Source organism: Phytopseudomonas flavescens, assembly GCF_900100535.1.
Taxonomy (GTDB): domain Bacteria; phylum Pseudomonadota; class Gammaproteobacteria; order Pseudomonadales; family Pseudomonadaceae; genus Aquipseudomonas; species Aquipseudomonas flavescens.
Genome location: NZ_FNDG01000027.1, coordinates 1 through 56,668 on the forward strand (window position 1 = coordinate 1; position 56,668 = coordinate 56,668).

At 63.9% G+C, this 56,668-nt stretch carries 50 protein-coding genes, 4 tRNA genes and 1 pseudogene (1 of these 55 cut by a window edge); 19 read left to right on the top strand and 36 right to left on the bottom strand.

Annotated elements, in window-relative coordinates:
* Positions 1-18: 18 nt before the first annotated feature.
* From BLR94_RS24420 to BLR94_RS24480, 13 genes are all read right to left on the bottom strand, one after another.
* Positions 19-95: transfer RNA gene (locus BLR94_RS24420), tRNA-Arg, on the bottom strand.
* A gap of 70 nt (positions 96-165) precedes the next feature.
* Positions 166-256 (bottom strand) — tRNA-Ser (locus tag BLR94_RS24425).
* A 61-nt stretch (positions 257-317) separates the two neighbouring features.
* A complete protein-coding gene (gene csrA / locus BLR94_RS24430) occupies positions 318-503 on the bottom strand; it encodes a carbon storage regulator CsrA (RefSeq protein ID WP_013792214.1) in 186 nt (61 codons plus the stop codon).
* A gap of 181 nt (positions 504-684) precedes the next feature.
* Positions 685-1,923, bottom strand: a complete 1,239-nt coding sequence (locus tag BLR94_RS24435; RefSeq protein WP_084305930.1) for an aspartate kinase — start codon at positions 1,921-1,923, stop codon at positions 685-687.
* A 101-nt stretch (positions 1,924-2,024) separates the two neighbouring features.
* Positions 2,025-4,658 carry an alanine--tRNA ligase gene (gene alaS, locus BLR94_RS24440; protein WP_084305928.1) on the bottom strand — a complete coding sequence of 878 codons (2,634 nt, stop codon included), beginning with the start codon at positions 4,656-4,658 and terminating at the stop codon, positions 2,025-2,027.
* Positions 4,659-4,844: 186 nt separating this feature from the next.
* The gene (gene ltaE, locus BLR94_RS24445) at positions 4,845-5,846 is read right to left on the bottom strand and encodes a low-specificity L-threonine aldolase (protein ID WP_084305926.1); all 1,002 of its coding nucleotides are present in this window, start codon (positions 5,844-5,846) and stop codon (positions 4,845-4,847) included.
* A 43-nt stretch (positions 5,847-5,889) separates the two neighbouring features.
* A complete protein-coding gene (astE, locus tag BLR94_RS24450) occupies positions 5,890-6,900 on the bottom strand; it encodes a succinylglutamate desuccinylase (protein ID WP_084305924.1) in 1,011 nt (336 codons plus the stop codon).
* Positions 6,901-6,910: 10 nt separating this feature from the next.
* Positions 6,911-7,195: a topoisomerase II gene (locus BLR94_RS24455; RefSeq protein WP_084305922.1), complete on the bottom strand. Its 285-nt coding sequence runs from the start codon at positions 7,193-7,195 to the stop codon at positions 6,911-6,913.
* A 41-nt stretch (positions 7,196-7,236) separates the two neighbouring features.
* Positions 7,237-8,598 carry an N-succinylarginine dihydrolase gene (gene astB, locus BLR94_RS24460; protein WP_084305920.1) on the bottom strand — a complete coding sequence of 454 codons (1,362 nt, stop codon included), beginning with the start codon at positions 8,596-8,598 and terminating at the stop codon, positions 7,237-7,239.
* Positions 8,595-10,058 carry a succinylglutamate-semialdehyde dehydrogenase gene (gene astD, locus BLR94_RS24465; protein WP_084305918.1) on the bottom strand — a complete coding sequence of 488 codons (1,464 nt, stop codon included), beginning with the start codon at positions 10,056-10,058 and terminating at the stop codon, positions 8,595-8,597. Before astD ends, astB begins: the two co-directional genes overlap by 4 nt.
* Before the next feature lie 139 nt (positions 10,059-10,197).
* Positions 10,198-11,214: an arginine N-succinyltransferase gene (astA, locus tag BLR94_RS24470; RefSeq protein WP_084305917.1), complete on the bottom strand. Its 1,017-nt coding sequence runs from the start codon at positions 11,212-11,214 to the stop codon at positions 10,198-10,200.
* Positions 11,215-11,254: 40 nt separating this feature from the next.
* Positions 11,255-12,271 carry an arginine/ornithine succinyltransferase subunit alpha gene (aruF, locus tag BLR94_RS24475; RefSeq protein ID WP_084305915.1) on the bottom strand — a complete coding sequence of 339 codons (1,017 nt, stop codon included), beginning with the start codon at positions 12,269-12,271 and terminating at the stop codon, positions 11,255-11,257.
* Positions 12,272-12,400: 129 nt separating this feature from the next.
* Entirely contained in the window at positions 12,401-13,624 is a 1,224-nt protein-coding gene (locus BLR94_RS24480; RefSeq protein ID WP_084305913.1) for an aspartate aminotransferase family protein, read from the bottom strand.
* 479 nt (positions 13,625-14,103) lie between these two features.
* Between BLR94_RS24480 and BLR94_RS24485 the strand changes: the two genes are divergently transcribed.
* Both BLR94_RS24485 and BLR94_RS24490 read left to right on the top strand, forming a co-directional pair.
* Positions 14,104-14,373: a hypothetical protein gene (locus BLR94_RS24485; protein WP_084305911.1), complete on the top strand. Its 270-nt coding sequence runs from the start codon at positions 14,104-14,106 to the stop codon at positions 14,371-14,373.
* Between the two features lie 126 nt (positions 14,374-14,499).
* On the top strand, positions 14,500-14,862 hold the full coding sequence (locus BLR94_RS24490) for a VOC family protein (RefSeq protein ID WP_084305909.1): 363 nt from the start codon (positions 14,500-14,502) through the stop codon (positions 14,860-14,862).
* A 63-nt stretch (positions 14,863-14,925) separates the two neighbouring features.
* Here BLR94_RS24490 and BLR94_RS24495 read toward each other — a convergent pair whose 3' ends face one another.
* Together BLR94_RS24495 and BLR94_RS24500 are read right to left on the bottom strand one after the other, a co-directional pair.
* Positions 14,926-15,981, bottom strand: a complete 1,056-nt coding sequence (locus BLR94_RS24495) for an NAD(P)H-dependent flavin oxidoreductase (RefSeq protein WP_084305907.1) — start codon at positions 15,979-15,981, stop codon at positions 14,926-14,928.
* Between the two features lie 51 nt (positions 15,982-16,032).
* Positions 16,033-16,899, bottom strand: a complete 867-nt coding sequence (locus BLR94_RS24500; RefSeq protein WP_084305905.1) for a LysR family transcriptional regulator — start codon at positions 16,897-16,899, stop codon at positions 16,033-16,035.
* A gap of 112 nt (positions 16,900-17,011) precedes the next feature.
* Between BLR94_RS24500 and BLR94_RS24505 the strand changes: the two genes are divergently transcribed.
* A complete protein-coding gene (locus tag BLR94_RS24505) occupies positions 17,012-17,866 on the top strand; it encodes a DMT family transporter (RefSeq protein WP_084305903.1) in 855 nt (284 codons plus the stop codon).
* 311 nt (positions 17,867-18,177) lie between these two features.
* On the top strand, positions 18,178-18,426 hold the full coding sequence (locus BLR94_RS24510) for a hypothetical protein (protein WP_139207502.1): 249 nt from the start codon (positions 18,178-18,180) through the stop codon (positions 18,424-18,426).
* A gap of 25 nt (positions 18,427-18,451) precedes the next feature.
* Here the strand turns inward: BLR94_RS24510 and BLR94_RS24515 are convergent, their stop codons facing one another.
* From BLR94_RS24515 to BLR94_RS24525, 3 genes are all read right to left on the bottom strand, one after another.
* On the bottom strand, positions 18,452-20,263 hold the full coding sequence (locus tag BLR94_RS24515; RefSeq protein WP_084305900.1) for a glycoside hydrolase family 15 protein: 1,812 nt from the start codon (positions 20,261-20,263) through the stop codon (positions 18,452-18,454).
* The gene (locus tag BLR94_RS24520; RefSeq protein WP_084305898.1) at positions 20,256-21,056 is read right to left on the bottom strand and encodes a glucose 1-dehydrogenase; all 801 of its coding nucleotides are present in this window, start codon (positions 21,054-21,056) and stop codon (positions 20,256-20,258) included. The genes BLR94_RS24515 and BLR94_RS24520 overlap by 8 nt, the downstream gene beginning before the upstream one ends.
* A 67-nt stretch (positions 21,057-21,123) precedes the next feature.
* On the bottom strand, positions 21,124-22,917 hold the full coding sequence (locus tag BLR94_RS24525; protein WP_084305896.1) for a thiamine pyrophosphate-requiring protein: 1,794 nt from the start codon (positions 22,915-22,917) through the stop codon (positions 21,124-21,126).
* 327 nt (positions 22,918-23,244) lie between these two features.
* Here BLR94_RS24525 and BLR94_RS27630 point away from each other — a divergent pair, with 327 nt between their 5' ends.
* Genes BLR94_RS27630 through BLR94_RS24550 form a run of 5 tightly spaced genes read left to right on the top strand, consistent with a single transcriptional unit; the run spans position 23,245 to position 25,339 of the window.
* Entirely contained in the window at positions 23,245-23,382 is a 138-nt protein-coding gene (locus BLR94_RS27630; RefSeq protein ID WP_167359805.1) for a hypothetical protein, read from the top strand.
* Positions 23,383-23,427: 45 nt separating this feature from the next.
* Positions 23,428-23,841, top strand: coding sequence for a YgaP-like transmembrane domain (locus BLR94_RS24535; protein ID WP_084305892.1), 414 nt, complete (start codon positions 23,428-23,430; stop codon positions 23,839-23,841).
* 42 nt (positions 23,842-23,883) lie between these two features.
* Positions 23,884-24,297 (top strand): hypothetical protein, encoded by a 414-nt coding sequence (locus BLR94_RS24540; protein ID WP_084305890.1) that lies wholly within the window; start codon positions 23,884-23,886, stop codon positions 24,295-24,297.
* The gene (locus tag BLR94_RS24545) at positions 24,294-24,698 is read left to right on the top strand and encodes a phage holin family protein (protein ID WP_084305888.1); all 405 of its coding nucleotides are present in this window, start codon (positions 24,294-24,296) and stop codon (positions 24,696-24,698) included. Before BLR94_RS24540 ends, BLR94_RS24545 begins: the two co-directional genes overlap by 4 nt.
* Complete coding sequence (locus BLR94_RS24550) at positions 24,695-25,339, top strand: DUF3618 domain-containing protein (protein ID WP_084305886.1); 645 nt, start codon at positions 24,695-24,697, stop codon at positions 25,337-25,339. The genes BLR94_RS24545 and BLR94_RS24550 overlap by 4 nt, the downstream gene beginning before the upstream one ends.
* 144 nt (positions 25,340-25,483) lie before the next feature.
* Here the strand turns inward: BLR94_RS24550 and BLR94_RS24555 are convergent.
* Together BLR94_RS24555 and BLR94_RS24560 are read right to left on the bottom strand one after the other, a co-directional pair.
* Positions 25,484-25,560 (bottom strand) — tRNA-Asp (locus BLR94_RS24555).
* A 12-nt stretch (positions 25,561-25,572) separates the two neighbouring features.
* Positions 25,573-25,648: transfer RNA gene (locus BLR94_RS24560), tRNA-Val, on the bottom strand.
* Between the two features lie 318 nt (positions 25,649-25,966).
* Between BLR94_RS24560 and rdgC the strand changes: the two genes are divergently transcribed.
* The 3 genes from rdgC (at position 25,967) to sugE (ending at position 28,583) form a co-directional block, all read left to right on the top strand.
* Positions 25,967-26,887: a recombination-associated protein RdgC gene (gene rdgC, locus BLR94_RS24565; protein ID WP_084305884.1), complete on the top strand. Its 921-nt coding sequence runs from the start codon at positions 25,967-25,969 to the stop codon at positions 26,885-26,887.
* A gap of 192 nt (positions 26,888-27,079) precedes the next feature.
* Positions 27,080-28,018, top strand: coding sequence for a bile acid:sodium symporter family protein (locus BLR94_RS24570; protein ID WP_084305883.1), 939 nt, complete (start codon positions 27,080-27,082; stop codon positions 28,016-28,018).
* 247 nt (positions 28,019-28,265) lie between these two features.
* On the top strand, positions 28,266-28,583 hold the full coding sequence (sugE, locus tag BLR94_RS24575) for a quaternary ammonium compound efflux SMR transporter SugE (protein ID WP_084305881.1): 318 nt from the start codon (positions 28,266-28,268) through the stop codon (positions 28,581-28,583).
* Positions 28,584-28,641: 58 nt separating this feature from the next.
* On the opposite strand, the gene BLR94_RS24580 is transcribed toward sugE, so the two are convergent.
* The 9 genes from BLR94_RS24580 to BLR94_RS24620 all read right to left on the bottom strand — a co-directional run bounded on the left by BLR94_RS24580 (position 28,642) and on the right by BLR94_RS24620 (position 37,900).
* On the bottom strand, positions 28,642-30,516 hold the full coding sequence (locus BLR94_RS24580) for an MFS transporter (protein WP_084305879.1): 1,875 nt from the start codon (positions 30,514-30,516) through the stop codon (positions 28,642-28,644).
* Positions 30,517-30,629: 113 nt separating this feature from the next.
* Entirely contained in the window at positions 30,630-31,520 is an 891-nt protein-coding gene (locus BLR94_RS24585) for a LysR family transcriptional regulator (RefSeq protein ID WP_084305877.1), read from the bottom strand.
* A 323-nt stretch (positions 31,521-31,843) separates the two neighbouring features.
* Positions 31,844-32,308 (bottom strand): nuclear transport factor 2 family protein, encoded by a 465-nt coding sequence (locus BLR94_RS24590; protein ID WP_084305875.1) that lies wholly within the window; start codon positions 32,306-32,308, stop codon positions 31,844-31,846.
* Positions 32,309-32,376: 68 nt separating this feature from the next.
* Entirely contained in the window at positions 32,377-34,443 is a 2,067-nt protein-coding gene (locus BLR94_RS24595) for a 2Fe-2S iron-sulfur cluster-binding protein (RefSeq protein ID WP_084305873.1), read from the bottom strand.
* Positions 34,444-34,482: 39 nt separating this feature from the next.
* Positions 34,483-35,100 carry a glutathione S-transferase family protein gene (locus BLR94_RS24600; protein ID WP_084305871.1) on the bottom strand — a complete coding sequence of 206 codons (618 nt, stop codon included), beginning with the start codon at positions 35,098-35,100 and terminating at the stop codon, positions 34,483-34,485.
* 161 nt (positions 35,101-35,261) lie between these two features.
* Entirely contained in the window at positions 35,262-35,591 is a 330-nt protein-coding gene (locus BLR94_RS24605; RefSeq protein ID WP_084305869.1) for an AzlD domain-containing protein, read from the bottom strand.
* On the bottom strand, positions 35,591-36,301 hold the full coding sequence (locus tag BLR94_RS24610; RefSeq protein WP_084305867.1) for an AzlC family ABC transporter permease: 711 nt from the start codon (positions 36,299-36,301) through the stop codon (positions 35,591-35,593). Before BLR94_RS24610 ends, BLR94_RS24605 begins: the two co-directional genes overlap by 1 nt.
* A 178-nt stretch (positions 36,302-36,479) precedes the next feature.
* Positions 36,480-37,328, bottom strand: coding sequence for a helix-turn-helix transcriptional regulator (locus BLR94_RS24615; protein WP_084305865.1), 849 nt, complete (start codon positions 37,326-37,328; stop codon positions 36,480-36,482).
* A gap of 2 nt (positions 37,329-37,330) precedes the next feature.
* Positions 37,331-37,900: a GNAT family N-acetyltransferase gene (locus BLR94_RS24620; RefSeq protein WP_084305863.1), complete on the bottom strand. Its 570-nt coding sequence runs from the start codon at positions 37,898-37,900 to the stop codon at positions 37,331-37,333.
* A gap of 250 nt (positions 37,901-38,150) precedes the next feature.
* Between BLR94_RS24620 and BLR94_RS24625 the strand changes: the two genes are divergently transcribed.
* A complete protein-coding gene (locus tag BLR94_RS24625; RefSeq protein WP_084305861.1) occupies positions 38,151-41,630 on the top strand; it encodes a hybrid sensor histidine kinase/response regulator in 3,480 nt (1,159 codons plus the stop codon).
* Positions 41,631-41,642: 12 nt separating this feature from the next.
* Here the strand turns inward: BLR94_RS24625 and BLR94_RS24630 are convergent, their stop codons facing one another.
* Genes BLR94_RS24630 through BLR94_RS24640 form a run of 3 tightly spaced genes read right to left on the bottom strand, consistent with a single transcriptional unit; the run spans position 41,643 to position 46,049 of the window.
* Positions 41,643-42,761 carry a siderophore-interacting protein gene (locus BLR94_RS24630; RefSeq protein WP_084305859.1) on the bottom strand — a complete coding sequence of 373 codons (1,119 nt, stop codon included), beginning with the start codon at positions 42,759-42,761 and terminating at the stop codon, positions 41,643-41,645.
* Positions 42,754-43,905, bottom strand: coding sequence for an ABC transporter substrate-binding protein (locus BLR94_RS24635; protein ID WP_208601367.1), 1,152 nt, complete (start codon positions 43,903-43,905; stop codon positions 42,754-42,756). The genes BLR94_RS24630 and BLR94_RS24635 overlap by 8 nt, the downstream gene beginning before the upstream one ends.
* Positions 43,902-46,049 (bottom strand): TonB-dependent siderophore receptor, encoded by a 2,148-nt coding sequence (locus tag BLR94_RS24640; RefSeq protein ID WP_084305855.1) that lies wholly within the window; start codon positions 46,047-46,049, stop codon positions 43,902-43,904. The genes BLR94_RS24635 and BLR94_RS24640 overlap by 4 nt, the downstream gene beginning before the upstream one ends.
* 189 nt (positions 46,050-46,238) lie before the next feature.
* On the opposite strand from BLR94_RS24640, the gene BLR94_RS24645 reads away from it, so the two are divergent.
* Positions 46,239-46,934: a TetR/AcrR family transcriptional regulator gene (locus BLR94_RS24645; protein WP_084305853.1), complete on the top strand. Its 696-nt coding sequence runs from the start codon at positions 46,239-46,241 to the stop codon at positions 46,932-46,934.
* Between the two features lie 298 nt (positions 46,935-47,232).
* Positions 47,233-47,574, top strand: coding sequence for an FKBP-type peptidyl-prolyl cis-trans isomerase (locus tag BLR94_RS24650; protein WP_084305851.1), 342 nt, complete (start codon positions 47,233-47,235; stop codon positions 47,572-47,574).
* A gap of 25 nt (positions 47,575-47,599) precedes the next feature.
* Here the strand turns inward: BLR94_RS24650 and BLR94_RS24655 are convergent.
* From BLR94_RS24655 to BLR94_RS24665, 3 genes and pseudogenes are all read right to left on the bottom strand, one after another.
* Positions 47,600-49,425 (bottom strand): annotated as a pseudogene (locus BLR94_RS24655) (glycosyl hydrolase family 28 protein).
* 192 nt (positions 49,426-49,617) lie between these two features.
* A complete protein-coding gene (locus BLR94_RS24660; RefSeq protein ID WP_084305850.1) occupies positions 49,618-51,105 on the bottom strand; it encodes a DNA recombination protein RmuC in 1,488 nt (495 codons plus the stop codon).
* A 57-nt stretch (positions 51,106-51,162) separates the two neighbouring features.
* Positions 51,163-51,561, bottom strand: a complete 399-nt coding sequence (locus tag BLR94_RS24665) for a tetratricopeptide repeat protein (RefSeq protein WP_084305848.1) — start codon at positions 51,559-51,561, stop codon at positions 51,163-51,165.
* A gap of 526 nt (positions 51,562-52,087) precedes the next feature.
* Between BLR94_RS24665 and BLR94_RS24670 the strand changes: the two genes are divergently transcribed.
* From BLR94_RS24670 to BLR94_RS24690, 4 genes are all read left to right on the top strand, one after another.
* The gene (locus tag BLR94_RS24670; protein WP_167359806.1) at positions 52,088-54,685 is read left to right on the top strand and encodes an intermembrane phospholipid transport YdbH family protein; all 2,598 of its coding nucleotides are present in this window, start codon (positions 52,088-52,090) and stop codon (positions 54,683-54,685) included.
* A gap of 14 nt (positions 54,686-54,699) precedes the next feature.
* Positions 54,700-54,891 carry a YnbE family lipoprotein gene (locus BLR94_RS24675; RefSeq protein ID WP_084305844.1) on the top strand — a complete coding sequence of 64 codons (192 nt, stop codon included), beginning with the start codon at positions 54,700-54,702 and terminating at the stop codon, positions 54,889-54,891.
* 10 nt (positions 54,892-54,901) lie between these two features.
* On the top strand, positions 54,902-55,246 hold the full coding sequence (locus tag BLR94_RS24680; RefSeq protein ID WP_084305842.1) for a YdbL family probable chaperone protein: 345 nt from the start codon (positions 54,902-54,904) through the stop codon (positions 55,244-55,246).
* Between the two features lie 218 nt (positions 55,247-55,464).
* Entirely contained in the window at positions 55,465-56,091 is a 627-nt protein-coding gene (locus BLR94_RS24690; protein ID WP_084306195.1) for a LysE family translocator, read from the top strand.
* A 68-nt stretch (positions 56,092-56,159) separates the two neighbouring features.
* On the opposite strand, the gene BLR94_RS24695 is transcribed toward BLR94_RS24690, so the two are convergent.
* Positions 56,160-56,668: the 3' portion of a methyl-accepting chemotaxis protein gene (locus BLR94_RS24695; protein WP_084305838.1), read on the bottom strand. Its footprint extends 1,114 nt past the window's final position; 509 of the gene's 1,623 nt are visible here — the last part of the coding sequence; the start codon falls outside the window, past its right edge; the stop codon is at positions 56,160-56,162.

Here is a 56,668-nt window from a genome sequence, read left to right on the forward strand (position 1 = left end):
GCTGCAAGCCATTCAATATGGCGGACTCAGGAGGATTCGAACCTCCGACCGCTCGGTTCGTAGCCGAGTACTCTATCCAGCTGAGCTATGAGTCCGTTGGTGTTTTTAGACCAGATCACCGCTGGTTTGTTTGCCAACCTGACCTGAGCCAGATATGCCAAATAATGGCGGAGAAGGGGGGATTCGAACCCCCGACACCCTTTTGAGGTGTACTCCCTTAGCAGGGGAGCGCCTTCGGCCACTCGGCCACCTCTCCGCAACACGGGGCGCATGATAAACATGTTTTCCCCGTTTGCAAACCAAAATTTCGATAAAAATTAGTGGTTTGGTTCTTCGCCCTTCTCTTTCTGGATGCGCTGGTAAATCTCTTCACGGTGGACGGCGACTTCCTTAGGCGCATTCACGCCAATCCGCACCTGATTACCTTTAACGCCCAACACGGTGACAGTGACTTCGTCACCCACCATCAGGGTCTCTCCGACCCGGCGAGTCAGAATCAGCATTCCTTTCTCCTTACGGATTCAATTTCGGACAACAAGTCTGTGAACGGTTGAAAGGCACCGGGCAGAATCAAGACGAAACCCCCAGTACCCAAGTATTGACCAGCACGGACGGAAGGAAAGTTCCGACAACACCAACCAAAAGAACGAAAGGCGCGGAATGACCGCGCCTTTCGCAGGTGCCTCAGTCGCCCTGGCGGGCCGGAGCATCGAGTTCGAACGCAGTGTGCAGGGCGCGCACCGCCAATTCCAGATATTTCTCTTCGATGACCACCGAGACCTTGATCTCGGAGGTAGAGATCATCTGGATATTGATGTTTTCCTTGGCCAGCGCTTCGAACATACGGCTGGCCACACCGGCATGGGAACGCATGCCGACACCGACGATGGACACCTTGGCGATGTTCACGTCGCCGACCACCTCGCGGGCCCCCAGTTCGCGCGCCGTGGCCTCGAGCACCTGCTGGGCGCTCTGGTAGTCATTGCGGTGCACGGTGAAGGTGAAATCGGTGGTGTTATCGTGCGCGACGTTCTGCACGATCATGTCCACTTCGATGTTGGCGGCACTGATCGGACCCAGGATCTTGAAAGCAACGCCCGGCAGATCAGGCACGCCACGGATGGTCAGCTTGGCTTCGTCGCGATTGAAAGCGATGCCGGAGATGATCGGCTGTTCCATGGATTCCTCTTCGTCAAGGGTAATGAGGGTGCCCGGGCCCTCCTGGAAGCTGTGCAGAACGCGCAGCGGGACGTTGTACTTGCCGGCGAATTCCACCGAGCGGATTTGCAGCACCTTGGAGCCCAGGCTGGCCATTTCCAGCATCTCTTCGAAAGTGATCTTCTCGAGGCGCTGGGCTTTCGGTACGACCCGTGGGTCGGTGGTGTAAACGCCATCGACATCGGTGTAGATCTGGCACTCATCGGCCTTCAGGGCCGCCGCCAGGGCCACGCCGGTGGTGTCGGAACCACCACGGCCGAGGGTGGTGATATTGCCTTGCTCGTCGACACCCTGGAAACCGGCGACCACCACCACGCGCCCCACCTTGAGATCGGCGCGGATATTGACATCGTCGATGCTCAGGATGCGCGCCTTGTTGTGTGCGCTGTCGGTCAGGATGCGTACCTGACTGCCGGTGTAGGACACCGCCGGCACGCCACGCTTGATCAGTGCCATGGCCAGCAACGCGATGGTCACCTGCTCGCCGGTGGAGACCATCACGTCGAGCTCGCGGGCGACTGGCTGGTCATCGCTGATCTGCCTGGCCAGTTCGATAAGGCGATTGGTCTCGCCACTCATGGCCGATACCACGACGACGATGTCGTCACCCTTTTCGCGGAAGGTCTTCACCTTCTCTGCAACCTGCGCGATGCGCTCGACGGTGCCGACGGAAGTACCACCGAATTTCTGTACGATCAAAGCCATTTCAAAGCTGCCTCAGCCCATGAAGGGCGCCCATTAAACAGACAACACCGCACACACCAGGCCGCTCGCCGGGCATGGCGAGGGGCCTGATCTCGCTTGCATCAGGAGCCTTGGAGGCCCTGCTGGACGAACGGACCGATCAGCGCAAGGGCACCATCGAGTGCAGCCGCATCGACTCCCCCCCCCTGCGCCATGTCCGGCCGGCCACCGCCCTTGCCGCCGACTACAGCAGCGGCTTGTTTCATCAGATCGCCAGCCTTCAGCTTGCCGGTCAGATCCTGGGTCACGCCGGCCACCAGCACGACCTTGTCGTCCTGCACGCCACCAAGCAGGATCACCGCACTGCCGAGCTTGTTCTTCAACTGATCGACCAGGGCCAGCAAGCCTTTGCCGTCCAGACCATCGATGCGCGCCCCCAGGGTCTTGACGCCCTTGATGTCCACGGCCGATCCGGCCAGGTCGCTGCCCGCCGCACTGGCGGCCTTGGCCTTGAGCTGCTCCAGCTCCTTTTCCAGCTGCCGATTGCGTTCGATCACCGCTGCCAGCTTGCCGAGCAGATTGTCGCGACTGCCCTTGACCAGCGTCGCCGCTTCTTTCAATTGTTCTTCCGCACCATTCAGGTAGGCGAACGCCGCAGCGCCGGTGACCGCTTCGATACGCCGCACACCAGCCGCCACACCGCCTTCGCTGACGATTTTGAACACACCGATATCACCGGTACGGTTGGCGTGGATGCCGCCACACAGTTCGACTGAGAAACCGTCGCCCATGGTCAGCACGCGCACGTTGTCGCCGTACTTCTCACCGAACAGCGCCATGGCGCCCTTGGCCTTGGCACTGTCGATATCCATCTCTTCGGTCTGCACGGGCGTATTGCGGCGCACTTCGCGGTTGACGATTTCTTCCAGTTCCCTGAGCTGCTCCGGCTTGATCGCCTCGAAGTGACTGAAGTCGAAGCGCAGGCGCTGGCTGTCCACCAGCGAGCCTTTCTGCTGCACGTGCTCGCCGAGCACCTGACGCAGCGCGGCATGCAACAGGTGAGTCGCCGAGTGATTGAGCCCGGTTGCAGTACGCACCGAGGCATCCACTTCGGCATTGATGGTAGCGCCCACGCTAAGGCTGCCCTTGCTGACCACGCCGTGGTGCAACCAGGCACCGCCGACCTTGCTGGTGTCACGCACGTCGAAACGCACACCCGGGCCTTCGAGGAAGCCACAGTCACCGATCTGGCCACCGGACTCGGCGTAGAACGGCGTCTGGTCGAGAACCACCACGCCCTCCTCGCCTTCGTTGAGGGTATCGACGGCTTGGCCGTCACGCAGCAGCACCAGCAGCTCGCCGCTGGCGACGGTGGCGCTGTAGCCGAGGAAGCGGGTGTCCTTGTCGACCTTGACCAGGCTGTTGTAGTCCATGCCGAACGAACTGGCGGAGCGGGCCCGCACGCGCTGGGCTTCCATCTCGCGCTCGAAGCCGGCCTCGTCGAGGGTCAGCTCGCGCTCACGGGCGATGTCACCGGTCAGATCCATCGGGAAGCCGTAGGTGTCGTACAGCTTGAAGATCACTTCACCTGGAATCACCGTACCACTGAGCTCGGCCAGATCCTGCTCGAGGATCTTCAGGCCCTGCTCCAGGGTCTTGGCGAACTGCTCTTCTTCGGTTCTCAGCACGCGCTCGATGTGCGCCTGCTGCTGCCTCAGCTCCGGGAAGGCGTCGCCCATCTCGCTGGCCAGCGCCGCGACGATCTTGTGGAAGAAGCTGCCCTTGGCGCCCAGCTTGTTGCCATGCCGACAGGCGCGACGGACGATGCGACGCAGCACGTAGCCACGACCTTCGTTGGACGGGGTGATACCGTCGGCGATCAGGAAGCTGCAGGAGCGGATATGGTCGGCCACCACTTTTAGCGAAGCGTCACCATCGTTGGCGCAACCAATCGCCCGGGCGCTGGCGTCGAGCAGACTCTGGAACAGGTCGATCTCATAGTTCGAGTTGACGTGTTGCAGGACCGCGCTGACGCGCTCCAGGCCCATGCCGGTGTCCACGCTCGGCGCTGGCAACGGGTGCAGAACACCATCTGCCGTGCGGTTGAACTGCATGAACACGTTGTTCCAGATTTCGATGTAACGGTCGCCGTCCTCTTGCGCAGAGCCGGGCGGGCCGCCCCAGATGTGGTCGCCGTGGTCGAAGAAGATCTCGGTGCACGGGCCGCACGGGCCAGTGTCACCCATGGTCCAGAAGTTGTCGGACGCGTAAGGCGCGCCCTTGTTGTCGCCAATGCGGATCATCCGCTCGGCCGGCACACCGACTTCCTTGTTCCAGATGTCGTAAGCCTCGTCATCGCTGGCGTAGACCGTGACCCAGAGTTTTTCCTTGGGCAGCTTCAGCCATTTCTCACCGGTGAGGAATTCCCAGGCGAAGTGAATGGCATCGCGCTTGAAATAGTCGCCAAAGCTGAAATTGCCGAGCATTTCGAAGAAGGTGTGGTGACGCGCGGTATAGCCGACATTTTCCAGGTCATTGTGCTTGCCACCGGCACGCACGCATTTCTGGCTGGTCGCGGCGCGGGTATAGGCGCGCTTTTCCAGGCCCAGGAAGCAGTCTTTGAACTGGTTCATGCCTGCGTTGGTGAACAACAACGTCGGGTCGTTGTTCGGAATCAGGGAGCTGGAAGCGACACGGGTGTGCCCCTTCTCTTCGAAGAAGCTCAGGAAAGCTTCACGGATTTCTGCGCTTTTCATTGGCATTTTCCAGGAAAACAGGCGGCCACGGCGAAGCCGGCAAAAGCCCGCATTATATCGGGCTTGTCCGTCGCGGCTAGGGCATCGGCGGAATTATTTGCCGGCAGCTCGATGGCCGGGAATCACTGCCCTGCAGCGCTGGCGGCAACCCGGCAGCGGGCCGCCCAATACGCCCGCCAAACAGGCTCAGCCACGAAACGCGGCGAAGGCTTCGATCACCTGGCCCACGGCATCGCCCCCCACATCCAGATGGGTGACCATGCGCAGGCGTGGCGCGGCGCTCAGACGAATGCCGCGCTCGGCGCATAAGGTTTTCAGTTCGCCGGCACGCTCGCCGATCTGCACGTAGACCATGTTGGTCTGCACCGGCTCGACCGAGTAACCCAGTTCACGCAGGCCCGCGGCCAGGCAGTCGGCATTGGCATGGTCTTCGACCAGCCGCTCGACCTGATGATCCAGCGCATACAGCCCGGCTGCAGCCAGCATGCCGGGCTGGCGCATGCCGCCACCGACCATCTTGCGCAGGCGCCGGGCCTTGCCGATCAGCGCTTCACTGCCGCACAGCACGGACCCTACCGGCGCACCCAGGCCCTTGGACAGGCACACGGAAACGGAGTCGAAATGGCGGGTGATTTCGCGGGCCTCGACGCCCAGCCTGACCGATGCATTGAACAGGCGAGCGCCATCGAGGTGCAGCGCCAGACCCTTGTCGCGGGTAAAGGCGCGGGCAGCAGCCAGATATTCCAGCGGCAGCACCTTGCCTTGCATGGTGTTTTCCAGCGCCAGCAGACGGGTGCGGGCGAAATGGAAGTCGTCCTGCTTGATCGCCGCTTCGACACGGGCCAGATCCAGGGAACCATCGAGCTCCATGTCCAGCGGCTGGGGCTGAATCGAGCCGAGCACGGCAGCGCCGCCGCCCTCGTACTTGTAGGTATGCGCCTGCTGGCCGACGATGTATTCGTCGCCGCGCTCGCAGTGGGCCATCAGGCCCAGCAGGTTGCTCATGGTGCCGGTCGGTACGAACAGCGCCGCAGCGAACCCCAGTTGCTGCGCCAGGCGGTGTTCCAGGCGGTTGACGGTCGGGTCCTCGCCATACACGTCGTCGCCCAGCTCGGCGGCCAGCATCGCTTCTCGCATGCCGGCTGTGGGCTGGGTGACGGTGTCGCTACGCAGATCGATGATGGGCATGGGTACTCCTGTGCGGGCAGATGAACGAAGGATGGCAATGCCATCATTCCAGTAGAGAGGCCTGGGCCGGGACCAGGAGGATGCCGGCCCGCTGGCCATTGTGCACGTTGGGGTTGGGGAAAATGATGCGTGCCCCCTGCTCTTGTACCACCCAGCGGCTGCTGGCCAGGTCTTCCGCCAGCAGATAGCCGGGCGCCAGTTCGGTGAAGTTCTCCACGTCGGCGGGCAGGTGCAGGGCGAAGGCGTCGCTGTGCTTGATCACCTCACGGGCGAAGGCGAACAGTTGCAGGTGCTCGGCGGCGGCCTCGTCCACCGGCGGCTCGCAGCCCTCGATGAGGGCTTGCAGACGTAGCTCCAGGCGGTCCAGATTGACCAGCTCGTTGTGCCCGAACGGTCTTGCCTTGCCCAGCTCGAGGGTGAACGCCTCGGCCCCCAGCCCGGCGTAGGTGTAGGCACTGAAGGTGGTCGATGGCTGACTTTGCAGCAGCACCGCGTCGATACCGGCAGCCTGCAGGCGTGCACACTCGTGCCGCGACTGACGACGTCCCTCGGCCCAGGGATACAGGGCGAACTGCTCGATCCGCGACGCGCGGATGGCCGTATGCAGGTCGTAATGCAGGCGGGTACGTTCGGCATCGGCGAAGAACGAAGCCGCCAGGTGCTCCAGCTCACAGGCGCGCATCGCCTCGGCACCACTGCTCAGCTCGTGCCAGCCGCTGAACAGGCGGTTGATGTCCTGCTCGATGAAGCGTTCACCACGGCGCATCGCCGGAGGGTTGCCGAACAGCAGCAGCAAACGTGCATGGGGCTGCAGTTCGTTACGAGCGATGCGCCGCAGCAGCCTGTCGAGCAACTCGATCGGGGCGGTCTCGTTGCCATGGATGCCCGCCGAGAGCAGCAGGTCCATGCCATTGTCGCGGCCACCAGCCGGTGTCACTTCGAGTGCCCCCTCGGCCAGCCATCGCAGGCGCGTACCCTCCGGCGTCAGCTGTATCTTAGAGGCCGGCTCGTGGCCAGCCAGTGTCAGTTCGAGCAGTTTGCCGAGGGCGAGCATGAGGTGTTCCTCAGTGATTGCAGTCCGGGCCATGGACGTGATCGTCACCGGCGCCGTCATCGGCGGGTTCCATTTCCAGCTCCAGGCTGACCAGGTTGGTGGCCAGCGGGCGCAGCAACAGGTTGGCATACTCCGTATCGCCCTCGGCAACGTCGACGCCGATCATCAACTGGCCGTTGCCGACCTGCTGGATCCACACTTCCTTGCCCTGCCAGAGTACGGCGAAACGGGTGCATGACGTTTCCAGTTGGGTGCCGTCGCTATCTTCGAGGATCAGTTGCAGGGCGTCGCTCATAGGTACTCCAGGGTCAATGGCGGCTCGTGACGCGAGTCGCTTCAAATCAATTGAAAGGGATAGACGGAGCCCAGTCCAAGCAGCCGGGTCAACTCGTCCAGCGCGGTTCGGCATTCGTCCAGCAGCTGCGGGTCGGCCAGGTCGCTCTCGCTCAGGCGATCCCGGTAATGGCGATCCACCCACTGCAACAGCCGCTCATACAGCCCCGAGGTGAGCATCACCTGCGGATTCATGGCCGCCAGCTCTGCTGCCGACAATGCCACGCGCAAGCGCAAACATGCCGGACCGCCACCGTTCTGCATGCTCTGCTTGAGGTCGAAGGCACGCACCTCGGCGATCGGCCCGTCACTGCCCAGCAACGTCTGCAGGTAGGCCCAGACCCGCTGATTACCACGGCATTCCTCCGGCACCACCAACAGCATACGCCCGTCGGCCCGGGTCAACAGCTGGCTGTTGAATAGATAGGAGCGTACCGCGTCCTCGACGCCCAGCGCATGGCGCGGCACGCACACTGGCTGCAAGCGCCCGCCCAGGCGCGCGAGCTTGTCGCCGAGTTCGCCGATGACCCGCTGGCTGTCGAGAAAGGCATCCTCATGATGGAACAGCACCTGGCCGTTACCCACCGCAATCACGTCATTATGGAACACGCCCTGATCGACGACCGCAGGGTTCTGCTGGGCAAAGACCAACGCCGCGTCACTCAGCCCATGCAAGCGCGCCACCGCCTGGGAAGCCTCCAGCGTCTGCCGTGCCGGGTAACGCTGCGGCGCCGGCAGACGCGGATCGAAGTCACTGCGGCCGAAGACGAAGAACTCCACGCCTGGCTCGCCGTAATCGCGACAGAAGCGGCTGTGGTTGGCCGCCCCTTCATCGCCGAACTGGCTGACCGCCGGCAAGGCGGCATGGTGGGCGAAGTGCCGTTCGTCAGCGAACATCGCTGCCAGTACGCGGCTGGTGGTCGGGTGTTCGATGGAGCGATGGAACTTGCAGTTCAGATTGGCTGCGGTGAAATGCACGCGACCATCGGCGGTATCCGCGCCAGGGCTTACGGTGGCCGCGTTGGCCGTCCACATGCTCGACGCCGAGCAACTGGCGACCAGCAGCGGCATGGCCTCGCGTGCCGCCTTCTCGATCACCTGGGCGTCGCTGCCACTGAAGCCGCAGCGACGCAGTACCTGAACATCCGGCCGCTCCTGGGGCGCCAGCACCGCCTGGGCGAAGCCCATGTCCATCAGCGCCTTCATTTTCGCCAGTCCCTGGCGAGCCGCTTGCCGGGGGTTGGAGGCGACTTGACCGTTGTTCTGCGAGGCGACGTTGCCGTAGGACAGGCCACCATAGTTGTGCGTCGGGCCGACCAGGCCGTCGATGTTCAATTCGCAGGCCGACGCGCTTGGGCGACTCATAGGCTGACTCCCGGTGCCAGGCTGTCGGGCAGTACCAGGCGCTCGCTTTCCAGCGAGGCGACCGGATAGGCGCAGTAGTCCGCGGCGTAATAGGCGCTGGGACGATGGTTGCCCGAGGCGCCGATGCCGCCGAACGGTGCGCTGCTGGCAGCCCCGGTCAGCGGCCTGTTCCAGTTGACGATACCGGCGCGGCTGCGCAGCCAGAACCGCTCGTAACGTTCACGGGAATCGGACAGCAGGCCGGCCGCGAGACCGAAACGGGTGGCATTGGCCTCGTCGATGGCGGAATCGAAATCGGCATAGCGAATCACCTGCAGCAGCGGCCCGAAAACCTCTTCGTCAGCGCGCGCCTGCACCGCCGTCACATCGATGATCCCCGCCGTCAGCAAGGCTGCGCCCTCCAGCGGCTGGCTCATGTCCAGTAGCGGCCGCGCGCCCTTGTCGACCAGCCGCGCCTGGGTCTTGAGCAGATGCTGGGCGGCATCCAGGGAAATCACCGCGCCCATGAACGGCGCTGGCTGGGCGTTGAAAGCACCGACCTTGAGGCTTGCCGCCACGCTGACCAGGCGCGCCAGCAGCGCGTCGCCCCAGGCTCCTTCAGGAACCAGCAGGCGCCGTGCGCAGGTGCAGCGCTGCCCGGCAGAGATGAAGGCGGACTGGATGATGCAGTAAACCGCCGCATCGATATCGGCGACCTGCTCGACGATCAGCGGATTGTTACCGCCCATTTCCAGGGCGAGGATGGTCTCCGGGTGGCCGCCGAATTGAGCGTGCAACCGATTGCCGGTGCGGCTGGAACCGGTGAACAACAGCCCATCGATGCCGGGATGGGCCGCCAGCGCGGCGCCGGTTTCCCGCGCCCCCTGCAGCAGATTCAGCACCCCGGCCGGCAGCCCCGCCTCGATCCAGCAGCGGACGGTCAGCTCGGCGACTTTCGGCGTTTGCTCGCTGGGTTTGAACACCACGCAGTTACCGGCGAGCAAGGCAGGCACGATATGCCCATTGGGCAAGTGCCCCGGGAAATTGTAAGGGCCGAACACAGCGACCACGCCGTGTGGCTTGTGGCGCAGAACCGTACTGGCGTCACCCTGTGCGCCTTGCCTGTACCCGGCACGTTCAGCCTGGGCCTGAACCGCAATGCTCACCTTGGCGATCATGCTGGCGACTTCGCTGGTGGCCTCCCACAACGGCTTGCCGGTCTCTTCGCCGATACTGTGGGCGAGTTCATCCTGCCTGGCCTTGAGCACCGCGGCGAAGCGTTCGAGCAAGGCGATTCGCTGCGTCAAGGGCGCGGCGGCCCATGCCGGAAATGCATGGCGAGCGGCCTCCACGGCGGCGGTCACCTGCTCGGCATCGGCTCCACGGCCGACCCAGAGCACCTGCTGGCTGACCGGATCGAGGGATTCCAGGCCAGTGCCCTGCCCTATCTGCCAGAGACCTGCAATGTAATGCGTGCTCATGGTCTATCACTCCAGGCTTCACGGTTCGACAGGCCACCGCCTGGCGACGGTCCTGCATCTGTAACGGCTGCCGCTCTGTGGCGGCATCACCGATCAGGGCTGACGGCACGCCGCCCCGGGTCACATCGAAAACGCGGACTCAGGCCTGCGCGGCCAACACCACGGCGCGTACCTGATCCCCCACGCTCAAGCGCAGACGCCTGGCCGTCAGTGGGTCGACCACCAGGGTCCCTGCGGCCATGCGCGCCCTTGCCGCGGTAATTCGGCAATCTTCTCGCCTGCGGTTGTGCACCAGATACACCGGCGCATCGTCCCCCGGCGTACCGATGGCGAGGACCAACAACTGGCTGTCGCGAATCGCGCGTATCTTCGCGGTCTCCGCCTCTATGGCCGGGCCGGCATCGAAGATGTCGACGTAACCCTGGTAGCTGAAACCTTCCGATTTGAGCATGGCCAGGGCCGGCTCGGTGTCCGGGTGCACGCGGCCGATCACCTCGCGCGCGGCCTCGGAGAGGAAGCAGGTGTACAGCGGGAACCTGGGCATCAGCTCGGCGATAAAGGCCTTGTTGCCGACACCGGTGAGGTAGTCCGCCTGGGAGAACTCCATGCGGAAGAAGTGCCGGCCGAGGCATTCCCAGAAAGGCGAACGGCCCTGATCGTCGGAGACGCCACGCATTTCGGCGATGATCTTCTCGCCGAACCGCTCGCGAAACTCGGCGATGAACAGCAGGCGAGCCTTGGACAGCAGGCGCCCGTTCAGGCCGGTGCGGTGATCGGCATGCAGGAACAGCGAGCACAGTTCGGAGTGGCCGGTCAGGTCATTGGCCAGGAACAACGTCGGCACCTGGCGGTGGATGTTCAGTTCCTGAGAGGCGCAGACCGTGAGGCCGACCCGGTAGTTGTACCAGGACTCGCGCAAGCCGACGCCACCAGCGATCGCGGAAATACCCAGCACGCGGCCGTCATCGTCCTCGAGCACGAACATGTAGTCGCAATCGCCGCGTTCGGCCTCGCCGCTGAAGGTCTTCTCGGCACGACCGACCCGGTAGGCCAGACGTGCCTCGTTGGCCGGCAGGGTGGTCAGCCCGGTACCGGTGCTGCGTGCCAGGTCAATCAGCGCCGGCAGGTCGCCGGCACGTACGGCGCGTACGATCATGATGCCTCCGGAAAACGACGAACCAGGCCGATGACAGTCCTCATACCGCCACCAGCCTTACCTGGCCGCCCTCGGCGACACCCAGGGTACGAGCGGTGAGCGGGTCGAGCAGCGCTGGCTGACCGGGAGCCCAGTTCATCTCGGCGATCACCGCACGAAAACCCTGCAACTGTTCGTTGCTGACCAGGTAGGGGCGCCCGCCGCCGCCGGCTTCACCGAGCACCACCGGCGCCACCACACTCTGGGCGATGGAGCGAATGCCCGAGGTGCGCGCATGCAGGGTCGGGCCGCCATCGAAGATGTCGATGTAGTGGTCGGTCTCGAAGCCATCGCGCATGAGAATGTCGAAGGACACCTGCGCACGCGGATGCACCAGACCCATGGACTCCTGTGCGGCATCCGGCAACAGCGGCACATAGATCGGGTAATGGGGCATCAGTTCGGCGAGGTAGGCCCGGCTGCGCAAACCGCATAGCCGCTCGGCCTCGGCATAGCTCATGCCGAAGAAATGCCGCCCCACCGCATCCCAGAACGGCGATTCGCCGGCATCGTCGCTCTCGCCGACGATCTCCACCACCATCGCCTCGGCGAAGCGTTCCGGGTGGCAGGCGGCGAACAATAGGCGGGCGCGGGAATTGAGCTCGGAGCAGACGCTGTCGACCAGCGAGCGCTCGACGTAGAAACTGGTCAGCAGGCTGTTGCCAGTCAGATCGTGGCACAGCGAGAGCACGTGGATCTTGTTGTGGATCTTCAGCTCGCGGGAGTTGTGAACGAAGGTCTCGTTGCGAAAGCTGTAGAACGGCTCGGAATAGCCTGCCGAGGCGACGATGCCGGAGCAGCCGACCAGTTGCCCGGACTCGCTGTCCTCGAGCACGAAGAAATAGCGCTCCTCGCCATTGAAGCTCACTTCGGCAGCGAACGAGGCCTCGGAGGCAGCGATCTTGTCGCGCAGCCGCTCGGCATTGTCTGGCAGCGAGGTGACCCCCACCGGGCTGTCGGCGGCCAGACGCTGCACTTCAGCGAGGTCGGTCATTCGCGCAGGGCGCATAACCAGCATGGTGTCACTCCTTCAGCAGAGCCCGGGCACGGCAGCCCCGGCAGCGAGAACCATCATCCATGGAGCCGACCGACCATGGCGGTCGGACGACCAAGAGCACTGGCGGCATTCGGGCCGCCAGCAGGCGGGTCAGGCAACGGCCACCAGCTTGGCCACCGCGCGCTCGAAGCGCTCGAGGCCTTCGTCGATGTCGGCGTCCTCGATCACCAGGCTCGGCGCGAAGCGCACCACGTCCGGCCCGGCCTGAAGAATCATCAGGTTCTCTTGTGCCGCCGCATCGAAGAAGGCGCGCGCCTTGCCCTTCCACGCCTCGGACAGCACCGCGCCGATCAGCAGGCCCATGCCGCGCACGCCGGAGAACACCCCGTAACGCTCGCCGATCTGCTCGAGGCGCGCCTTGAAGCGCTGGTGCTTGGCTTTCACACCGTCCAGCACCTCGGGGGTATTGATCACGTCAAGGACCGCGCCGGCCACCGCACAGCCAAGCGGGTTGCCGCCATAGGTGGTGCCATGGGTGCCGACAGCCAGGTGGCTGGCCAGCGCTTCGGTGGTCAACATGGCGGCGATCGGGAAGCCGCCACCCAGGCTCTTGGCGCTGGACAGCACGTCTGGCGTCACGCCGTAGTGCTGGTAGGCGAACAGATGACCGCTGCGGCCCAGGCCGCTCTGCACTTCGTCGAATACCAGCAGCGCATTGTGCTGATCGCACAGCTCGCGGGCACCCTGCAGGTAGGCCCGGTCGGCCGGCAGCACGCCGCCCTCGCCCTGGATGGGCTCCAGCACCACGGCGCAGGTCTTGTCGCTGATCGCCGCCTTGAGCGCGTCGAGATCGTTGTAGGGCACATGGGTGATGCCCTGGATCTTCGGCCCGAATCCGTCGGAGTATTTCGGCTGGCCACCCACGCTCACGGTGAACAGGGTACGTCCGTGGAAGCTGTTGGTGGCCGCGATGATTTCGTGCTTGTCGGCGCCAAACCGGTCGTGGGCCACACGCCGCGCCAGCTTGAAGGCCGCCTCGTTGGCCTCCGCACCCGAGTTGCAGAGGAACACGCGCTCGGCGAAGGTGGCCTCGACCAGCTTCTTGGCCAGGCGCAACGCCGGCTCGTTGGTGAATACGTTGGAAACGTGCCACAGGATAGTAGCCTGTTCGGTCAGCGCCTTGACCAGCGCCGGGTGCGCATGGCCGAGCACATTGACGGCGATGCCGCCCGAGAAGTCGATCAGTTCACGACCGGTTTGATCCCAGACCCGGGAACCGGCACCGCGCACCGGCACGAACGCCGCGGGCGCATAGCTGGGCACCATCACCTGGTCGAAATCGGCGCGTTGCACCGGGTCATGCTGAACGGACATCGGAACTCTCCTGACGAGACACGCGAGCCTGAGGGGCCTGCGATGCGAAAGATTGTAGGGGGTGCTGGGAGGACGGCATTGCCGGCATGCGACAACTTCTTACAGCGCCAACCCAGGCTGCAGACGCCTGCGAAACGAGCCGCATAACGCGTCGGTGAAGCGCAGTTTAAACGTTGCCGCTGTCCAGGCGCACGAGGTGGCAGATATTTAACCGCCGCAATGCCATAAACCGCCGCCGCATACCGCCCCGAGCCGCTGAAGAGGGGGCGCTCGGGATTTAAAACGCACATATGAAAATTATTTGCATCCAAGCCTCTGCAGCATATTGCAAGCGCCCGGTGTGACGGTGATATCATTTTGCTCGCATCACGACCCTCGTTCGTGAACGGCGTCCTGCAATGTGCTGGTCAGGGATATGACAGCCAAGGCAGCTCCACCCAAACGCACTGCATCGATTCGTCCAGTCAAGGAAGCACGAGATGACAGCGAAAGAACAACAGCTCACCGAACTGCTCACCCTCACCTCACGCACGATCACCCATATGACGGCCGCGATGACCGCACTGTCGTTCGACCTGCTGCGCAGCGATGACAGCGGCGTTCGCTCCGCTGCCTCGAAGATGATCACCCGCCTCGGGGCTGTCAGCCAGGAGCTGGATCAGCAATGGGCACTGATCAGCGAGCTGACCGGCGTCGAGTCCCCAGACCGCCACGACGCCATCGAAGAAGTGCAGCTGCATATCGCCTGAGCCAATGATGCCTGCTCAGGTCGACCTGGCCTCTGGCGCGTCAGCATGGCTGCCGATGATCGCCCATCCTCCCCTGCCGGCTGCACGTCTGGCTGCGCCGTCCCCTCCAGTGACAGGAACTCGCCGATGAACGCCCCCAGCACCCGAGTCATGTTGTATGCCAGTGATCCGGGCAGAACTTGCGCCTTCTATGAGCGCCATTTCGGTTTCGTGAGCGGCGAGCAGGACCAGGGCGTGATCGAACTGCACCACCCCCGCGGCGGCTTGATTCTACTGATACACCGTGCTGCCAAATCGCTGAAGGGCAATCAGGCGCGCATCAAGCTGGTCTTCGATGTCGAGGATCTGGATGCCTTTCGCAGCCGCGCTCTGAGCAACGGCCTGGAGTTCGGCCCGGTCCATCATGGCGAGGGCTACGAGTTCGCCAACAGCAAGGACCCGGATGGCAATGGCGTGAGCATCTCCAGCCGGGCGTTTCGTTCGCGGTAGCTTCTCGCAGCATGCGAGGTCGCGGGGCGACTTCGCGAGCTGTAACGGAGCGTGAACGGCTTCTCAGGCTCTGGCGGCCAGGTACTCCTGCTGCAGCAGCGCAACCAGTTCGGCCGCTGGCATGGCCCGCGCCAGCGCCGCCCCCTGCCCCGCCCAATGAGCGGCGAACTCGGCATTACCGGCCTTCCCCGCTGCGGCGATCAGCTGCTTGCCGGCATCGTAGGCAATCCCGAACCCCGGTACCGACGGATGCCCGGGCGCGCCAACCTCGGCCATGAAGCGGTTGAGGATGCCACGCGCCGGACGCCCGGAGATCACCGTGGTCACCTGGGTGACCTGCGCGCGCTCACTGCTCAGCATGCGCCGATAGGCGTCGTTGGCGGCAGACTCGGGGCACAGGATGAACGCCGTCCCTAACTGTGCGGCGCAGGCCCCCAGGTTGATGGCCGCAGCGATACCGGCGCCGTCCATGATGCCGCCGGCGGCGATCACCGGCTTCGACAGGTGGCGCACCAGCACCCGGGTCAGAGCCAGGGTGCCGATACCCTGGTCGCCGCGCTGCGGGTCGAACACCCCACGGTGACCACCGGCCTCTATCCCCTGGGCGACGATCACATCGATACCGGCTGCTTCCAGCTGCCGGCCCTCTTCCAACGTGGTCGCCGACGCCAGCAGGGTGATGCCTGCTTTTTTCAACGCATCGATACGTTCCTGGGAAGGCAGACCGAGGTGGAAGCTGACGACCGGCGGGCGCTCTTCGAGCAGCACCTCGAGCTGGCCATCGTCATTCTGGAAGCTGCTGTAAATATCGCCGATGGCCGATGGAGCCGGCCTGTCGAACTCGGCGAAATAAGGCCGCAGGTGATCAAGCCAGGCCTGCTCCGTGGCGCGATCGACCACGCTGGGGCGATGGCAGAAGACGTTGACGTTGAAGGCGTTGCGGGTGCCGGCGCGGGTGTCGACGATCATCTGCCGCCCGGCCTCGGCCTTCACCGCAGCGATGGAGATGGAGCCCAGCCCACCGGCATTGCTGACCGCCGCTGCCAGCGCGGGGGTAGCGGTGCCGGCCATCGGCGCCTGAATGATCGGATACTCGATACCCAGTGCTGCACAGTGCATAGGATCCTCGCTGATGTTCGTCGCACAGGCCTGCGACTATAGCTCAGTTGATCAGTCGAAATCCCGACGCAGGGTCTGCAGCACCTGTTCATGCAGGGCCTCGACCAGTGCCGGCAATGCTGGCGTACGGCTGCGGATGACCGCCACATCGAGCATCGGCAGGCCCGGCAGCCCCTGGGCCGCACCAAGAACCTGCAAGCTGGCCGGCACGCAACAACGGGTCAGCACACCGAGCGCCGCGCCGCTTTGCGCCACCGCCAGTTGCCCGGCCACGCTGGGGCTGTTGTAGACCACCCGGTAATCACGGCCCAGTGCTTCGAGACTCTTGAGCACGCGGTTGCGTGCCTGGCTGCCCAGCTCGTACACGGCAATCGGTAGCGGGGTTTGCCGCCAGATTTCCTGGCGGGCATCGCCCACCCATACCAATTCCTCGCGAAACAGCAGCGCGCCGCGCTGCGGCCTGTCTCGGGTGACGATGGCCACATCCAGCGCACCGCTTTCCACCTGGGGAATCAGTTGCGTGGAAGGTTCGCACACCAGGTTCACCTGCACCGCAGGCTGACCGCTGGCGAAGTCGTTGAGCAGCGGGGTCAGATAACCCAGTGCGTAGTCATCGGGGATACCCAGCGAGACCTTGCCTTCCAGCCGCGCGCCGCCCAGGGCCAGCAGCGCTTCGCGGTGCACCCGCAGCAGCTTGCGAGCGTACCCGAGCAATTCCTCGCCTGCCGGTGTCAGGCTCAGGTGCCGTGGCCCGCGCAACAGCAAGGGGCGCCCCACCGCCGCCTCGAGCTTCTTGATCTGCATGCTTACCGCCGATTGCGAGCGGGCCAGCCCAGCGGCCGCTGCCGTCAGAGAGCCACTGCCGACCACCGCGACGAATGCCTGCAACCAATCGATCTGCAAATCCTGTCTGGCCATGGCTTACCATTCGATTATCGAATAACAAGCCACACTATAATCCGTTTTACGGGATAATCCGCTCTTGGCACCCTGCTCGCTTCTCCCCCGCAGAGAAGCCAGCCAGGCAACCATGAATCAGCGCATCGCCCATCTTCAATTGCACGGCGCCGCCCTGCTGGTTGGCGTGTCCGCGCTGTTCGGCGAGTCGCTGAATGTCAGTACGGGCATGATCGTCCTGGGTCGCGCGATGTTCGCCCTGCTGACCCTGAGCGTGATCGGCCTGTGCCTGGGTCTACGCCCGTGGCGGGGCGTCAGCGGCGGCACCATCGCCAAGCTACTGTTTACCGGCATCGCGCTGGGGGGACACTGGGTGCTGTTCTTCCTGGCAGTCCAGACCGGCGGGGTGGCGGTGGCCACCCTCGGCTTCGCCTCGTTCCCTGCCTTCACGGCGCTGATCGAGCGGCTGGCGTTCGGCCAGCGCCTGGGCCGCACCGACGGGCTGATCGTGTTGCTGGTCTCGGCGGGGCTGACTCTCGTCACCCCCTCTTTCGACCTGCGCGACGGCGCCACCGAGGGCCTGCTCTGGGGCGTGTTGTCCGGCGCCAGCTACGCCGCCATCGCGGTCGCCAACAAGCGTTTTTCCAGCGCCACGGACGGCTTGTCGTCATGCTGGTGGCAGTGCCTGGCCATCAGCGTGGCGCTGCTGCCCGCATGCCTGGGCGAGATCCCCGAGATCGGCATCCGCGACTGGTGGCAACTGGCAGCGCTGGGCGTGCTCTGCACGGCGCTCGCCTACAGCTTGTTTATCGCTGCGCTGCGCCATGTGCGCACGCACACTGCAGCGGTGGTGATCGCGATGGAGCCGATCTACGCGATTGCCGGCGCCTGGCTGATCTTCGGCGCACGACCGACTGCCGGCATGCTGTTGGGCGGCCTGCTGATCCTCGGCGCGGTGGCCTGGGCCGGCCTGAAGAGTAAAAACTGACCGATCGAAACACGATTGCCCCCTGTGCCGCACAGCAGAAACCCGCGCCGCGCCTGGTCGGCAACCATGCCACTCATCGTTCGACAGGCTGCATTCACGCAACTGTCGCAATTGCCAGGCTAACTTCCATCAGGCGTTTTTATCGCCTATTCTGCGACTCTGGGCACAAGACCCGAACCGCGCCGGCCTGCATGGCCGCGTGGAAAAACACACCGGCCATGGCGCCAAGCGATGATCGATACCTGCCTTGCCCCCGGCGTAGCGGAATGACCTGCACTGCCTCCACCAACGGATTTCAGGGCATCGTGACCATGGATTGTTTGATCATCTATTCGCGTCATGGCGAAAGGCGATTCCAGACCCTTACCACCCGCCTCATCCCCAACATGAAAGCGGTGGAATTCACCGTACTCAGCGCCGAACTGCCGGCCGACCCTGGCTCGCAGGGAGCCGGATTGATCGGCGGTTCGGTGAGGCAACTGATCCAGCAGCTCGGCATCGAGATCATCGACGTGCTGCCGGTGCGCAGGTCGCCTGCAGCCCGTGAGGAGCGGCCATGATGCCCCGCCCAGGCAGCGCGAGCGTTCAGGGCTGCCAGGTGGTGCGTTCACCGCTGAGCTTGTGATCGAGAAAACTGGCAGCGCTGATCAGCGCCAGGTGGCTCAGTGCCTGCGGCGTGTTGCCCAGATGGTGGGCGCGCCGGTCGAGCTCTTCGGCGTACAACCCCAACGGGTTGGCGTAGCGCAGTAGCTGTTCGAACTCCAGCTGCGCCTGCTCGATGCGCCCCGCACGCGCCAGGCACTCCACGTACCAGAACGAACAGGCGACGAACGAACCCTCTTCACCCTGCAGGCCATCGTCGGTGCGGTAGCGATAGACCATGCCATCGCGCACCAGTTGCCGCTCGATGGCCGCCAGCGTTGCCAGCCAGCGCGGATCGCTGGCAGCGACGAAGCGCATCAACGGCATCAGCAGCATCGAGCCATCGACATCCTGGCAACCGATACGCTGGATGAAGTGCCCGCACTCCTCGTCCCAGAAGTTGTTCCAGATATCGTCATGAATGGCCTGGCGCTGATCGTTCCAGCGCGCGAAGGGAGCCGGCAGCGAGCGCTTCTGTGCCAGGCGGATGGCTCGATCCAGCGCGACCCAGCACATCAGCCGCGAATGCAGGAAATGCTGCTCTTCGCCACGAATCTCCCAGATGCCCACATCCTTGCGTTGCCAGCTGTCACAGACCTGATCGACGATGCCCACCACATGCCGCCAGCCATCGTGGGAAATCGCCTCGCCGTACTTGTTGGCGAGATACACCGCGTCCAGCAGTTCGCCGAAGATATCGAGTTGGGTCTGGTCATGGGCTTCGTTGCCGATCCGCACCGGCCGCGCCCCACCATGGCCGGCAAGGTGATCGAGCGAGGTTTCCGGCAATTCGTGCTGACCGCCAAGGCTGTAGAGAATGCGCAGGTGCGCGGGGCCAGCCGAACAGTCCTCGACGCGCTCGCGCACCCAGTGCATGAAGGCGTTGGCTTCCTCGGAGAAGCCCAGGCGCATGAACGCGTAGACGGTGAACGACGCGTCGCGAATCCAGGTGTAGCGGTAATCCCAGTTGCGCTCCCCGCCCGCTGCCTCCGGCAGGCCGTAGGTTGCGGCGGCAAGAATGCCGCCGTGCTTGCGCGAAGTCAGCAGCTTGAGTGCCAGCGCCGAGCGATGCACCATCTCGCGCCAGCGGCCGCGGTAGTTGGACTGCTTGATCCAGCGCCTCCAGTACGTCAGGGTCTCGTCCAGACAATGTTCGCAGGCGCCAGCGGCGACCAGTGGATCGTCCACGGCACCGAGCACGAACTCGGCGTGCTCGCCCTGCTGCAAAGCGAACTCGGCAACGCCGCACTGCCGGTCGATGGTCAGCGCCTGGCTGGCCGACAGACGCAGGCTCGGCTGGCCGGGCGCGTGAAAGAGCACATCGGCGCCGTCCATGCGCGCCAACGTGTCGGCACGGCTGTAATCATGACGTACACGACAGCGCATGCGGATCGACGCGCTGCCAGCGATCACCCGGATGCGCCGGATCAGACGCGGATAGGCGTCCACGTCGGCGTTGATCGGCATGAAATCGGTGCACTCCACTACCGCCGACTCGTCCAGCCAGCGCGTCTGCAGTACGTTGGTGTCCGGCAGGTAAAGCTGCTGCCGACGCGCCCCGGGCAGGTCTGGCGCAAGCTGGAAAACCCCGGCCTCGGGGCTGTCGAGCAGCGCGGTGAAGATCGATGGGCTGTCGAAGTCGGGCCAGCAGAAGAAGTCCACGCAGCCGCTGTCGGCGACCAGTGCCGCACTGCGCATGTCGCCAATGATGCCATGGGCTTCGATGGGCATCTGACGCCCCGCGATCTCAACCATTGTCACGAAACTCCGGGTAGAGGCTCATACCGCCGTCGACGAACAGGGTCGTGCCATGCACATAATCGGCGGCATCGGAAGCCAGCCAGACCACCGCATTGGCGATGTCCTCGGCTTCGCCTATGCGCCCATAGGGGATCAGTTCGAGCAGCGACTCGGCGGCCTCGCCTTCGGTGGCCTCGCGATTGATCGCGGTACGGATCGCCCCGGGGGCGATGGCGTTGACGCGAATGCGCTGTTCGCCAACCTCCTGGGCCACGCTGCGCATCAGCAGGTCGAGCCCCCCCTTGGAGGCCGCGTAGTTGGCGCGGCCGGCCCAGGGAATGAGCTGGTGCACCGAACTCATCTGGATGATCTTGCCGGCCGCCCGCGACACCTCCTGACGTATGCCCTGCCGACGGAACTGCCGCAGGGCAGCGCGCACGCAAAGGAACTGGCCGGTGAGATTGACCTGCAACACTTGGTTCCAGTCCTCCAGGCTCATGTCCACCGTCGGTGCATCACGCTGCATGCCCGAATTGGCCAACAGGATATCCAGCCGCCCGAAGGCCGCCAGCGTCTCGGCGAACAACGCCTCGACCTCATCCTCGCTGGACACGTCCGCGCCGACCGCGATGGCCTGGCCGCCTGCGCCGTGAATCTCTTCGACCAGGCGTTCCGCCGCCTCGCGCCCGGACCGGTAGTTCACCACCACCGCCGCGCCGGCTCGTGCCAAGGCTTTCGCCGACGCCGCGCCGATACCTGAACTGGCCCCCGTGACCACTGCCACCTGTTGCTGCAGCGAAATGAGCATGCTTCCCCCCTTGCGACCTGTAGGACCTGACTGACCGCCACGCGCTGCAGTTCAGGTGCCGGGTAAACTAACGCCGTGTCTTGCCGGGCAGGATCGAGCCCAGCACCTGCTTGGTCGCCTGGCGGATGATGCCACCCTGGTTGGGGTCGCCCTGCCACAGCGCCGATGCGAATGCCTTGGCCTGGGCCAGGGTGATGTGCGGCGGCAGCGGCGGTACGTCGGGATCGGTCTTGAACTCGATCAGCACCGGGCGATCCGCTGCGAAGGCCTGCTCCCAGGCCTGGGCGACATCCTCCTCGCGGTCGACGTAGATGCCTTTCAGGCCGATGGACTCGGCGAACCGGTGATAGGGGACATTGGGGATGTCCTGGGAGGCCGAGAACTTCGCATCGCCTTCCATCGCCCGCTGCTCCCAGGTCACCTGGTTGAGGTCTTCGTTGTTGAAAACCGCGCAGATCCAGCGTTTGTCCTGCCACTGCTGCCAGTACTTGGCAACGGTGATCAGCTCGGCCATGTTGTTCATCTGCATCGCGCCGTCGCCGACCAGCGCGACGACGGGCCGATCCGGATGGGCGAACTTGGCGGCGATCGCATAGGGTACGGCCGCGCCCATGGAGGCCAGGCCGCCGGACAGGGAACAGAGCATGTCTTCGCGGATCTTCACGTCACGGGCGAACCAGTTGGCACAGGAGCCCGAGTCGCAGGTGACCACGGCGCGATCCGGCAGGCGCGGCGACAGCTCGTAGGCGACCCGCTGCGGGTTGATCGGTGATGCCGAGGCCATGGCACGGCGCTGCAGGGTGGTTTCCCACTGTGCCGTCCAGCGCTCGATGCGCTTGCGCCAGGTGCGCAGTTTCTTGCGCTCGAGCAGCGGCAACAGGGCCCGCAAGGTATCGGCGGAATCTCCCTGCAGGTTGACCTCCATGGGGTAACGCAAGCCGAGCATGTCCGCCTGGATATCGATCTGCACCCCGCGAGCCTGGCCTTCCTTGGGCAGGAACTCGGCGTAGGGAAAGCCGGAGCCGATCATCAGCAGGGTGTCGCACTCGTTCATCATCTGGTAGCTGGGCTTGGTGCCCAGCAGGCCGATGGAGCCGGTCACCCAGGGCAGTTCATCGGGCAGCACCGCCTTGCCCAGCAGTGCCTTGGCGACACCGGCACCAAGCAATTCAGCGATCTGCGCCACTTCCCTGCTCGCCCCCAGCGCGCCAGCACCGACCAGAATGGCCACTTTCTTGCCCGCGTTGAGCACCTCGGCGGCACGCTGCAGGTCATCGTCGTAAGGCACCACCCGGGGACGGCTGTAGCCAACCCCTGAATGCAGGGTGCCATGCTCGCGAGCCGGTTCTTCGTAGGGCAGCGTTTGCAGGTCATTGGGCAGGATGATCGCGGTTACCCGGCGATCGCCCAGCGCCGTGCGGATGCTGCGGTCCACCAGATGACGGACCTGCGCCGGCGAGCTGGCCTGCTGCACGAAGGCGCCGGCCACGTCCTTGAACATCGACAGCAGGTCGACTTCCTGCTGGTAATGCCCACCCAGCGCGTTGCGTGCCTGCTGGCCGACGATGGCCAGTACCGGCATATGGTCCATGCGCGCGTCGTACAGACCGGTGAGCAGATGCGTGGCCCCTGGCCCCGAGGTGGCGATGCACACCCCCAGGTCACCGGAGAACTTGGCATCGGCCGAGGCCATGAAGGCCGCCATCTCCTCGTGCCGAGCCTGGATGAAACGGATCTTGCCATCGGCCCTGGCCAGGGCGCCAAACACCCCGTTGATGCCATCCCCCGGGTACCCGTAAATGCGTCGAACGCCCCATTCATGGAGGCGTTCGACGATGAAATCTGCGACAGTCATGCTCATGGAAAACTCGCTCGAAGTTCAGGCCCGGAACGGGCCGACATGGATGGAGTTGCCACGCGACGTCAGCGTGCGCGACCGGTTGCCCGGGCAGCTTCACTGTCAGGGCGCAGAAATCTTGACCGGCACCGATCCCCAGAGGTTTAAGGTTTCTGCCCAAGCCACGGCATTCGTCGGCGTCTGCGCCAGAGGGACGTGGCCCGCTGCTGTCGCTCGGCAAAAAGATCGAACATGCTGCGCATGCGAGCCTCAAACCCTCTGACGGGTCAAACAACACTGGTACGGGCAGTTTCGCTAAGCCCGCCAGAACACGGATTGGAGGGACGCGACGTGAGCCAGCGATTACCAGAGGATCCTACCCAGGCACCCGGCACGCTGGACGCGCCCGGCGAGCAGCCTCCCCTCGGCCATCCCCAGGAACCGGACAACGATGTATTGCCGGACAAGCCTCAACCCGACCCGGTTTGAGCGCGCCGATCCAGCTTCCATCATCAACCAGGCAGGAGTGAACCCATGGTCGCCTTCGAACCGCAATCGCAACCCCCTCGAGAGGTCCCGGCACGCCAGAATGTAAGGGGCTGGGAACGCTTGTTGTCGATTGGCGGTGGCCTGCTGCTGGCCGTATTGGGGGCCGGTAAACAGGGCAGGCAAGGTAACCGCCAATTGAGTGCCGGCGGCCTGCTGTTGCTGCGCGGCTTCAGCGGGCATTGCAGCGTGAAAAGCGCGGCGGACAATCCACTGGAGGAAATCCGTTACCTGCGCGCCCGAGTTCAACGCTTGCAGGAACTGGTGTTGATGGCCGAGGAGCTGGCGGATCGGACACGCGCCAGCGCGGTGGAGCCAGTGCCTCCAGTGCCCGCAACGCCAGCTACAGCAGCGCCGCTGGATATCGTCCCCCCGCTGGCCAGCCGCGAGCCAGGCCGATGACCGCGACGCACAGCCCTTTCAAGCAGGAACAGGTGTAGCCACATGGATAACGACAGCAAAGAACGGCCTCACAAGCGCCCCGGCAAGATCATTTCCGGACACTGGCAGCAAGACGCCCAGGAGCAACTGCGCGCGCGCATCCAGGCCGATCAGGCGCACACCGACGAACTCGAGGCCCTGGCGCAGATCGCCCGCTCGACCATCGCCGATCTTGAAAACCCCGACGCGGTGCCCTCGCCCGATCGCCTGCGCCAGGCAGCCCGCCAGCTCGCCGCCATGCGCGATACCCTGAACAACGCCAGCGGGCATGCCGTACACAGTGTCGACCGCTTCGCCCGCAGCCACCCATTCTGGCTGGCTGCGGGCGGCCTGGTTGCCGGCTTGGTCATCGCCCGTGTGCTCGACAAACGCGAGCGCCGGCTGCAACGTCATGTGCAAAAAGGAGCCCTGCAATGACCGAAGATCCGCGGCAACCTCCGGTAGAGCCTTCCCTGCTTGGCCTGCTGCGCCTGCTGACCCGTGAAGTACAGACACTCTTCACCAAGGAGCTGGCGCTGGCCAAGGTCGAACTCAATGCATCCCTGCAAGCCACCAAGACCGGCATCGCCGCGGTGGCTGGCGGCGCCATCGTGCTGCTGTGCGGCGTGCTGATGCTGCTGCTCTCCGCCGTATACGGCCTGAGCACCGTGGTCGCACCCTGGCTGGCCGCGCTGATCGTTGGCGTGGTGGTGATCATCATCGGCCTGGTCATGCTGAAGATCGGCCAACAGAAATTCACGCCTTCCCAACTCACCCCCGAACGCACCCTGGACTCCTTACAGAAGGACAAGGAAGCCGTGCAGAGGCAAATGTCATGAGTACCCACAGCACCATCGCCGCCGAATCGCTCAAGTCTCCAGACGTGCTCGAACAGGAGATCGATCAACAGCGCAGCCGCATCGACGCACTGATCGACGATGTGGAAGCGCGCCTGACACCCCAGCGTCTGATCGACCAGGCACTCGCCTACGGGCGTGAAAGCGGCGGCCTGGAAATGGCCGAGCGCTTGGGACAGACCCTCAAGTCCAACCCGGTGCCCGTGGCGATGACCGCCATCGGCCTGGCCTGGCTGGCGGTGGAACAGGCCCGCGGCCGTGCGCAGCCAGCCGCCGATTTCACCGAGGACGCCGACCATGAGTCCCTCGCCGACGCCATCCGTGAAGCCAGGCAGTCCCTGCATCAGGGTAGCCAGACGGCCAGGCAGAAACTCCATGACCTGGCGGACGGTGCCGAATCGGTGAAGAGTCAAATCAAACAGGGTGCCGACAAACTGAACCTGGCGCTGCATCGTCGCCCGTGGGCGTTTGCCGCCGCAGGCCTGGCGCTCGGCGCGGTGATCGGCGTAATCGGTACCGGCCGCAAACGGCAGGTCGAGGTCGGCACCTACGAGGCTGCACACCTGGCCGATGCTGTCGACCACCTGGACGAAGAGCCACCCTTCCGCCCTGGCGCGATCTGACCGCTGCGGATTCTTGCGGCCCAAGTGAAAGCCTGGCGCCGCAGGAGCAGGAATGCTTCGACACAGCATGCAGAAACGAAAAAAGCGCCCTAGGGCGCTTTTCGCGTTGCTTCCGGGTGTTCAGTGGGCCCTGGAAGCGATGTATGGCGCAGCGGACGGGACTCGAACCCGCGACCCCCGGCGTGACAGGCCGGTATTCTAACCGACTGAACTACCGCTGCGCATACCTCGATTGGTGGGTGATGACGGGATCGAACCGCCGACCCTCTGCTTGTAAGGCAGATGCTCTCCCGGCTGAGCTAATCACCCTTCACTCTCGAAGTGGGGCGCATTCTAGAGAGCGACCCGCACCTTGGCAACCCCCTTTGTGAAAAAAATTTATTGGCGTTCCAAAGGCTTAGGAATCATCACGGTTTCAGCGCACAAACCTGAGGCTGTCTCGATACAGGGTTGGCCTAATCCACCGCTGGAAGGAATAATGCGCCCTCGCGCTGGTCTGATCGTCGCGCGGCGCATTGAACATCTGCCGCCAGACTGCCCACGCTCTGCACCGATGCAGAAGCCTTGCGCCCGGATTCATGATTTTTTGCGCGCCAAGCGCGCCCGCAAACTGGAGACACACCGCTCATGTGGTTTCGCAACCTGCTGGTCTACCGCCTCACCCAAGACGTTCCCTTCGAAACAGAAGCACTTGAAAAAGCCCTGTCCGCCAAGCCTGCCCGCCCCTGCGCCAGCCAGGAGCTGGCGACCTATGGTTTCGTCGCGCCATTCGGCAAGGGCGCCGATGCGCCGCTGGTGCACGAGAGCCAGGGCTTCCTGCTGATTTCCGCACGCAAGGAAGAGCGCATTCTGCCGGGTAGCGTGGTCAAGGACGCCGTGAAGGAAAAGGTCGACGAGATCGAAAACGAGCAGATGCGCAAGGTCTACAAAAAGGAGCGCGAGCAGATCAAGGACGAAATCGTCCAGGCCTTCCTGCCGCGCGCCTTCATCCGCAAGTCGGCCACCTTCGCCGCCATCGCGCCTGCCCAGGGCCTGATCATCGTCAACGCCTCCAGCCCCAAGCGCGCCGAAGACCTGCTCTCCACCCTGCGTGAAGCCATCGGTTCGTTGCCGGTTCGCCCGCTGACCGTGAAGATCGCCCCGAGCGCGACCATGACCGACTGGGTCAAGGCCCAGCAGGCAGCCGCCGACTTCCACGTGCTGGACGAGTGCGAGCTGCGCGACAGCCACGAAGACGGCGGCATCGTGCGCTGCAAGCGTCAGGATCTGACCGGCGAAGAAGTCCAGCTGCACATGAGCTCGGGCAAGCAGGTCACGCAACTGTCGCTGGCCTGGCAGGACAAGCTGTCCTTCGTGCTCGACGACAAGCTGGTGGTCAAGCGTCTGAAGTTCGAAGACCTGCTGCAGGAACAGGCCGAGCAGGATGGCGGCGACGATGACCTGAGCCAGCAGGACGCCAGCTTCACGCTGATGATGCTGACCCTGATCGAGTTCCTGCCGTCGCTGTTCGAAGCCCTGGGCGGCGAAGACACCCCGCAAGGCCTCTGAGACAGCGCCAATCAGTCAGGTGGACGGCGCCTAGTCCGTCCACCGCGCTACGCTCACATGGCGCACGTCAAAAGCGCATCGCGTCACTGCGCTGCTGTCACCGCTGACACCGGCGGCAGCATCCAACAATAACCAGCTCCGCACGCTCTTGCGGCCGCGGAGCCCGCTACACGTCATTACGGAATCCCCGCCATGTCTGCGCTGATCGCCCTGAGCCGCTTCGTCGGCAACACCTTCGCCATTTGGGTTCTGCTCTTCGCCGTTCTGGCCTTCCTGATCCCCAGTGCGTTTCTGCCGCTGACCTCGTGGATCGTGCCGCTGCTCGGGCTGATCATGTTCGGCATGGGCCTGACCCTCAAGGCCGAAGACTTTCGTGAAGTGGCCCGACGCCCGGGGCGCGTGCTGGTCGGCGTACTGGCACAGTTCATCATCATGCCGGGCCTGGCCTGGCTGCTGTGCAAACTGTTCGCCTTGCCTGCGGAAATCGCCGTGGGCGTGATTCTGGTCGGCTGCTGCCCTGGTGGTACGGCGTCCAACGTGATCACCTGGTTCGCCCGTGGTGACGTCGCCCTGTCGGTATCGATCACCTCGGTGACCACGCTGATGGCACCCGTGGTGACACCGGCGCTGATCTGGCTGCTGGCTTCGCAATGGCTGCCGGTGTCTTTCTGGGCGATGTTCGTGTCGATCCTGCAGGTGGTACTGCTGCCGATCATCATCGGCCTGGTGGTACAGCGGGTGCTGGGGGAGCGGGTCAAGGTGGCGGTGGACATTCTGCCACTGGTTTCGGTGCTGTCCATCGTCGCCATCGTCGCTGCCGTGGTCGCCGCCAGCCAGGCGAAAATCGCCGAATCCGGCCTGCTGATCATGGCCGTCGTGGTCCTGCACAACAGCCTGGGTCTGGGCCTCGGCTACCTGGCTGGCGTACTGACCGGCATGCCGCTGGCGCAGCGCAAGACGCTGTCCATCGAAGTCGGCATGCAGAACTCCGGGCTTGGCGCCGCCCTGGCAAGCGCCCACTTCTCGCCGTTGGCGGCGGTTCCCAGCGCATTGTTCAGCGTGTGGCACAACCTCTCCGGTGCACTGCTGGCGACCTTCCTGCGCCGCATGAAGGACGACCGGGACAAGTGACCGGCACCCTGTAGGATGGGCCGGGCGGCGATCCGCTTCAGCCCACCAAACTGGAATGCCCAGCCCGAACATCGGACGCACAGTGTCCCTAGAGGCATTCCCCACGCGGCGCGTGGGGAACTGATCGGCCCCTCTCTGCGCCTTGCCCGACCAGGCACTTCATGCACAATAGTGGGGCACGCCAGGGACGACCCTGGACTTCAGTGCCTGATTATCGGGGACGACCCCACCCACAGTGGAGTCCCGCATGTCCTGGATCATTCTGTTGTTCGCCGGCCTGTTCGAAGTCGGCTGGGCCGTCGGCCTGAAATACACAGACGGCTTTACTCGCCCCCTGCCCACCTTGCTCACCGTTGCGGCGATGGTCGTCAGCCTGGGCCTGCTCGGCCTGGCCATGAAGGAGCTGCCCCTGGGCACCGCCTACGCCATTTGGACCGGCGTCGGTGCTGTCGGCACGGTGATCGCCGGCATCATCCTGTTTGGCGAGTCCATGGCGCTGATTCGCCTGGCCAGCGTGGCGCTGATCATTTGCGGCCTGGTCGGGCTGAAGATGAGCCACGGCTGAAATGAAAGAGCCCGCCGATTGACGGGCTCTTTCGTTCAGTGCGCAAAGAAATCGCAGCTCAGCGCCTGTCGCCACGCAACGCGGCAACCTCTGCCTGCAGCACCTGGCGTGTGGCCGCTGTTGCCTCGATTGGCGTACCGGCGACCAGATCGACCCGCGACCAGAAGCGGCGGAACAGGCGCTTGCGCGGATCACGACTGAAGAAGCTGCCCCACAACCCGCCCAGCGCCATGGGAATCACCGGCACCGGGTTGTCCTGCAGAATGCGCTCGACACCCGCCTTGAACGCGTCGATCTCGCCGTCGGCGGTCAGCTTGCCTTCGGGGAAGATGCATACCACCTCGCCGTCACGCAGGTACTCGCCAATGCGTTTGAACGCCGCATCGAAGACCAGCAGGTCCTCGCTGCGCCCGGCGATCGGCACGGTACCCGCCGTGCGGAAGATGAAGTTGAGCACTGGCAGGTTGTAGATCTTGTAGTACATGACGAAACGTATCGGCCGACGTATCGCGCCGCCGATCAGCAGGGCGTCGACGAACGACACGTGGTTGCACACCAGCACCGCCGGCCCCTCGTCCGGGATGGCATCCAGCCCCTTGTGCGACACCCGGTACATCGAATGGCCGAGCAGCCAGATGAGGAAGCGCATGGTGAATTCGGGGACGATCTTGAAGATGTAGCTGTTGACCGCCACGTTCATCAGCGAAATGACCAGGAACAACTGCGGGATCGACAGGCCGGCGACGCTGAGAAAGAGGATCGACACCAGCGCCGATACCACCATGAACAACGCATTGAGAATGTTGTTGGCGGCAATCACCCGGGCCCGCTCGTTCTCGGCGGTACGCGACTGGATCAGGGCGTACAGCGGCACGATGTAGAAACCGCCGAACACCCCGATGCCGAGAATCGAGCCCAGCACCCACCAGGCATGGCCATAGCCGAGCAGCGCCAGCCAGTCGTGCGGCTGTGCCGCCTCGGGCACGCCACCCGAACCCCACCACAGCAGGATGCCGAACACCGACAGGCCGATGGAGCCGAACGGCACCAGGCCGATCTCCACCTTGTGCCCGCTCATCCGTTCACAGAGCATCGACCCCAGGGCGATGCCCACCGAAAACACGGTAAGGATCAGCGTGACCACGCTCTCGTCACCATGCAGCCACTCCTTCGAATAGGCCGGAATCTGCGTCAGGTACACCGCGCCGAGAAACCAGAACCAGGAGTTGCCGACCAGCGAGCGGGATACCGCCTTGGGCTGGGTCAGGCCCATGCGCAGGGTCAGCCAGGTCTGGCGCAGGATGTTCCAGTCCAGGGCAAGATTCGGCAACGCGGCGTCTGCACGCGGAATGGCGCGGCTGGTCAGGTAGCCGATCACTGCTACCAGCACCACCGAGACGGCGACGATCACGCCGTAATGGGCACTGGTGAGCATGATGCCGGCGCCGATGGTGCCAGCCAGAATCGCCAGAAAGGTACCCATTTCCACCAGCGCGTTGCCACCGACCAGTTCCTCGGGCTTCAACGCCTGGGGCAGGATCGAATACTTGACCGGGCCGAACAGCGCCGACTGCAGGCCCATGGCGAACAGCACCGCGAGCATCAGCGTGAGGTTACCGAGCAGCACGCCGGCCGCCCCGATCAGCATGATGAATATCTCGAAGAACTTGAGCCGGCGAATCAGCCAGTCCTTGGCGAACTTCTCGCCGAACTGCCCACCGAGTGCGGAGAACAGGAAAAACGGCAGGATGAACAGCATCGCCGCCACGTTCACCATCAGGTCCCTGTCCGTGTCGAGGCTGAGCTTGAAGAGAATCGCCAGCATCAGCGACTGCTTGAAGATGTTGTCGTTGAATGCGCCGAGCAACTGGGTGATGAAGAACGGCAGGAAGCGCCTGCTCTTGAGCAGGGCGAATTGAGATTGCTGGCTCATCGATACCTTCCCTATTGGTGATTCGCTGAGCATTGGACTGCAACTGCCCGAGCAAAGCCACAGCCCCGGGCACTTTTGTTTCCGTGAAACGCCACCTCCACGTTGTGGAGCCTTCAATTGAACAGGGGATTACCGCGCAGCCGCGCCACGGCCAGGTCGACGAAAGCACGCACTTTGGCAGGCGCTTGACGCCCTTCGGGATACAGCACGTGAATCGGCAGCGTCGGCTCCTCGAAGGCGTCGAGCACGATCTGCAGCGCGCCTTCCTGCAGGGCCGGGCCAACCTGATAACTCAATACTCGGGTCACCCCCCAACCGGCGCTTGCGGTGGCGATCGCCGACTCGTTGGTGTTGCAGTGCAGAACCGGGTCGACAACCACCCGCTGCCCCTCGGCAAAACGCCATTCCGGCGAGGCCCAGGCACTTTGCGACACGACGATACGGTGATGTTTGAGATCGGCGGGAGTGGATGGCACGCCATATTTCTGCAGATAGGACGGTGCTGCACAGATCACCCGCCGCACCGATCCGACCTGAATGGCGGTGAAGCCGGAATCTGCCAGATGGCCGATACGCACCGCCACATCGATCCCCTCGTCGACGATGTTCACCGGGCGATCGACGAAGAAGGTGCGCGCGTGCATACCCGGGTAGGCATCCAGGTAATCCAGCACCAGCGGCAGCACGTGCAGGTGGCCGAACATCGACGCTGCGGTGACGGCCAGGCTGCCGGATGGCTCGGCGTAATGGCCGGCGGCGGCCAGTTCCGCTTCGGCGATATCGCCGAGAATGCGCCGACAGTCCTGCAGATAACGGCTGCCCGCATCGGTGGTCTTCACCGAGCGGGTGGTGCGCACCAGCAGCCGGGCGCCGATCAGATCCTCGAGGCCCGCGACGATGCGCGTTACCGCCGGTGCACTCATGTGCATCTGTCGCGCGGTACTGGCGAAGCTGCCGGTTTCCGCGACCTTCACAAATACCCGCATCGCCTGCCAACGATCCATCTGCCTGCCATTCCTCTCGTTTCAGCGTTGACTACGCAATCAGCGCAGCGGTGGAGTATGCCGTATACAGGTGGGCGTCGTGGGAGCGCGCCATGCGCGCGAAATCACGGGCATGGCCCGTTCCCACAGGTAGCCGTAGGGTGGATGACGCTCTTTTCATCCACCATTGCGATTGCAGAACGGTGGACGGGTCGGGCCGCGCAGGTAAAGCGTCGGCTACGCGCCCCGGTCCCCCCCTACGAACGGCTGCTCCCGCCTCGAAGTTATCCATGTCTGTATCGGCCTCGAACTTCACATGCCCATGAAAGATCGTGGCCAGGTTCTCAGAAACCGAAATCGCTGAGGCTCGGGTGATCGTCCGGGCGGCGCCCCAGTGGCCAATGAAACCTGCGGTCGGCTTCGGCGATTGGCTGTTCGTTGATGCTGGCATGGCGTGCGCGCATCAGGCCGTCCTCGGCGAACTCCCAGTTCTCGTTGCCATAGGCACGGAACCACTGTCCGCTGTCGTCGCGATATTCGTAGGCGTAGCGCACGGCGATGCGGTTATCGGTAAAAGCCCACAGCTCCTTGATCAGCCGATAGTCGAGCTCGCGGTTCCACTTACGGGTCAGAAAGGCTTCGGCCTCGCCACGATTGGTGACGAACTCGACGCGGTTGCGCCAGCGAGTGTCGAGGGTATACGCCAGTGATACCTTGCCCGGGTCGCGACTGTTCCAGCCGTCTTCGGCCAGACGTACTTTTTCGATGGCGGATCGTTCGTCGAACGGAGGCAGCGGTGGACGGGACATGGCGGAACTCCTTGCTGTGGGTTGGGGTGTTCGCTCTTCACGCATGACCATTGGGCTGGCCGGTTCGCTCAGAGCGCCAGTTCAATACGCTCGTCACCGGCATGTTGCGGCTGCGCCGGAACCGCGCAGCAGATCAATACCTCGTTGTCGTCGAGCTTCGCGGCGGGCTCCTTCAGGTAACTCACTGCACCTTTGAGCAATCGGGTACGGCAGGTACCGCAGGAGCCTTCGCGGCAGCTGAATTCAGGCTCCAGGCCACGGGCCTCGGCCAGTTCCAGCAGCGTGCCCGATTGCGGTGTCCAGTGCGCTTCCTTCAGCGACTCGCTGAACAGCACCGCCACCGGCCCGGTCGCTGGCGGCACGACCACCGCAGCGGCAGTTGGCTGATCGGGGCGACGCAGCAGAGACGCCGGCCCGAAGCCTTCGGCATGGATGCGCCGGTCAGCGATGCTGTACCCGCGCAGGCCATCGTACAGGCCCTGGGTGAACGCCGGCGGCCCGCACAGGTAGAAGGCGTAGTCGTCGAAGGCCAGAAAGCGGCTCAGCAGCGCCATGTCGATGCGCCCTGCCGCGTTGTAATCGACCCCCGGCTCAGCGCCCTGAGTATCGCCAAGCACCCGCACCAGCCTGACAGCGCCCTGGGCGGCGGCGACCAGCTCAGCGAGCTCACGGTCGAAGGCGCGCTCGGCTTTCGAGCGGGCGGCGTAAAACAGGGTGACCGGCCTGATCCGTTGCCGGCGCCAGCCTTCGTAGACCACATGGTGCAGCATCGCCAGCATCGGCGTGATGCCGATACCACCGGCCAGCAATACCAGCGGCCGCTCCTCCTGCGGATCCAGCGTGAAGGCACCGGCCGGGGCGCGGGCGTCGATCAGATCGCCTTCATGCAACCGATCATGAAGGAACTGCGACACCCGCCCCTCACGTTTTACGCTGATCCGGTAGATGCCAGCGGACGGCGCGACCGACAGGGTGTAGGTGCGAATCAGCGGCTTTTCGCCTTCACCAAGCTGCAGCCGAATCGGCAGGTGCTGGCCTGCCAGGTGCGGCAGCAGCCCCGCGCCATCGACCGGTTCCAGATGCAGAGAGCGGATCGACCGACTTTCCTCGACGATGCGCGCGACCTTCATGGCTCGCCATTGAGTGGCGTACTGGGCGGCGTGCAGCCGGCTCGCGGCCTGCAGCCAGTCACCGGTCATCAGCGAGCTATCCGCCCAGCCGTCACTGCGCAGCGCCCAGCGCAGGGCCAGGCCGGCCGGGCGGCGCACGATACGCCGTGGGCGGAACGTCCACAGCCGCTCGGCGCCTTGGAAGGCGGCGATCTCCGGTGAGTCGAAGATGATCTCGGCCTCACCGCTCATCTGCAGCACATCGCCCGTGGCAAAATCCACGAACAGCAGGCCAGCCTTGCCGTTGAGCACGATGTTGCCAAGGGTGGAGAAGAACAGATTGCCATTGAAATCAGGGATGGTCAGGGTGCCCCCCTCGTCCACGCGGACGAAGCCGGTGTTGCCACCACGGTGGGAGACATCGACCTGCCGACGTCCCTGAACATCGGCATAGGAGGCGACGAAGAACGCATCGGCCTGGGCGATCAATTCACGCGCAGCAGCGTCCAGCGCAGCCAGCTCCTCGACCTCCCCCGCAAATGGCACAGCCGGATCACGGGCGAAGGTGAAATCGCGCTGCTGTATGTAGCGCGGGCAGTTGCCGAAGCTCTGCTCCACCTCGACGCGCAAGCCTTGTGCCCCAGCGGCCACCACGCCGTTCATGCGATTGCGCCGGCGAGTGTGCAGTTCGATCCCCAGCAGCCCGAGTGAGGCGCCTTCGTGCATGCCCCGCCCGACAGGATCATCGGGATGCGGGCGCGCGGCGATATCCAAGGTGCTGGACGTCGGCGACGCCATGAAGCCTGCCCGGCCTTCGAGAATGCCAGCCCAGGCGTCGCCCTTGGCATCCACGCTGCCCAGCACGATGAACGGCAACTGGGCGTAGAACTCACGGTGCTGATCAGGCATGAAGTCACGCACCACGCGCCGGCCGACCGCGTCCATCCGCTCGGCGACACCGAGTTTTTCCTGGATGAGCTTCTCGCCCTGGTGCCACACGGGCGGCTGGTTCGAGGTGTCGTTCATGTGGGTCTCTCCCAGTGACTGGAACGGCATCGGGGCTGTTCAAGCGTCGGCGTTCAGCCCGGCCGGGGTCTGCGGGATGGCGACGAAGCCGGGCAGCGCCTCGATACGCGCCAGGAAGGCATTCACCTGCACGTAGGAGGACAGGTCGACGTTGCCTTCCGGCGCCCGGGCGAGATAGCTGTAGAGCGCCACGTCGGCGATGGTCGGATGATCGGCGGCCAGCCACTGGCGACCTGTCAGGTGGCGCTCCAGGCGGGCGAGCAGTACATGGGCACGAGCGATCACTTCATCGGCGTTGAAGTCGTAGCCGAATACGGTGATCAGGCGCGCCGCAGCCGGTCCGTAGGCCAGTTCGCCGGCCGCGACCGACAACCAGCGTTGCACCGCAGCCGCACCCGCGGCGTCTTCCGGCAGCCAGTCGGTGCGGCCGGTTTTCTTGGCGAGGTAGACGAGAATGGCGTTCGAATCGGCGATGACGACTCCATCGTCCTCCAGCACCGGCACCTGGCCAAAGGGGTTGAGCGCGAGGAACTCAGGCTGTTTGTTGGCACCGCCGGCCAGATCGACCTCGACCAGTTCGGGCTTGAGGCCAAGCAGCGAAGCGAACAGAACGGCGCGGTGGGCATGGCCTGACAGCGTGACGTGGTGAATTTTCATGGTTCGGCTCCTGGTGGACGGTGGGCCGGGAGACGTCCCGATCCATACGACCAGCTTGCTACCGAATCCAAATTCGAGGAATAGGCGCTTTCGACACTACTTTATTGCGAAAAACGGAATAGTCGTACTGCGCCCCACCGCTGCCCGACGCCGGGAAATGTTCAGATCGGCAACTGCCCCATCGCCCAGCGCAACAGAAAAAAGATCACCAGCCCGCCGCCAATGGTCGCCAGCAAATGGCGGGTCAACACAGCGATCATGATGGTCGCCAAGCCGGCCAGCAGGTAAGCGTTGTCCCAGCTCAGCGCCCAGTTGCGCCCGTCGGGCAGCAACATGGCAGGTACCACGATGGCCGTGAGCACCGCGGTCGGCACGTAATGCAGGGCCTGACGCACCGCCTGGGGAAAGCGCAGATCGGGAAAGGCGAACAGGCTGTAGCGGGTGGCGAAGGTGATCGCCAGCATGCCGGAAATCAGGATCCAGTTTTCCATCAGCAAGGCTTCTCCAGCAGTGGACGCTGGCAACGCTCCAGCAGCACGCCGACCACGATGCCGGCAAAGGCAGCGGCCATCAGGCCGAGTTTGTAGGGCAGTTCGTGGCACAGCAGGGCGACCACCGCAGCCACCAGCGCAGCGGCGACCTGCGGCCGATTGTGCAGCATCGGCACGACGACACCGATGAAGGTGGCGATCATGGCGAAATCCAGGCCCCAGGCGGCGATATTCGGTACGGCCTGGCCAAACAGCAGGCCGATCAGGGTGCAGCCGACCCAGTTGCCATACATGGCCAGGCCGGCACCCAGGAAGTACCAGTGCTTGTCGGGCGAATCGTCGCGTTGTGCATAACGCTGCTGCACCACCGCGAAGGCTTCGTCGGTCAGCCAGAAGGCCAGCGGCATACGCCAGCGCTTGGGCAGATGGCGAACGAACGGCTGCAGGGTGGCGCTGTACAGGGCGTGGCGCAGATTCACCACCAGGGTGGTCAGCCACAGCACCGCCAGGCTGGCACCGCCGCCCAGCAGGCTGATGGCGATGAACTGCGCCGAGCCGGCGAACACCAGTACCGACATGCCGACGGTCTGCCAGGCGTTCAGCCCGGCGGCACCGGCCAGGCTGCCGTAGATGATGCCGAACGGCATGGCACCGAGCAGCATCGGCAGCATGTCGCGCAGGCCCTGGAGGAATTCGTGTTGACGGGACATGGGAGGCGGACCATTGAGCATGTGGGAACCCGCTTGCAGGCGATCGAGACTGCCGGAGGCTAGACGGTTGATGGCATGCCGGTCTTGAACGATCTTGCGCAGGTGAGGCGATCAACAGTCCCGTAGCAGCGATGAGCGAAGCGAAAACCTGGACGCGCGACCCTGGGTATCGCTTCGTTCAACCGCAGGCTGCCGAGCCACGTTGACAGGCGTTGCGGTACTCGCCAGGCGCGACGCCATAGGCCTGCTTGAACTGCCGCCCAAGGTGGCTCTGGTCGGAGAACCCCAGTTGCAGCGCCACGCTCAGGGGGGCATTGCCACCGCGCAGCAACGCCCTCGCCTGCTCCAGCCGGCGCTGCTGCAGCCAGGCGTGGGGCGGCAGGCCGGTCGAGCGGCGGAACACCCGGGCGAAGTGAAACGGCGAGAGATTCACTGCGCCAGCCAGCTCTTCCAGCGAAGGCGGCTCGGCCAGGCGCGAGGCGAGCAGCTCCCTGGCCATGCTTACCGCCAGGGGCTCTTGGCCTGCGGTAGCGGTCACCGGTATCTGGGCATGGCGCTGCAACAGTTGCAGCATCACCTCGCGCCAGCGTGTCTGACGCTGCAGAACGCTGACCAGCGGATCCTGCAACTGGCGATGCAGGTCGAGCAGCGCCGGCACCAGCAATTCATCGCGGTGCACACTGCCACGCAAGGCCGGTACCGCGGCGGGCAACTCCAGTTCCTCGAGCAGCGCCAGAAACTGCTGCGGTTCGGGGTAGAAGACCCGGTAGCGCCAGCCATCGTCGGCAGCCTTGCGGCCGGTATGCACTTCGTCCGGGTTGAGCAGGGCCACATGCCCGGCGCTCACCACGTGCTCTTCACCGCGATAGCGGTAGCGCTCGGCGCCCGCCTCGACCATCGCGATGGCGTAGCTCTGATGCACATGAGGCGCATAGCGATGTTCGACGAAACGCGCGGTCAGCAGCTCCACGCCGCCCACATCGGCACAGGAACTGAAGCAGGCCTGCTCTCGATCCTCCGGTTGCATGCTCAGACGCCGAAGCGTGCCTCCAGACCCGCCTTGACTACCGGCCACTCCTGATCGGTGATGCTGTACATCACGGTATCGTCGAGACGCCCGTCGGCCAGGCGGCGATGGTTACGCAGCAGCCCTTCGCGAATGGCCCCAAGCTTTTCGATGGCGCGCTGGGAGCGCAGATTGCTGCCAGCGGTCTTCAGTTGCACGCGCACCATCTGCCAGCTCTCGAAGGCATGGCGCAACATCAGGTACTTGATCATGCTGTTGAGCCCGGTACCGTGCTGGCCGGCATCCAGCCAGGTCCAGCCGATTTCCACGGCAGGCAGGGTCGGTACGAAATCGGCGAAGCGGGTGGTGCCGACCAACTGCTCGCCAAGGCGGATCACGAATGGCAGCGCCCGATCCTCGCGCTGCTCGTGCAGGGCCTGGCGGTACCAGTCCAGGCGCTGGGTACCGCTCATGTAGGCCAGCTCCTGGCGGTTGGCTTCAGCCAGGGTCACCAGCGCCGGAATATCCCCGTCGAGCAACGGCTCGATGCGCAGGGCACCACGTTGCAGGGTGATCAACTGCGGCTTGAACATCGACTCTCTCCACGAACAACGGTGCCAGGCCCATCAGTCTCGCACCGAATAAAGGGTCTGTCTGCCTCGAAAGGGTGCCGCAACGGTACCGCGCCTGCATGTGCGACCTTGGTCGCGCCTGACGTAACGGCACTTTACTGCGACACTACTGCGCTATGTTGTGTGCCTCGCCAAGAGGGCACAAGGGCGTACGCGGGCGCGCCAGGATATCCTCAGCAAGCGTTCCCCCCCAGTTTTTCGCGGAGTCTGCATGTCGCTGTCCAGTTGGCTTATCGCTGCAGTCGCCCTGCTCTACATGACCATCCTGTTCGCCATCGCCTTCTATGGCGACCGTCGGCGCACGCCGCTGCCGCCCCGGGTGCGTGCCTGGGTGTACAGCCTGTCGCTGGCCGTCTACTGCACCAGCTGGACCTTCTTCGGCGCCGTCGGCCAGGCTGCCGAGCAGTTGTGGTCGTTCCTGCCGATCTACCTCGGGCCAATGCTGCTCCTGCTGTTCGCGCCCTGGGTGATCGAGAAGATGGTGCTGATCAGCAAGCAGGAAAACATCACCTCGATCGCCGACTTCATCGCCGCCCGCTATGGCAAGTCGCAGTCGCTGGCCGTCGTCGTCGCCCTGATCTGCCTGGTCGGGGTGCTGCCCTACATTGCCCTGCAACTCAAGGGCATCGTGCTGGGCGTCAACCTGTTGATCGGCTCGGAGACCGATGCCGACGGCACCCGGGCCCAGGACACCGCCCTGGTGGTGTCGCTGATCCTGGCGCTGTTCACCATCGTTTTCGGTACCCGCAACCTCGACGTCACCGAGCATCACCGCGGCATGGTGCTGGCCATCGCCTTCGAGTCGCTGGTCAAGCTGCTGGCCTTCTTCGCCGTCGGCGCCTTCGTCACCTATGGCCTATATGGCGGCTTCGGCGATCTGCTCGGCCAGGCCCAGCGCAACAGCGAACTGGAAGCATACTGGGCGGTGGCGGTGAACTGGCCGGCGATGCTGGTGCAGACCGGCATGGCGATGATCGCCATCATCTGCCTGCCTCGCCAGTTCCACGTCACCGTGGTGGAGAACACCGAACCCCGCGACCTGCGCCTGGCGCGCTGGGTATTCCCGCTGTACCTGCTGCTCGCCGCGCTGTTCGTCATCCCCATCGCCCTGGCCGGGCAGATGCTGCTGCCCGCCGGGGTCAGCCCGGACTCGTTCGTGATCAGCCTGCCGCTCGCCGAAGCCCACCCGGCCCTGGCCCTGCTGGCGTTCATCGGCGGCGCCTCGGCCGCTACCGGCATGGTGATCGTCGCCTCGGTGGCACTGTCGACGATGATCTCCAACGACATGCTGCTGCCCTGGCTGCTGCACCGCAAAAACACCGAACGGCCCTTCGAAGCGTTTCGCCACTGGATGCTCACCGCACGCCGGGTCAGCATCGTGCTGATCCTGTTGCTGGCCTACGTGTGCTACCGCCTGCTCGGCAGCAACGCCAGCCTCGCCACCATCGGGCAGATCTCGTTCGCCGCCATCGGCCAACTGGCACCGGCCATGTTCGGCGCCCTGGTGTGGAAACAGGCCAACCGCCGTGGCGTGTTCGCCGGCTTGATCACCGGCGCGGCCCTGTGGTTCTACACCCTGGTAATGCCGGTGCTGGCGCGTGGCCTCGGCTGGCCGTTGGATATCTTTCCCGGACTGCATACCCTGCTTCACGCGCCGATCGGCGTCGAGGTGGATGCGTTGACCCGCGGCGTGGTGCTGTCGCTGGCCGGCAATCTGACGCTGTTCGCCTGGGTGTCGTTCTTCTCGCGTACCCGGGTTTCCGAACACTGGCAGGCCGGGCGCTTCGTCAACCATGATTTCGGCAGCAAACAGGGCGGCCGCACCATGCTCGCGGTACAGGTCAACGACCTGCTGCTGCTCGCCGGCCGCTTCGTCGGCGAAGAACGTGCGCGGCATAGCTTCAGTCGCTTCGCCGCCCGCCAGGGCAAGGCCTTCAATTCGGCGCAACCGGCCAACAGCGAGTGGATCGCCCACACCGAACGCCTGCTGGCGGGTGTGCTCGGCGCGTCGTCGACCCGTGCGGTGGTGAAGGCGGCCATCGAAGGCCGCGACATGCAGGTCGAGGATGTGGTGCGCATCGTCGACGAAGCCAGCGAGGTGCTGCAGTTCAACCGCGCCCTGCTGCAAGGCGCCATCGAGAACATCAGCCAGGGCATCAGCGTGGTCGATCAGTCGCTGTGCCTGGTGGCCTGGAACCAGCGTTACCTGGCGATCTTCGAGTACCCGGAGGGGCTGATCTGCGTGGGCCGGCCGATTGCCGAGATCATCCGCTTCAATGCCGAACGCGGCATGCTCGGCAGCGGCGATGTCGAGGAAAGCGTCGCCAGGCGCCTGTACTGGATGCGCCGGGGCACCGCGCACAGCTATGAACGGGTATTTCCCAATGGCCGGGTCATCGAACTGATCGGCAACCCGATGCCCGGCGGAGGTTTCGTCATGAGTTTCACCGACATCACCGAATTCCGCGAAGCCGAGCGCGCCCTCAAGGCGGCCAACGAGGGCCTTGAGCAGCGCGTTGCCGAGCGCACCCATGAGCTGTCGCAACTGAACCAGGCACTGACCACCGCCACCGGCGTCGCCGAAGCGGCCAACGCCTCGAAAACCCGCTTTCTCGCCGCGGTCAGCCACGACTTGATGCAGCCGCTGAACGCTGCCCGCCTGTTCTCCGCGGCCCTCTCCCACCAGCAAGAAGCGCTGCCCCGGGAAGCTCAGGAGCTGGTGCGCCATCTCGACAGCTCACTGCGCTCCGCGGAAGACCTGATCAGCGATCTGCTGGACATCTCGCGCCTGGAAAATGGCCGTATCACCCCCGATCGCAACGCCTTCGTGCTCGATACACTGTTCGACACCCTGGGCGCCGAATTCAAGGTGCTGGCGGCGGAATATGGCGTCGACTTCCACAGGCAAGGCAGCAAACTGCGGGTCGACAGCGACATCAAGCTGCTGCGCCGCGTGCTGCAGAACTTCCTCACCAACGCCTTCCGCTATGCCAAGGGCCGCGTGCTGCTGGGCGTACGCCGGCAAGGCGGGCACCTGCGCCTGGAAGTGTGGGATCGCGGGCCGGGCATCGCCGAAGACAAGCGCCAGACCATCTTCGAGGAGTTCAAGCGTCTGGACAGCCACCAGACCCGCGCCGAAAAAGGCCTGGGCCTCGGACTGGCCATCGCCGACGGGCTGTGCCGGGTGCTCGATCACAGCCTGGAGGTGCGTTCCTGGCCGGGCAAGGGCAGCGTGTTCAGCGTCACCGTACCGATTGCCCGCAACCAGTCACCACCTCTGCAGCGTCTGCTGCCCGAAGGCAGTGGGCAGTTGCTGACCGGCACCCAGGTGCTGTGCATCGACAACGAGGAAAGCATCCTCACCGGCATGCACAGCCTGCTGTCGCGCTGGGGCTGCCAGGTATGGTCGGCGCGCAACCGCGCCGAATGCGAGCGCTTGCTAGACGGCGAAGTGCGTCCGCACCTGGCCCTCGTCGACTATCACCTCGACGAGGGCGACACCGGCACCGAGCTGATGGCCTGGTTGCGCACTCGCCTCGGCGAGCCGGTACCCGGCGTGGTGATCAGCGCCGACGGCCGTCCCGAATTGATCGCCCAGGTGCATGCCGCCGGCCTGGATTTCCTGCCCAAGCCGGTCAAGCCAGCGGCCCTGCGCGCGCTGATCAGCCGCCATCTGCCGCTACGTAGCTGAGTGTCAGGCGGCTCACTCAGCCAGATAGGCCTGACCACCGACTTCGATGATCTGCTCCTCGCTCAGGCTCAGGTGCCAGTGTGAGTAAAGCACCTGCTGTGCGGCTGCCAGGCCCAGCTCACGCCTCAGGTAGCGATGAATGGCGGAAAAGGCTCGGTATTCGCAACCGCCCCAGAAGAAGACGTCACTTAGGTCGGCGGGCCAATCGATACGCTGTAGCGCCTCGAGCAGCAGGGTCGTGGTTCCCGGCATGGCATCATGGCGCAACAGCCATTGCAACTGCACACCCAGCGGTTTCGTCAACGACAGGCACTCGCCTGCGTCCTGCACTTCAATCAAAGCCTTGCCACGCGCATCCTGCGGGAGCGCCTCGAGGATACGCGCAATCCCCGGCAAGGCTGTTTCATCTCCCGCCAGCACAATGAACGAAGCAGCCTGCAGGCCACCGGCGGCAGGGCCTACAATCCCTACCTGATCTCCCCGGCAGGCGGCCATTGCCCAGGAGGTGGCGGGCCCGACGGCAGGATGCAAAGCAAAATCGATGGTCAAGCGGCCACGTTTGGCATCCAGCTCACGAATGGTGTAGACCCGGGTGTGCATCTTGTCACCGAGCCAGATCACACGCCCCTGGTCATCGACCATCGGCCAAACCGGCTCATGCTCGCCCTTGGGCACAAAGATCAGACGGCAGTGCATCTGATCGTCACGCTGAAAGTGCCCCAGATCCGCCCCCTCGAAAACAATCCGCCGCAGCCGCGGAGTCAGCATGACTGTTTCTACAACGTGGATCACCCGCAGATCCTCGACCACAGCCAGGCCCGTCATATCTCCCTGCCAGCCGATATGCAGGCGCTCATTCGCCGCGATAAAGCCGATAAGTCCGCCCAAAGCCAGCTTCATGCGGTTGAGGCCGGCACGATCCGTCGTTTCCACCTCAATCAGCAGTTGCTGTGGCTTGATACTGAGCGTCGCCTGGGCAAAAGAGGCCATCACCCTGTAAGCATCACCATACTTGTTCACACTCATGTCATGGGTGGCGATGGACGCCAGTATGTCGTGCAGATAATCCTGTACCCTGGGAAAGTCGATACGGGCAAACGCCCGGTAGCGTTCGTTCGTCGATTCAGTCATTTACAGCATCCTCCAGAGACACCCACAAAGGCCCATCGAGAGGCACGAGAAGGAACCGGCGGTTGATTGTCCTCAGCGTCTCGGCAGGGTCGAGATCATCGAATGGTGCAGGGTGCAACCACTTGGCCACCACCTCGATGAACAGGAGATTGAGCAGGGGCATGCTGATCAGCCCCGTCCAGATGCCATGAACGCGACGCTCACGACTACTCGGCAAACCAGCGAAGCCCGTGCGCCCTAGCAAGCCCTGTAATCCTTCGCGCCCCCGCGCCGGTTCAATACCCGGGCCGATGGCCGGGCGACCACCGGACTCCCAGCCTCCGCCCGATGCGATGTAAACCGCGAACGGCGTCGATAGCAGGTACTCCAGTTGCAGACGCTGGAACCAGGGTGCCTGCACGGCCGGCAATGGCTGACCACCGGCGAGCGACAGCAGTTGCCCCCAGACCTGCGTCCCTGCGGCCCAACAGCAGTCATCCAGGGTCGATTGCACCTCAAGGTAAGTCGTCACCGGCGCCTGGTTTTCCAAACGCTGCGCAATAACGGCCACGCGTTGCTCGACGAACGCCGAATAGGCCAAGGAACGCTCGCCTTGCCGGAAAATCTCACCCCAGAGTTGCAGGTGGCGGGATGAGTTGACCAAGGGTGGTGTGGTATGGGCACCTGCATCGTTGCTCGACACATCGCTCAGCAGCACCGGGATCCCGGCGCTGCGCATGAGTTCGAAGAACGCAGTACGGGCATCGCCGGCCGGTAACATATAGTCGCTCGCGACCAGTAGGTCGGGGGCGATGCTGATGATCCCCTCGGTGCTGATCGAGGCTGGCGTCTGCTTACCGACCTCGGTGATCGTTCGCCTACCGTCGAAACGCGCAATCAGGTCGGGGCTATCGAGACGGTCGATAGCCGCCCAGCCGACCAACAGTTGCGCCGGATCGGGATGGAACAGGGCCATACTGAGGATATCGCGCGCCTCCAACAGGACGATGCGCTTGGGCACGCCCAACAGTTCGACCTGGCGCCCCGCCAGATCGGTGATCCGGTAGGTGGACTGCCCCATGACGCCTGCGGGCAGGAAGCCACACAACCCACCCAAGAGCAAACCACTGCAGAATTGACGGCGATCAATCACGTTGATGCTCACCAGCGATAGCGCAGGCCCGCAATGACCTGACGGCCATTGCCGTACTGGCAATAGAAGTTCGAGCTGCAGCTGGAGTAGTAGGTCTTGTCCAGCGCATTGTTCAGGTTTACGTGGCCTTCCAGCGCCGGCAGTTGCAAAAGACTCTTGCCAAAGTCGTAGCGCACCCCAAGGTCAAGCAGGGTATAGCCGCTGGCCTTGATCTCGTTGGCATTGTCGGCGTAGCTCGATCCGACCGTGCGCACGCCCGTCCCCAACGCCAGGCCATCAAGCAGGCCGCGGTTGAAGTGGTAGTTGACCCAGGTCGAAGCGAAGTAACGGGGAACGGCCTGGGGTCGATTGCCTTCGTTGGCGGTCATGGCTGCATCGACCACCGCAACGTCCAGCACCGTCAACGCCGTGATCAGCTCAATGTTCGAGGTCAGGTCTCCACGCGCCTCCAGTTCGATGCCACGGGAGCGAATGCGGCCCTCCTGGGTATTGAAGCCGACCTGATCGGGCACAAGCGCATCGCGCTGCTCGATATCGAACAGCGACAGGGTGTAGAGCATCTGTTCGCCTGGCGGCTGATACTTGACTCCGACCTCATACTGACGGGCCTTGCTGGGCAAGAACGGCGAGCCGTTGGTATCGACTCCGACATTGGGCTCGAACGAAGTCGAGTAGCTGACGTAGGGGGAGATGCCGCTGGCGAAGGCGTAAAGCAGGCCAGTGCGGTAACTGCTCGCCTCGCTCGACTGATTGCTCTGCGTCTGGGTCAGGCGATTTTCCGTATCCTGCTTGGTCCAGTCGTAGCGGACGCCCAGCAGGGCACGAAAACCGCCGAAGCTCATCTGATCCTGCAGGTAGAGGCCAGTCTGGCGAAGGGTCTGCTGACTATCGATCAGGGTAGTCAACGATCCAATCGCTACACCGTACTGCGGATTGTTCAGATCCAGAGAGGGCGCCAGTGCCCAGTTGTACTGCCAGTAGCTATCGACATCCTGATAGTCGATACCCAATAGCAGCCGGTGGTCGACGGCGGCGGTGGCAAAGTCGAATTGGGCCTGATTGTCCAGCGAAAGACCGTGAACCTCCTCGATCGACTGCAGCGCCTGGCGCGCGATAACGCCGCTGCTGCTCAAGGGCGCGAGCATCTGCAACGACTGAAAATCGACATCGACGGACGAATAACGGGCACGCGAGCGCAGTGTCAGCATGTCACTGGTGCGGTGCTCGAACTGATAGCCAATGCCCTGCTGTTCCCGCGAGAAGGCGTCGTAGTCTGGATCGCCGATGTTCAGGCTGCGCCCCAAAGCATCTCGATATACCGAAGGTGCCAGGAAGGTGGGGTACACCGAGTTGAAGTACCCGCCCTCCGGATCTTTCTGATAATAGCCAGACAGGGTCAGGTAGGTATCAGCATCCGGCTGCCAGGTGATCGAGGGAGCCACGGCGTAGCGTTCCTCCTCGACATTGTCGTAGCGCGAGTCGGCATGTCGGCCTATGACGCTCACCCCATATTGCAGCGAACGGCTTTCGTTGAATGCACCTCTTGAGCTGATACCCATTTGCTCGCGCCCATCGGAGCCCATCTCCAGCAAGACCTCATGGGCGGCTACGGCGGATGGCTGGCGGCTCACCTGATTGACTAGGCCTCCGGGGCTAACCTGACCATAGAGCAATGCCGAAGGCCCCTTGAGCACATCGACATGATCGAGCAGATAAGGGTCGATGGCTGACTGGGCGAACGCTTGGCCACGCGGCAATTTCAAGCCGTCGAGAAAGCTCACGTAGTTGGTAGCCGTGCCGAATGCGCCAAACCCTCGTAGAAACACCGAGTCATAACGCCTGTTCGTATCACGATCGGATAGCACCCCGGCAGTGTAACGCAGCGACTCGCCGACAGTTTGCGCCGCTTGGTCATCGAGCTGCTTGCGGGTAATGGTGGATACCGACTGAGCCGTCACGACCAAAGGCGTATCGGTTTTGCTCGCCGAAGAAGACACCAGCCTGACCACCTCCTCGCTGCTGTCGGCAACTTGGCTGGCCTCCACGTTCACAGGCAGCAGCTCGATCCGGACTTCATCTGCCTGCCCCACTGCCGAGACGACGAGCCACCCCGACGCCACCGCAACCATCGCTACTCCACGTACCTCGACTGCCATACGCCCTCCACAACCGCGAATGAAAAGAAGTCTCAATATCGATAATTACATAACTGGACATTACCGTCCAGTTATAATCGAGAAACAAACGCATCTTCCCAAAAGGCCTGCAACCGGCCTGGGAATTTGCAACCCCATGAAGACTTGCCAGACAATGCACGGCCTAGGAAAACGAGCTACCACTGCCAAATGGAGAAACCACCTTCACCTCACGTCTCCCTAGCCACGGAGCGGATCACACCCCCATCGCCTGGTCGATCGCGTGGCGGCCGGCCGAGCCGGCAGGCTGTCGTACAGCTGGAACAACGGATTCTCGATGTCGCTGCGGAGCTGTTCGCCAAACAGGGATATGCTGCGACGTCAATGGAGCAGGTTGCCGAAGCCTGCCAAGCCGGCAAAGACACCATCTACCGCCGATACCCCTCGAAAGGGGCATTGTTCGGTGCGGTGATGGCTCATTTCAGAGCCCCCGTCCTCGACGAACTCGAGCGCTGCCTGAGCAACCCTGGCTCCGCCCAAGAGCAGTTGCGCCGATATGCACGCGCCCTGCTCGATATCAACTTGCGCCCACAACTGGTGGCGCTTAATCGCGTCGCGCTGGCGGAGGCCCTACCAGCCAAGGGCGTACAAATGCCAACCGGCGAGAATGACCCGATACTGCAGCAACTGACGCAGCTCGTCGCACAGGCGCAAGCCAGCGGCGATCTGATCGAAGCGGATACAGCGTTCATTGCTGAACAACTGCTTTATGCCACCGCCATACGCCCCCTGGTGAGCACCATGCTCGGTCAGTCGGCATTTGCAGATATCACCTCGCAGCAGCGGTATTTCGATCAAGCCTGGCGCCTGTTCATGCGTGGTGCGGGCCAATCCTTCGAGGATTGATCAACTAGACCGATTACAGCCTTGGCACTGGATTTGGCGCCAGACAGAGATGCATGAGGCATGGCAGTTGCCGCTGGCCAGCTCGGCGCCCTCTCAGCGTGCAGCTCTGTGGCTCAAAGATCCCTTGTCCCAGAAAAACATCAATTACCGTCAACTCGTCGAACCCTGCAGCCCGCAAACTCGCCCCCTGCGCGCCCTGATCAGCCGGCATCTGCCTCTACAGTGAACGCCAAGGGTCTTGCCAAGCGCGCCGTTTCTTGCGAAAAGGCAGGCCCTCGGCAACCAGCGGACAACCGATATGAGCGATGAACTGCGCGTGGAAGACCTGCAAGTAGGCGATGGCAAGGCAGTGGTCAAGGGCGCGCTGATCACCACCCACTACCGCGGCTGGCTGGAAGACGGCACCGAGTTCGACTCGTCTTACTCCCGCGGCAAGCCCTTCCAGTGCGTGATCGGCACCGGGCGAGTGATCAAGGGCTGGGATCAGGGGCTGATGGGCATGCAGGTCGGCGGCAAACGTCGCCTGTTGGTACCCGCGCACCTGGCCTACGGCGAGCGCTCGATGGGCGCGCATATCACGCCCAATTCGAACCTGCGCTTCGAAATCGAGCTGCTGGAAGTGCTGACGCGGGACGACTGAGCCACCCGCGTCCGCGACTGGCCATCTACTGCTTTGGCTGCGGCTCGACGCGTTCGAAGCTGAGCCCTTCGCTACCCTCGATGCTCCAGGGATCGCCCTGGCTACCGACGAAGCTGACGTCGCTGAAGCGCGAATTGCGCAGGCCGTCGATCTGCGCCCGGCCTTGCCCTTGAAGCGTACCTGCTCGAAGGCGACGTTCTCGTGGAAAGCGTCGTGGGCGCTGTCGCCCTTGACCTGAATTGCCGCACCGGCAGCATCTTCCACCGTCACGTTGGCCACGCGAATGTCGCGAAACTGGCCGGGAACGGTCGAACGCTGGTAATCGAGGATGGCGTTGGGGTCGTGGTAGTCGAGGGTCATGATCACCCCCTGCTTGACCGTATTGCGGACCGCCGAATCGCGAAAGGTGACGTTACGCGCACCGCCGCCCATGAAGTTGGTGCTCTTCATGCGCAGCCCGGTATCGGTGCCATCGGACACGTTGTCTTCGGCGAGGATGTTCTGGATCCAGCCGCCGGTGTGGCTACCGGCGACCACCATGCCGTGCCCGCGACGGAAGTAGTTGTTGAAGATCCAGGCATCTTCCTGAGGCGGCTGCCTGGTCGCATCGGCGCCGGTGCCCGAGGCGAAGTTGACGCAGTCGTCGCCGGTGTCGAAGAAGTTGTTGAAGAGCATGGCGCCCTTGCTGTTGGCGAACTCGATGCCATCGCCATTGTTGGCGTCGTAGGTCTTGTGCACGGTGCCGGCCATCACCACGTTCTCGGTCTCCAGGTTCATGATCCCGTGGTAAGCCGGATTGAGTACGGTGAAGCCGCCGTAGAACAGGTTGCTGACATTGCGCAGGGTCATCAGTGACGAGCGCATCTGCCCGTAGGCGTCCTTGACGATGATCCCCCGCGCCACCGCCTTCTCGACCTGGTCCCTGGCCAGAATGCCGTCTTCCCCGTAGCGGGTATTGTCACTGGCGCGGTAGAACGGCAGCGCATTGCCCAGCTCATCACGGTTGTCATCGTTGCGCTTCCAGCCGTTGCCGTCGATGGTGCCCTTGCCGACGATGCGGATGTTCTCGAACGACTGATGCTGACGCGGATCGCGCGGCAGTGCGTTGATCAGCGACGCCGGCCGTACCATGGTCGAATAGGGATACTGGATATAGCCCTCCAGCGGGTAATCCTCGCTGCGTTCCGAACCCAGCAAGGTCGCACCCTCGGCGATCTCCAGGGTCATGTTGCTTTTCAGGTACAGCGCGCCGGTCTTGAACACGCCCGCCGGGATCAGCACCTTGCAGTTCAGGGAACAGGCATCGATGGTCTTCTGGATGGCCAGGGTATTGAGCGTCTTGCCGTCGCCCTTGGCGCCCTGATCCTCGACGTTGAAGACATCAGGCTGCGCCGTGGTGCGTTGCATCAGCACCGGGCTGTCACCGGACTCGCGCCCTTCGGCATCCACCGAGCGCACGGTGAAGCGATACTCGGTCTCGGGTTTCAGGCCAGCCACGGTGTAATTGTGGATGGAAATACGGTGATGGAAGTTTTCCGTATCGGCCTCGTAGAACCGGTCGATATATGGCTTGGCTGGCGAATGCTGGTCATTGTTGGCGCTGGCGCCACCCAGGCGCTTGCCGTCCATATAGACGTGATAGTCGACGATACCGGCGGCGTTCTCCGGCTTCTCCCAGACCAGAATGATCTGCCTGTCGTCATAGGCCAGGGTCGGCACCTGAATCTTGCGTGGCGCTTCGAGTGCCAGAGCAGAAACACTGAACAGCAGCGCAAGAGGTACGACAACATATTTTTTTTGGCGTAGCGAACCTTGCGCCCCAGACGCAAGCGAGCTCTCGATGAGCGGCATATTCTTATCCTTGTTATGGCCAATCCATTGAATAAGCTGAATTTAATCAAATCTTCGGGAAGGTCTGATATTCAGCCAGACGAAATCATCACACCCCGTAGAAGTATGACAACCGACAAGATAGCCAAAATTTCTGTCACGTCCAGCCAGGACGTGAAATCACCCCCGGCCATACTCGAGGCAGCGTGAGGCTCAGTCGCCCCCTGAGTCATCCAGAGGCAGACCGGCGGCTCGCTCGAGCAGCTCGGGAGGCAGGCTCTTGCTGGCTCGGGCACCGAGCAGCTTGAGGTTCTCGGCGCGGCTTATCAGGTTGCCGCGACCGTCGACCAGCTTGTTGCGCGCCCCGGAGTACGCCTTGTCGAGCTGCTGCAGGCGCATGCCAACCTCATCCAGGTCCTGGATGAAAGCCACGAACTTGTCGTACAGCGCTCCGGCCCGCTCGGCGATTTCCCGGGCGTTCTGGCTTTGCCGCTCCTGACGCCAGAGGCTGTCAATGACCCGCAGGGTCGCCAGCAGCGTGGTCGGGCTGACGATCACGATGTGCTGATCGAAAGCCTCCTGAAACAAGCCCGGGTCTGCCTGAAGGGCTGCTGCGAACGCCGCCTCGATGGGCACGAAGAGCAACACGAAATCCAGGCTGTGCAGCCCGTCGAGGTGCTGGTAATCCTTGAGCGACAGCCCCTTCAGATGGCTGCGCAGGGACAGCACGTGCTGCTTCAGGGCCAGTTGCCGGGTCGCTTCGTCGGTAGCCGACACGCACTGCTGATAGGCCGTGAGGCTGACCTTGGCATCGACCACCACCTGCTTCTCGCCCGGCAGCTGGATCAGCACGTCCGGCTGGAAGCGCTCGCCATCGGCACTCTTCAGGCTGACCTGGGTGTGATACTCGCGGCCCTTTTGCAGGCCGGCATGCTCCAGCACCCTCTCGAGCACCAGCTCACCCCAGTTGCCCTGGGTCTTCTGGCCCTTGAGAGCCTGGGTCAGGTTCATCGCCTCTTCGCTCAGGCGCTGGTTGAGCCCCTGCAGGCGCTCCAGTTCCTTGCCCAGGGAAAAGCGCTCGCGCGCCTCCTGCTGATAACTCTCCTCGACCCGCTTCTCGAAGGACTGGATGCGTTCCTTGAGCGGATCGAGCAGTTGGCCGAGGCGCTGCTGGCTGGTTTCCGAGAAACGCTGCTCGCGCTCGTCGAAGATCTTGCCGGCCAGCTCGGCGAACTGGGCCCGCAAGGCATCGCGGGCGCCCTGCAGATCTTCGAGACGCTGCTGGTGGTTTTCCTGCTGTTCATTGAGCTCGGCAGCCAGGCCGGCCCGCTCGCTATCCAGGCGACGCAGCTCGACCTCCTGCTGATCACGCAGCGCCTGCCCGCCCTTGATCTGCTCGCGAGCCAGTTGCAGGTCGTTCTGCAGCAGATGGGTTTCCCGGCGCAGAGCGGCCAGCTCGGCCTGTTGGTCAGCCTTGATCTCAAGAATCTCGGCCAGTTCTTCGCGGCAACTGTCCAGTTGCGCACTCAGGCCTGCCTGGGCCAGTTGCGCGGCATTCATGCGCTCTTGCGCCAGGCCTGCCTGCAAACGCATCGCCTCGGCCTGCCGCGACAGGGCGACGGCACGCAGCAACAGGGGAACGGCACAGACCAGGGCGCCGACCAGAAAGGCCGGCAGCAGCGAAACGAGATCAGAGGGCATACAGACATCCAGGCGAGACTGCCAGGCAGTATACCCGCGCGGGCGACTGTGCAGCGGCTACAGGCGCTGTAGCAGGTCCCGCGCTTCGTACTGCCCCTGCAGCGCCGCCAGCTCCAGCCAGTGGCGGGCCTGCTGCGGCTCCAGGGTGCGCGGTTGGCAGTACAGGCGGCCCAGCTCGAGCTGGGCGACGCCGTCACCGGCACGCGCCGCCTGGCGCAGCAGTTCCACGCCAATACGACGGTCGCGGGTATTGTCGCAGTCGCGACAGAGCATTTGGCCAAGGCGGCTCTGCGCCTGCACCACGCCTTGCCGGGCAGGCTGCTTGAGCAGGCGACCGGCAATGCGTTTGACGCTGGGGGCATGCCCCAGGCGCGGGCTGTCCAACAGCCAGGCGGCAACGCGAACAGGTACCTGGGCACGGACGGGAAGCGTATCAAGCGGTAAAGCGCGGGGCATAAGGCATAAAGCGGGCTGCGGAACAGGCGCGCCACTCTACTCTTTTTTATTCACAGGTAAACCCCGCCCTACTCTCCTCAAGCCTGCTTGTGACAATCCACAGAAGCTGTGGATAACTTTGTGTGTATCGTGGGAGAAATACCCCCACAACGCTGATGGTATGGGGTCCCGCGTCAAACTGATCATTTTTTCGCCACATCAAAAAAGTCCATATTTTTCATGCACTTAAAAATTCAACTACGACAATTGGAGGTTTTGTGCAAGCGTTAATATGCTGCTTGACAAGCTGCATCGCGATTGTGCACAAGTCCCGCGACAGGCCTGCGCAAACGCCCTTTTAGAGGGCGCAAGCCAGGCGTCACAGGCCCTGCGGCCTGACAGATGGAGCGCCTGGCCTCTGCACCAATAAAGCCCATGTCATGTTCCCGACATAAAACCGTGGGCGGCTGAACCGGCCAAACCGGGTTTGGCAGGCCATGGCGCTTCGGGTTACCGTCGCGAATTCTTCCGCCGATGGATGACGCCCATGCTCAGCCGCACCAGGCTGCGACTGTCCGTTTTATTCACCCTGCTCGTGGTGTTCGTTGCCGTCCTTTATCTGGGCGGCAGCTACCTGCTGCAACGCAATGGCGTCGAGAAACTCGATTGGCATGGCCTATCACTCTCCAGAACAGGCCTGAACGTAAAGGACCTGCAACTGACGCAACGCAGCAGTGCAGGCACTCTGGAGCTGCACAGTGAGGGGCTGCAACTGGCCTGGTGCGATTTCGGCTTCAGCCTGCCGTTCTGGCAGCACCTCGACATCGGCAGCCTGACGCTCACCTGGCTACCCGCAATTGAAGAGCTCGAGCCAGACACGCCGCCAGCCGACCTCGACCTGCAACAACTGGCTGCGCCACTGGCCCTGCTGCCACGCAGCCTGGAGATTGAGCGACTAGCCGCCACCCTGCCCTGCGCCCGCGGACAATGCACCGCCACAGGCAACCTGAAGCTGCTGCGTGGCGAGGATGACCACCTGGCCGTTCAGCTCGATCTCGACCATCAGACGCAGGTAGTCAATGGCTCGCTCACCCTGCGACCGCGCAACGCGGCAATCGACCTGCAACTGACCCTGGCCGTCGATCAGCAACCGCAAGTGACCATAAAGAGCAGCCTCGAACAGGCAGGTGACGGCCTGAACTGGAACGGCCAGCTCGATGCGACGCAACTCACCCAGGCGGCCGCCTTGCAAAGTTGGCTGAGCGCCTGGAGCGTGCCGGCGGGCACCCAGTGGCCCGGCGCGCCGGGAGAGGTCAGCCTGCAAGGCTCGTGGCAACTGACGCTGCCACAGCGGGTAATGGATGTGGACAACCTGCTGGCTGCCAGCGGTCAGGTCGACGTGCAGGGCAATCTGCCCCAGCCCTGGCCTTTTCCCGGGCTTGGCCAGCTACGGGGGCAGTTGGCCCTGGCGGCGCACAACCAAGGGCAAAACTGGATCGCAACGCGCGTGGAAGCGGACCTGCAGCTCACCGAGCCGAATGCCGACTGGCTGAGTGCGCTACCACCGGAGCTGCGCAGCGAATCGCTGCGCGTACAGGTGCAGCCTGACACGCCACTCGATGGCCTGCGCAACGACCTGACCAGGCGCAGCCTGCCCCTGAAACTGACGCTGGCCTTGCGTGGCGCGACCCGGCTGGACCTGCAGGGCCGCCTGGCACTGGCGAGCTCGGCGCCCTGGGCCGTGCAGTTCGCCGATACGCGCCTGACCACACGCACCGCCAGAGTGAACCAGGCTGGCTGGCAGGCCGGCGAGCTGAGCAGCGACCTCAAGCTGGCGGGCCATGCAGATGGCACTGCGGTGGACCTGGGCATTGGCCAAGGCTCCCGGCTTCAGGCTGCAACCCTCAAAGGTGCCGACCTGAACGCACAGAAGCTGCAGATCGACCTCGGCGGTAGCGCCCTCGACCTCAAACTGCAGGACGGCGCCCTGCAGACCTGGCAGTTCGAGGGCCCGCTGAACCTCAGCACCGCACGCCTGGAACAGGCCAACCTCAAGCCACAGGGCTGGCGTTTGCAGAGCCAGCTATCGGCAGCGGATATGGCCGGCACCCTGCGCGGCAAGCTGAGCAACGACAGCGAACTGCAACTGGACCTGGATGCAAGCCTCGACGCCAAACAGAACCTGCAGCTCAAGGCGACTCTCGGCGAACTGTTCCTGCGCTCCGGCAACCCGCTGGCCAAAACCCTGGTGCAGTGGCCCGAGTTGCTCGACCTCGACAGCGGCCGCCTGAATGCCGTCGCCGACCTGGCCCTGAGCGCTGGCAGCAACGCCCCGAGCGTTGACCTGAGCCTGACCGGCACGGGCCTGGGCGGTATCTATGACCGCTCGGAACTCAGCGGCCTGGACACCCGACTGCAATTCAAGCTGGCGCGCCAGCGCTTCGACCTGTACGTCCAACAGATAAAAGTCCAGCAGGCCAACCCCGGCCTGCCGATCGGCCCGCTCGAAGCGCGCATTCGCTACGCTGCGCCGCTGGCCAGTGCAGCCAAGGGCACACTTGAGGTAAACCTGGCGCAAGCCGCGCTGATGGGCGGGCAGGTCACCCTGACACCAGGGCGATGGGATCTCGCGGCCGGTAATCAGTTGTTTCCCATCCAGGTCCGCGGCCTGGAACTCCAGCAGCTTTTCACCCTCTACCCGGCAGAAGGCCTGGCCGGTAGCGGGACGCTGGATGGTGACCTGCCCGTGCGCCTGGGCCAGAACGGCATCGAGGTGCAGCAAGGCCATATTGCCGCCCGCCACCCCGGCGGGCGGCTGCAATTCAGCTCGGAGAAGATCAAGGCCCTGGGCCGCAGCAACCCGGCGATGCAACTGGTGACGCAGTCCCTGGAGGACTTCAACTTCACCACCCTGAACAGTTCGGTCGACTATGATCAGCACGGCAAACTGCGCCTGGCCATGCGCCTGGAAGGCCAGAACCCGGCAATCGAGAATGGCCGGCCGATCCACTTCACCATCAACCTGGAGGAGGACATCCCCAACCTGCTCGCCAGCCTGCAACTGACCGATCGGGTCAACGAGATCATCACGCGGCGCGTGCAGCAGCGAATGCTGCAACGCAATACCGCACCCAAGGAGCCTTGACTAGGAGAAGCGCCATGCGCTTGCGTAGTTGCATCACCGCCCTGCTGCTGGGGCTACTGAGCGTAGCCTGTACCCCGACGGTACAACTGGCGATGCCCAACGAGCCGATCAACATCAACCTGAATGTGAAGATCGAGCACGAGATCTATATCAAGGTGGATAAGGCACTGGACAACATGTTCAGTGAATCCAGCGGACTGTTCTGAGGAAACCCAAATGAGCCTGATCAAACCCTTCGCCGGCCTGTTGCTGCTGCTCAGCCTGAGCCTGCCCGCTCACGCCATCAGCCTCAACGAGGCGATGTCCGCCCTGGGCGATGCCAAGGCCAGCGGCCAGCTCGGCGAGCAGCCCAATGGTTATCTGGGCGTGGTCAAATCCGGCGGCCAGGCCGACGAGATCGCCAAGCTGATCAACGCCGCCCGCCGCGCCGAGTATCAGAAGCTGGCCCAGCAAAACGGCATTCAGCTCAGCGACGTGGAAACCATCGCCGGGCAGAAGGCCATCGACAAGACCCCGGCTGGCCAGTACGTCCAGCAGCAGGGCCAATGGCGCCGCAAGTAGCGCCCCCGGAAGGCCCGCTGCAATACGCCGCGGGCCTCCGCGACGACACGCGGCGGGCAACGCGGCCCCCCCTGACGTCCATGACTTCACCCACGGCCGTGGCTCTGCGCCATGGGTTCGTCGTCCAGGCAGGCGCGCCGCTGACGATTTTCTTCAATACCGCCCCCACCTAGCACCGACAGACTGCCGGCATCTTTTCTCGAAAAGCGATGCCCGCCATGCACCAGTTCCTGATCATCGCCGTCGCCCACTTCCTGGCGCTGCTGTCCCCCGGACCGGATTTCTTTCTGGTCGCCCGCACATCACTATCCGCGGGTTGGCGAGTCGCCAGTGGCGCCTGCCTGGGCATCGCCCTGGCCAACGGCCTGTTCATCGTCGCGGCCTTCAGCGGCGTCTCGGTTCTACAGCCGGGCAGCGTGCCCTTCATCGCCCTGCAAGTGAGCGGCAGCCTGTACCTGCTCTACCTGGGCGCGCTGTTCATCCGTCACGCCGGCAGCAGCGTGCTGCAGGCTGCGGAAGGCGGCGCACCCGCCAGGCAAATCACCTGGATGCAGGCGGCCGGCATGGGCTTTCTGTCGGGCATTCTCAATCCCAAGAACGCGCTGTTCTACGTGAGCCTGGCAAGCATGCTCGGTGGTTCGCACAGCAGCGCCGGCTGGAAACTGTTCTACGGGGTGTGGATGTTCGGCGTAGTACTTGGCTGGGACCTGCTGGTTGCACTGGCCATTGGCAACAAACGCCTGCTGCGCCGTTTCCAGCACGCGCTGCCGATGCTGGAACGGTTGTCGGGGATGATGCTGCTGGCCCTCGGGCTGGGGATGCTGGGCCTGCTGCTGATCGGCTGACGCGGTAGCGGACGCCTGCGCCTGGACTCACCGCATGCCTGCACACGGGCACGTGGTGAGGGCCGTGGTCAATCGCTCAGGCGTGCGGCCAGCGTCGACAGATCGCCGGATACGCCCTGCATGGCGCGGCTCGCCGACTCGCTGCGCTGCAGGTCGGCCTCGTTGCTGCGGGCGATGGAAACGATTTCCGCCAGGTTGCGGGCGATGTCTTCGGCGACCGAGGTCTGCTCCTCGGCCGCTGTGGCGATCTGCCGGTTCATGTCGCGGATGGACTCCACGGCCAGCGTGATACTGTGCAGGCGCTCGCCAGCCATGCCGACCTGGGCACGACCCGCCTCGCTCTGCTGGGTACCGGCATCGATGGCCGCGGTCGCGTCCTTGGATGCGCTCTGCACATTGGCGATCAACTGATGGATTTCGCTGATCGAACTGGCGGTGCGCAACGACAGGTTGCGCACCTCGTCGGCCACCACCGCGAAGCCCCGGCCGGCATCGCCCGCCCGGGCGGCTTCGATAGCGGCATTGAGGGCCAGTAGGTTGGTCTGGTCGGCGATACCACGGATCACGTCCAGCACGC

Coding starts and splice junctions, on each gene's coding strand:
- csrA (WP_013792214.1), bottom strand. CDS start 503: ATGCTGATTCTGACTCGCCGGGTCGGAGAGACCCTGATGGTGGGTGAC.
- BLR94_RS24435 (WP_084305930.1), bottom strand. CDS start 1,923: ATGGCTTTGATCGTACAGAAATTCGGTGGTACTTCCGTCGGCACCGTC.
- alaS (WP_084305928.1), bottom strand. CDS start 4,658: ATGAAAAGCGCAGAAATCCGTGAAGCTTTCCTGAGCTTCTTCGAAGAG.
- ltaE (WP_084305926.1), bottom strand. CDS start 5,846: ATGCCCATCATCGATCTGCGTAGCGACACCGTCACCCAGCCCACAGCC.
- astE (WP_084305924.1), bottom strand. CDS start 6,900: ATGCTCGCCCTCGGCAAACTGCTCGAACTGACACTGGCTGGCCACGAG.
- BLR94_RS24455 (WP_084305922.1), bottom strand. CDS start 7,195: ATGAGCGACGCCCTGCAACTGATCCTCGAAGATAGCGACGGCACCCAA.
- astB (WP_084305920.1), bottom strand. CDS start 8,598: ATGAGTCGCCCAAGCGCGTCGGCCTGCGAATTGAACATCGACGGCCTG.
- astD (WP_084305918.1), bottom strand. CDS start 10,058: ATGAGCACGCATTACATTGCAGGTCTCTGGCAGATAGGGCAGGGCACT.
- astA (WP_084305917.1), bottom strand. CDS start 11,214: ATGATCGTACGCGCCGTACGTGCCGGCGACCTGCCGGCGCTGATTGAC.
- aruF (WP_084305915.1), bottom strand. CDS start 12,271: ATGCTGGTTATGCGCCCTGCGCGAATGACCGACCTCGCTGAAGTGCAG.
- BLR94_RS24480 (WP_084305913.1), bottom strand. CDS start 13,624: ATGTCCGTTCAGCATGACCCGGTGCAACGCGCCGATTTCGACCAGGTG.
- BLR94_RS24485 (WP_084305911.1), top strand. CDS start 14,104: ATGACAGCGAAAGAACAACAGCTCACCGAACTGCTCACCCTCACCTCA.
- BLR94_RS24490 (WP_084305909.1), top strand. CDS start 14,500: ATGAACGCCCCCAGCACCCGAGTCATGTTGTATGCCAGTGATCCGGGC.
- BLR94_RS24495 (WP_084305907.1), bottom strand. CDS start 15,981: ATGCACTGTGCAGCACTGGGTATCGAGTATCCGATCATTCAGGCGCCG.
- BLR94_RS24500 (WP_084305905.1), bottom strand. CDS start 16,899: ATGGCCAGACAGGATTTGCAGATCGATTGGTTGCAGGCATTCGTCGCG.
- BLR94_RS24505 (WP_084305903.1), top strand. CDS start 17,012: ATGAATCAGCGCATCGCCCATCTTCAATTGCACGGCGCCGCCCTGCTG.
- BLR94_RS24510 (WP_139207502.1), top strand. CDS start 18,178: ATGGATTGTTTGATCATCTATTCGCGTCATGGCGAAAGGCGATTCCAG.
- BLR94_RS24515 (WP_084305900.1), bottom strand. CDS start 20,263: ATGGTTGAGATCGCGGGGCGTCAGATGCCCATCGAAGCCCATGGCATC.
- BLR94_RS24520 (WP_084305898.1), bottom strand. CDS start 21,056: ATGCTCATTTCGCTGCAGCAACAGGTGGCAGTGGTCACGGGGGCCAGT.
- BLR94_RS24525 (WP_084305896.1), bottom strand. CDS start 22,917: ATGAGCATGACTGTCGCAGATTTCATCGTCGAACGCCTCCATGAATGG.
- BLR94_RS24535 (WP_084305892.1), top strand. CDS start 23,428: ATGGTCGCCTTCGAACCGCAATCGCAACCCCCTCGAGAGGTCCCGGCA.
- BLR94_RS24540 (WP_084305890.1), top strand. CDS start 23,884: ATGGATAACGACAGCAAAGAACGGCCTCACAAGCGCCCCGGCAAGATC.
- BLR94_RS24545 (WP_084305888.1), top strand. CDS start 24,294: ATGACCGAAGATCCGCGGCAACCTCCGGTAGAGCCTTCCCTGCTTGGC.
- BLR94_RS24550 (WP_084305886.1), top strand. CDS start 24,695: ATGAGTACCCACAGCACCATCGCCGCCGAATCGCTCAAGTCTCCAGAC.
- rdgC (WP_084305884.1), top strand. CDS start 25,967: ATGTGGTTTCGCAACCTGCTGGTCTACCGCCTCACCCAAGACGTTCCC.
- BLR94_RS24570 (WP_084305883.1), top strand. CDS start 27,080: ATGTCTGCGCTGATCGCCCTGAGCCGCTTCGTCGGCAACACCTTCGCC.
- sugE (WP_084305881.1), top strand. CDS start 28,266: ATGTCCTGGATCATTCTGTTGTTCGCCGGCCTGTTCGAAGTCGGCTGG.
- BLR94_RS24580 (WP_084305879.1), bottom strand. CDS start 30,516: ATGAGCCAGCAATCTCAATTCGCCCTGCTCAAGAGCAGGCGCTTCCTG.
- BLR94_RS24585 (WP_084305877.1), bottom strand. CDS start 31,520: ATGGATCGTTGGCAGGCGATGCGGGTATTTGTGAAGGTCGCGGAAACC.
- BLR94_RS24590 (WP_084305875.1), bottom strand. CDS start 32,308: ATGTCCCGTCCACCGCTGCCTCCGTTCGACGAACGATCCGCCATCGAA.
- BLR94_RS24595 (WP_084305873.1), bottom strand. CDS start 34,443: ATGAACGACACCTCGAACCAGCCGCCCGTGTGGCACCAGGGCGAGAAG.
- BLR94_RS24600 (WP_084305871.1), bottom strand. CDS start 35,100: ATGAAAATTCACCACGTCACGCTGTCAGGCCATGCCCACCGCGCCGTT.
- BLR94_RS24605 (WP_084305869.1), bottom strand. CDS start 35,591: ATGGAAAACTGGATCCTGATTTCCGGCATGCTGGCGATCACCTTCGCC.
- BLR94_RS24610 (WP_084305867.1), bottom strand. CDS start 36,301: ATGTCCCGTCAACACGAATTCCTCCAGGGCCTGCGCGACATGCTGCCG.
- BLR94_RS24615 (WP_084305865.1), bottom strand. CDS start 37,328: ATGCAACCGGAGGATCGAGAGCAGGCCTGCTTCAGTTCCTGTGCCGAT.
- BLR94_RS24620 (WP_084305863.1), bottom strand. CDS start 37,900: ATGTTCAAGCCGCAGTTGATCACCCTGCAACGTGGTGCCCTGCGCATC.
- BLR94_RS24625 (WP_084305861.1), top strand. CDS start 38,151: ATGTCGCTGTCCAGTTGGCTTATCGCTGCAGTCGCCCTGCTCTACATG.
- BLR94_RS24630 (WP_084305859.1), bottom strand. CDS start 42,761: ATGACTGAATCGACGAACGAACGCTACCGGGCGTTTGCCCGTATCGAC.
- BLR94_RS24640 (WP_084305855.1), bottom strand. CDS start 46,049: ATGGCAGTCGAGGTACGTGGAGTAGCGATGGTTGCGGTGGCGTCGGGG.
- BLR94_RS24645 (WP_084305853.1), top strand. CDS start 46,239: ATGGAGAAACCACCTTCACCTCACGTCTCCCTAGCCACGGAGCGGATC.
- BLR94_RS24650 (WP_084305851.1), top strand. CDS start 47,233: ATGAGCGATGAACTGCGCGTGGAAGACCTGCAAGTAGGCGATGGCAAG.
- BLR94_RS24660 (WP_084305850.1), bottom strand. CDS start 51,105: ATGCCCTCTGATCTCGTTTCGCTGCTGCCGGCCTTTCTGGTCGGCGCC.
- BLR94_RS24665 (WP_084305848.1), bottom strand. CDS start 51,561: ATGCCCCGCGCTTTACCGCTTGATACGCTTCCCGTCCGTGCCCAGGTA.
- BLR94_RS24670 (WP_167359806.1), top strand. CDS start 52,088: ATGCTCAGCCGCACCAGGCTGCGACTGTCCGTTTTATTCACCCTGCTC.
- BLR94_RS24675 (WP_084305844.1), top strand. CDS start 54,700: ATGCGCTTGCGTAGTTGCATCACCGCCCTGCTGCTGGGGCTACTGAGC.
- BLR94_RS24680 (WP_084305842.1), top strand. CDS start 54,902: ATGAGCCTGATCAAACCCTTCGCCGGCCTGTTGCTGCTGCTCAGCCTG.
- BLR94_RS24690 (WP_084306195.1), top strand. CDS start 55,465: ATGCACCAGTTCCTGATCATCGCCGTCGCCCACTTCCTGGCGCTGCTG.